The organism is Klebsiella sp. A-Nf5, from assembly GCF_002810545.1.
Taxonomy (GTDB): domain Bacteria; phylum Pseudomonadota; class Gammaproteobacteria; order Enterobacterales; family Enterobacteriaceae; genus Klebsiella; species Klebsiella variicola.
The window spans coordinates 1-54,794 of the sequence record NZ_PIOG01000167.1; the positions used below are offsets into that span (position 1 = coordinate 1).

Below are 54,794 nucleotides of genomic sequence, written 5' to 3' on the forward strand. Positions count from 1 at the left end.
GGTCCCATGCCGGTGCGCTGGGCGAGGGAAGCGACGGTATGGCTGGCGGCAAGATGCTGGTGCAGATAGTCAAACAGCTGCCCAAGGCGCTGGCTCTCCCGGCTGCGGGCTACCGGGCGCAGGACCTGCTGCGCCTGACCGCCGTCGCGATGGGGAGAGACCACCAGGCGGCGGGCGACGACGTTGGCTGCTTCGCTGCCGAAATCCTTGCGCACCAGGTGCAGACAAAGGTCGATCCCCGCCGCGCTGCCCGCGGACGTCATCAGCAAATCATCGCCCACGTAAAGCACATCTTCCACCACCTGGATCTGTGGAAAACGGGACTGCAGCGCCGCGGTGTAGCGCCAGTGGGTGGTTGCCTGGCGGCCATTGAGCAGCCCGGCGGCGGCGAGAACGAACACCCCGGAACAGATGGAAATAATCCGGCATCCGCGGGCGTGGGCGGCAACGAGAGCGGCGCACAGCGCCTCCGGGACCGGGGCGTCGATGCCGCGCCAGCCGGGGACCACAATCGTATCCGCCTGGGCGAGAAGTTCAGGCCCGCCGTCAGTCATCAGGCGGATGCCGCCGGTGGCGCGCAGCGGACCTTCATCGACGGCGGCGACCGCGAACTGGTACCAGTTGCCGCCCATTTCCGGGCGCGGCAGGCCGAAGATCTCCACGGCTACGCCAAACTCAAAGGTGCAGAGTCCATCGTAGGCGAGGGCGATCACCTGATGACGTGACGGTGTCACAGAAGGGGTTGTCAGGATGTTAGCGTTTTCTGTCATGGTTGCCGGCAGATCAGGGTGATGGGCGTCAGTAAAGTAGTGTTATCACAGACAAGGAGAAGACGCCATGAGTGTAGTAACCCAATTTACCCCCGCCGCTTCCGCTGAGGCTATCCGCTGGTTTCGCCATAAGCTGCATCTTGAAACCGACTGCGCCGATGTGCACAGCGCCCAGCGTGCCGGCGAGGTCGACTTTGTCCTGCTGCACGTGGTTGGCAGCGAGGAAGCCTTCGCCAGGCGTCACCTGCCTGGCGCGCTGCATCTCCCGCACCGGGAGATCACCGCCGGGAGAATGGCGGCCTGGCCGACAGATACCGTGTTTGTGGTCTACTGTGCCGGGCCGCACTGCAACGGCGCCGATATGGCCGCGCTGAAGCTGGCCGAGCTGGGACGGCCGGTGAAAATGATGCTCGGCGGGCTCACCGGCTGGGAGGATGAAGGATTTGCGTTCGCCGACGCTGAATGAATTTTTTTCATGTACCATGAAATATTCTCGTTTGCGACCCGCCAACCTGCATGCCAGTATCTGGACATATAGCCATCCAGAAGTCTAAAAATTCAAATAATGAACTATCACGGTGGGCAACTAACGCGCCCACCGCTAAGGAGACAGCATGCAACGTCAACAGGCCCCGTTCCGCGCAGATATCGTCGGCAGTTTTTTACGCCCGGACAGCATTAAACAGGCGCGTCAGCAGCTGGCTGAGGGGATTATCGACGCCGGTCAGCTACGCGAGATTGAGAATAACGCGATCCGTCATCTGGTCCAGCAGCAGTGCGACTGCGGCCTGCATGTGGTCACCGACGGTGAGTTTCGTCGCGCATGGTGGCATTTCGATTTCTTCGATGGCCTGCAGGGCGTTGAACGTTACGATGCCGAACAGGGGATCCAGTTCAACGGCGTGCAGACCAAAGCGCACGGCGTTCGCGTCACCGGCAAGCTGGCCTTCGGCGATCACCCGATGCTGGAAGACTTCCGCTATCTGAAAAGCATCAGCGGCGACGCGCAGCCGAAGATGACCATTCCCAGCCCGAGCGTGCTGCACTTCCGCGGCGGGCGGAAAGATATTGATGCCACAGTCTACCCGGATCTTAGCGACTACTTCGACGATCTGGCCACCACCTGGCGCGACGCGATCCGCGCGTTTTATGACGCCGGCTGCCGCTATCTGCAGCTGGACGATACCGTGTGGGCCTATCTGTGCTCCGATGCCCAGCGTCAGCAGGTACGCGAACGCGGCGACGATCCGGATGCGCTGGCGCACATTTATGCCCGGGTGCTGAACCAGGCGCTGGAAGGTAAGCCGGCCGATCTGACGGTGGGCCTGCACGTCTGCCGGGGTAACTTCCGTTCAACCTGGATCTCGGAAGGCGGTTACGAGCCGGTTGCCGAGGTGCTGTTTGGCGGCGTCAATGTCGATGCCTTCTTCCTGGAGTACGACAACGACCGCTCCGGGGATTTCGCGCCGCTGCGCTTTATTCGTCCCGGCCATCAGCAGGTGGTCCTCGGGCTGATCACCACCAAAAATGGCGAGCTGGAAAATCCGCAGGGGGTAAAAGCGCGTCTCGCCGAGGCGGCGCAGTACGTGCCGCTCGAGCAGATCTGCCTGAGCCCGCAGTGCGGTTTTGCCTCCACTGAAGAGGGCAATGCCCTCAGCGAAGACCAGCAGTGGCAAAAAGTCCGTCTGGTGACGTCGATCGCCGCCGACGTCTGGTAATGACTTTCTTAGCGCAGCGTTGCACCGTGATGAGGCAACGCTGCCGTCCCTCCCGTCGACGCCGCCCACCTGTCCCGCATCCTGCTGTTTTCACAACCTGGCACCGTTTTTGCCTTATCACCTCTGGTTAGCTGTTAATTCTTTATTTTTGCGCTACTCAGGAGTGAATCATGCAACGTAGAACGTTATTAAAAGCTTTTGCACTCTCCGCCTCTGTTATGGCTATGGGTCTCTCATTCCAGGCCTATGCCGCCGACACCATCAAAGTCGGGATCATGCATTCGCTCTCCGGGACGATGGCGATTTCCGAAACGCCGCTGAAGGACGTCGCGCTGATGGCCATCGACGACATCAACGCCAAAGGCGGGGTACTGGGCAAGAAGCTGGAGCCGGTGGTGGTCGACCCGGCCTCCAACTGGCCGCTGTTTGCCGAGAAGGCGCGCCAGCTGCTGGCCCAGGATAAAGTGGCGGTGGTGTTTGGCTGCTGGACATCGGTCTCACGTAAATCGGTGCTGCCGGTGTTTGAGGAGCTGAACGGCCTGCTGTTCTACCCGGTGCAGTATGAAGGGGAAGAGATGTCCCCCAACGTCTTCTATACCGGCGCGGCGCCTAACCAGCAGGCTATCCCGGCGGTGGAATACCTGCTAAGTGAGGATGGCGGCGGCGCCAAACGTTTCTTCCTGCTGGGGACGGACTACGTCTATCCGCGCACCACCAACAAGATCCTCCGCGCCTTCCTGCATGCCAAAGGGATCCAGGACAAAGATATCGAGGAGGTCTACACCCCGTTCGGCTACAGCGATTACCAGACTATCGTCGCCAATATCAAAAAATTCTCCGCCGGTGGCAAAACGGCAGTGGTCTCCACCATCAATGGCGATTCCAACGTGCCGTTCTACAAAGAGCTGGCTAACCAGGGTCTGAAAGCGACCGATGTGCCGGTGGTGGCCTTCTCGGTAGGGGAAGAGGAGCTGCGCGGCATCGATACTAAACCGCTGGTCGGCAACCTCGCGGCATGGAACTACTTTGAGTCCGTCGATAATCCGACCAACAAAGCCTTCGTCGCCGACTATCGCGCGTACGCCAAAGCGCACAAGCTGCCGAATGCCGATACGGTCGTGACCAACGATCCGATGGAAGCGACCTGGGTGGGTCTGCATATGTGGGCGCAGGCGGTGACCAAAGCGGGCACCACCGATGTTGACAAAGTACGCGAGGCGATGGCCGGGCAGACCTTCAACGCGCCGTCCGGTTTTACCCTGACCATGGATGCCACCAACCATCATCTGCATAAGCCGGTGATGATCGGTGAAATTGAAGGTAACGGTCAGTTCAACGTGGTCTGGCAGACCGATAAACCCGTCCGCGCGCAGCCGTGGAGTCCGTGGATCCCCGGTAACGATAAGAAACCTGACCATCCGGTGAAAACTGTCAGCCAGTAAGCGCCAGGGCCGGCGGGGCTGGAGCATAGCGCCCGTCGGCCGCTGACCAGAGGAGAACGACATGAACGCATTGCGTCTCATGAGTGTGTTGGCGCTACTGCTGATCCTGCTGCCGTGGCGGGCGCAGGCCGCGGAGGCGGACGACTTCGTTGCCGCCAGCCGCAGCCAGCAGGCGCAGCTGTTGACCCAGTGGGCGGCAGCACCACAGGCGGATCGTCTGCCGCTGCTGCGGGCGTTGACCACCGAGAGCCTGGTGATGGACGACGGAAAACATGCTTTCCGTACCCGACAGGGCGGATTACAGCCCTTGGGCGCTGCCGCTGCGCCGCAGGGCGAAACCCGACCGGTCCGTCTGACCAACCGGCTACGCAATCTGGCTGCTGGCGCGCTGGCCAGCCATCTTATATTAAGTGACAACGTCACGGAGAGGGCTTCCGCCGCGCGCACGCTTCAGCGGGAAGCGACCCCGGCCATGGCCGCGCTGCTGCAACAGCGGCTGCAGGCGGAAACCGATGAAAATGTGCGGGGCCTGCTGGAGGTGGCGCTGGCGCGCCTGCAGCTCACTCAGCCTGAGGCCAGCGCGCGGCTGGCCGCCGTGACGCTACTCGGCCATTCGGCGGACCCGGAGACCCAGGCGCTGCTGATCCCCTTTACCGATGCCCAGCATGAGCCGGATGCGGCGGTGCGCGAGGCGGCCAGCGACAGCCTGCAAAAGATCAAACATCGTTTGCTGCTCGGCGATCTGCTGGGCCAGGCCTTTATGGGGCTGTCGCTGGGATCGGTGCTGCTGCTGGCCGCGCTGGGGCTGGCGATCACCTATGGCCTGCTGGGGGTGATTAACATGGCCCACGGCGAGATGTTAATGATCGGCGCCTACAGCTGCTGGCTGGTACAGCAGGCGCTGGCGCAGCTCGAGCCGCAATGGCTGGCCTTTTATCCGCTGGTCGCGCTGCCGGTGGCGTTTCTGGTGACCGCCGGGATCGGCATGGCGCTGGAGCGCACCATTATTCGTCATCTGTATGGTCGGCCGCTGGAAACGCTGCTCGCCACCTGGGGGATCAGCCTGATGCTTATCCAGCTGGTGAGGATGCTGTTTGGCGCGCAGAACGTGGAGGTGGCAAACCCGGCCTGGCTCTCCGGCGGCGTGCAGGTCCTCCCGAACCTGATCCTGCCGTGGAACCGGCTGGCGGTGCTGGCGTTCGTCCTGCTGGTACTGTCCTTTACCTGGCTCATCCTGAACCGCACACGTCTGGGGATGAACGTCCGCGCCGTGACGCAGAACCGGGCGATGGCCGCCTGCTGCGGCGTGCCTACCGGGCGGGTGGATATGCTGGCCTTTGGCCTCGGCTCCGGTATTGCCGGGCTGGGCGGCGTGGCGCTGTCGCAGCTTGGCAACGTCGGGCCTGAACTGGGTCAGGGATACATTATCGACTCGTTTCTGGTGGTGGTGCTGGGCGGCGTCGGCCAGCTGGCCGGCAGCGTGGCGGCGGCCTTTGGGCTGGGCATTTTCAACAAAATTCTCGAACCCCAAATGGGCGCGGTGCTGGGCAAGATCCTGATCCTGGTGATGATTATTCTGTTTATTCAGAAACGCCCGCAGGGTCTGTTCGCGCTGAAAGGGAGGGTTATTGACTGATGAGCCAACCAATCACCTTAACGCTGGCGCAGCGCGCGCCGCGGCCTCTGCGCTGGCTGGGGATCCTGCTGGTGCTGGGGCTGCTGAGTATGCCATTTCTGGCGCTGCTGCCGGCCTCGCATCCGCTGGCGGTGCCGAGCTGGCTGCTGACGCTGAGCGGCAAAATCCTCTGCTACGCCATTGTGGCGGTGGCGCTGGATCTGGTCTGGGGCTATGCGGGCATGCTGTCGCTGGGGCACGGCATTTTCTTTGCCCTCGGCGGGTACGCCATGGGGATGTACCTGATGCGCCAGGCGGCGGGCGACGGTCTGCCGGCGTTTATGTCTTTTCTCTCCTGGAGCGAGCTGCCCTGGTTCTGGTGGGGCACGCAGCATTTCGCCTGGGCGATGGCGCTGGTGGTGCTGGTTCCTGGTCTGCTGGCTCTGGTTTTCGGCTGGTTTGCCTTTCGCTCGAAGATCAAAGGGGTCTATTTCTCGATCATGACCCAGGCCCTGACCTATGCCGGTATGCTGCTGTTCTTTCGCAACGAGACCGGGTTTGGCGGCAACAACGGCTTCACCGGTTTTACCACGCTGCTGGGTTTTCCGGTCACCGCCACCGGCACCCGCGCCACCCTGTTTATGGCTACGGTTTTGCTGCTGTTACTGACCCTGTGGCTGGGCTCGGCGCTGGCGCAGAGTAAGTTTGGCCGGATCCTCACCGCGGTACGTGACGCCGAAAACCGGCTGATGTTCTGCGGGTACGACCCGCGCGGCTTCAAGCTGCTGGTATGGACGCTGTCGGCGGTGCTCTGCGGTCTGGCGGGGGCGTTATATGTCCCGCAGGTCGGGATCATCAACCCCAGCGAAATGTCGCCGACCAACTCCATCGAGGCCGCCATCTGGGTGGCGCTCGGCGGGCGCGGCACGCTGATCGGCCCGGTGCTTGGCGCCGGGCTGGTCAACGGCGCGAAAAGCATTTTCACCGTGGCGATGCCAGAGTACTGGCAGCTGTTTCTGGGCCTCATCTTCATCATCGTGACCCTGTTTTTACCCCGCGGGGTGATGGGCCTGCTGCGTCGAGGAGACCGCTAATGCAACCGGATGAAGGACTGTTTACCCGTCAGCTGCCCGGAGATCGTTTTCGCGAACAAACCGATCCGGTGCTGCAGCTGGAGAACATCAACGTCAGCTTTGACGGTTTCCGGGCGCTGACGGATCTGTCGCTGGCGATAGGCGTCGGCGAACTGCGCTGTGTGATCGGCCCCAACGGGGCGGGCAAGACTACCCTGATGGACGTGATCACCGGCAAGACCCGGCCGCAAAGCGGCAAAGCGCTCTATGACCAGTCGGTGGATCTGACCACCCTTGACCCGGTGGCCATCGCCCGCCAGGGCATCGGGCGCAAGTTTCAGAAGCCGACGGTCTTCGAAGCGCTGACGGTGGCGGAAAATCTCGCCCTGGCGATGAAGGGAGATAAATCGGTGTGGGCCAGCCTGCGCGCCCGGCTGAGCAGCGAACAGGACGATCGGCTGAATGAGGTGCTGCGCCTGCTGCGTCTCGATGGTGAGCGCTACCGCCAGGCCGGTCTGCTGTCCCATGGTCAGAAACAGTTTCTTGAGATCGGCATGCTGCTGGTGCAGGAGCCGCATCTGCTGCTGCTTGATGAGCCAGCGGCCGGCATGACCGATGCGGAAACGGAGTATACGGCGGAGCTGTTTCGTACCCTGGCTGGACAGCACTCCCTGATGGTGGTGGAGCACGACATGGGATTTGTCGAGACCATCGCCGACCGGGTGACGGTCCTGCATCAGGGCCAGGTGCTGGCGGAGGGATCGCTGCGGGAGGTGCAGGCCAATGAGCAGGTCATTGAAGTTTATCTGGGACGTTAAGGAGCGCCAATGTTACAGGTGAGTCAGCTACATCAATACTACGGCGGCAGCCATATTTTGCGCGGGGTGGATTTTTCCGCCCGCCAGGGCGAAGTCACCTGCCTGCTGGGGCGCAATGGCGTCGGTAAGACCACGCTGCTGAAATGCCTGATGGGGCTGATCCCGGCGCGCAGCGGTGAGGTACGCTGGCAGGATCAGAACATCACCCATCGCAAACCGCACCAGCGGGTGCAGGCCGGGGTCGCCTACGTCCCCCAGGGGCGCGAGATATTTCCGCGCCTGACGGTGGAAGAAAACCTGCTGATGGGGCTGTCGCGCTTTCCCGCCCGCGAAGCGCAGCAGGTGCCGGAGGAGATCTACCAGCTTTTCCCGGTGCTCAAGACCATGAAGCAGCGGCGGGGCGGTGACTTATCCGGCGGTCAGCAGCAGCAGCTGGCGATTGGCCGCGCGCTGGCCAGCCGTCCGCAGCTGCTGATCCTTGATGAACCCACCGAGGGGATCCAGCCTTCGGTTATCAAAGAGATTGGCGAGGTGATCCGCCAGCTGGCGAGCCGCGGGGATATGGCGATCCTGCTGGTGGAACAGTTCTATGACTTTGCCGCCGGGCTGGCGGACCACTACCTGGTGATGTCGCGCGGCGCCATCGTCCAGCAGGGCAAGGGCGGTGATATGGAGCGCGACGGCGTGCGCGCCATGGTGACCATCTGACCAGGCCGGCGGCGTGCGCGCCGCCGGTTTGCGGGCTATTTGCGCAACAGCCGCTGCAGGCGCGCCTGGCGCCAGTTTTTGATCCATTCGCCGAACACGAACAGGCGTAATCCTCTCACCACCAGCAGGGCGCCCCAGATCAGGGCGACCCAGCCGGACCAGTAGTCCTGTGGATTAGTGAAGCGGTTGAGCACCGCCAGCAGCACGCAAACCACCAGCGCCACCGACAGCGAACGGAAAAAGCGGCTCTCCTGATGCACCCGCGCTTTGGCTTCCTCTATGCGCAGATCCAGCGAGGCTTCCGGGCCCGGCGCGCCCTCCCGCGAGGCTTCGCCGCCGATCTCGGCCACCGTGACCTCAAAGACCGCGGCGAGGGCGCTGAGGGTCTCCAGCCCCGGGCGTTCGCCATTCTCAATGCGCTGGATCGTGCGGACGCTGAGACCCGCCATTTCGGCCAGCTGCTCCTGGGACCAGGCGCGCTGTAGCCGTAATTGTTTGACCTGATTGTTGCTGTTCATATTCGTATGCTCCATGACGTTCTGCGGATGTAAACCTGTGATGGAGTATGGTGAACCGGGCCGCCAGCCACCACGACAGCGACCCGACAACGGCCCGACATCAACCCGACAGCCGCATGCCAGCTGGCGTCAGGCGTTGGCCAGCGGACAATCCGGCTGCCAGGGACGGGCATTCATCCCGCGGAAAATCATCAGCCAGGCGGCGATAATCGCCACGATAAGAATGACAAAAAGCGACCAGTGCGGCAGATGGGTGAGGATCATCCCGGTGAACATCGGGTTGAATGCCGCGCCCAGCCACCCCAGCGACTGGGCGGAGAAGTAACTGGCCTTCATCCCCGACGGGGCAATATGGTCAATCAGCATATACTCCCCGGGGGCATAAATCACTTCCCCGAGGGTGAAGATCGCCGCCGAGATCCCCCACGCCCACAGGCTGGCGCCAGAGAACATAAAGCCCACGAGGCCGATAACAAAGCAGACGGTGCCGAAGGTCATCAGCGGGCGAATATTTCTGGCGCTCAGTCGTCGGCCAACCGCGTACTGCAAAGCGACCACCACCGCGGCGTTAACCGGGAGCACGACGGCCACCACTTTCTCGGCGAAGTCACTGCTGGCGACCACCAGTACATACTGCGAGAGACAGGAGGCGAAAGCGCCGCTGACGAAGGAGGCCAGCAGCCCGGAGCAGGTAAACCACAGCAGCGCCCGGTCATGCAGCAACACTGAGGGAGACCAGGCGGCATCACCCGGCTGGGCCGCGGCCACATCCCGCTGGAGAAACAGCTGAATAAACACCAGTGGAAAGGCGGCGCAGGCGGCCGCCAGCCAGAACGGCAAATTGATGCTGTGCATCACCAGCAGCGTGCCGATGGGCGGCCCGACGGTCCAGCCGATATTGAGGATGGTATAGTTCAGCGAGAAGATACGCGCTTTTTTCTCCGGCGTCAGCCGGTCGGCGAACCAGGCTTTTAGCACGGTGGAAAACACCGAGTAGGCGCAGTTGATCAACGCAAAGAAGATCACCACCAGGATAGCGTTATTGACCAGCGGTATCGCGCTAAATCCCAGAATAAACACCAGCACTGACCACACCATATAGCGCTTTTTGTCGAACTTATCCGCGAGGATGCCAAAGCCCATACTGAACAGCACGCCGACCACCAGCGCCAGCGACAACGCGTAGCCAATCACATCGACATCCAGCTGATAACGTCGGGTGAGGTAGATAGTCATAAACGGCAGTGTGGCCCCGCGGCCAATAGTTAGCAGTAACGACGATGCCAGCAGCGCGATGGTGGAGCGCCTGAGAGTGGTGATCATGATTTCCTTGCCTGTCATGTTGTTATAATTTTATGTCTTCGATCACAAATAACATGCTCATTACGCCTTGTACAGGTCAGCCCGGTCGCCGGGCGCACTTCCTGGCCTGCCAAAAATAATGATCTATCCTGGCGGCCGCTTTTTGGTTACTTTGATTTTGTTCACAAAAATTCTAATAACGACAGAGGCAGGGTATGACGAGGAAAGATGGACTGCTGGCGCTGCTGGTAGTGGTGGTGTGGGGGCTTAACTTTGTGGTGATTAAGCTGGGATTACACAATATGCCGCCGCTGATGCTGGCGGGGCTGCGCTTTATGTTGGTCGCCTTCCCGGCGCTGCTGTTTGTGTCCCGGCCTGCCATCCCGCTGCGCCTGCTGCTGGGTTATGGCCTGACCATTAGCTTTGGTCAGTTTGCCTTTCTGTTCTGCGCTATTGGCCTGGGTATGCCTGCCGGGCTGGCTTCGCTGGTACTGCAGGCGCAAGCCTTCTTTACCATTATTCTCGGCGCCTTCGTCTTTGGCGAACGTCTGCAGGGCAAGCAGCTGGCGGGGATCGCGCTGGCGATCTTTGGCGTGCTGGTGCTGGTGGAGGGCAGCCTCGGCGGGGAGCATGTGCCGCTGGTGGGCTTTATGCTGACCCTGGCGGCAGCGCTCAGCTGGGCCTGCGGTAATATCTTCAACAAGAAAATCATGTCGCATGCCGCCCGGCCGCCCATTATGTCGCTGGTGGTGTGGAGCGCGTTGATCCCGGTGCTGCCGTTTATGCTGGCCTCATGGCTGATTGATGGCCCGCAGACCATGCTGGCGAGTCTGCAACACATCGATCTGCTGACGATACTGTCGCTGCTCTATCTGGCGTTTATCGCCACTATCGTCGGCTATGGTATCTGGGGATCGCTGCTGGGGCGCTATGAGACCTGGCGGGTGGCGCCGCTGTCGCTGCTGGTGCCGGTGGTGGGGATGGCCAGCGCTGCGCTGCTTCTGGGGGAGACGCTGAGCGGGCTGCAGCTCACCGGGGCGGTACTGATTATGGCCGGGCTCTATATTAACGTCTTCGGCTTACGTCTGGTGCGGCCGGGTATAGCGCGCGGATAAAAAAAAAGCCCCGAAGAAGGGGCTACACAATTATGCGTGTAATGGCATCACAGGTCGTGCTGCTGGTAGTACGGCACGCCCAGTTCGTCGGATTTATCACTGCCAGCCGCCATATGATTGAAATCAAATGGCGAATCGTTATGTTCCGAAGGGATAATCATTGTATCACGCTGGTTTTGACGCACCGGCGTGGTGTTTTGCTCCGCATAGCTGAGGCTGGAGACCAGCGACAGGAGTACGATAGCTGCGGTAGCGAATAATTTCATGATTTCCTCAATACGTCTTTGATAATACAGGCGATTAACATCAGTTATTTAGCGGATGCAGATAGCGGGATTCGCCAGGTACATTCGTTATGCGATACTTGTGGGGCGGAACATCGAAATAGTTCTTAAACGTTCGCGTCAGGGTCTGCTGCGACTCGAAACCGTAGCGTTCCGCCAGGTACAAAATGGGCTCATTGCTCTGCTTGAGCTTTTGCGCAATCTCCGTCAGCTTGCGGCTGCGGATGTACTGGCCGAGGGAATGGCCGGTCTCTTTCTTAAACATTCGTTGCAGGTGCCACTTGGAGTAACCTGAACGCTCAGACACTTTTTCCAGCGACAGGGGCGATTCCAGGTTATCCTCGATCCACGACAAAATACTATGGATAGTGATGGCGTCATTATTACGTCTGGACATCATCTTACCTCTTCTTATTTTACGGCAGGACCTTCTTGAGTAGTTGCTCAAGCGCGACGACTTCGTCCGCCGACAGATTTTTTGTTAACTCCTGGTGTAACTTCTGACCCACAACCTGATGACACTGCTCGCAAAGGGCTGCGCCGTCCGGTGTCAACTGCACCAGCACGCCGCGCTTGTCAGCGGGGTTGGGTAACCGTTCAATCCAGCCTTTGCACGCCAGGCGGTCGAGCATACGCGTCATCGCGCCCGGGTCGACGGAAAGCACGGTTTTCAGCTCAACGGGGGTAATACATACCTCGCAACGAATGGAACAGAGCACGCGAAACTGGGTCGCGGTAATATCCATGGGTGAGAGGTAGTCGTTGAGCAGGCGATCTTTTTTCTGGTTAACCATCTGGATCAAGCGGCCCAACGGGATCATTTCATTAAACAGGTCGCTGGTACTTTTCATGATGGTTGCCCAGGCAATTAATTAGTTGCAAGTGATACTATTGCCCAGGCAATCATAAGTCAACATTATGAATTGGCCGATGCCACGATTTGCTAAAATAAAAAAATCCGACGTGGGTCACTGTTTATGGTTTTTCTAACGCTTGTTAATTTTTAGCGGAAGTGGTTTATCAGCAGGCTGGCGGCGAAAGTGTCGAAGCCGGTATACTCACGGAACGAAACAATACTTAAAAAATGAATATTAACGGGACTTTAATTAACTATGTTCGATTTGTTTAAAGCAATAGGGCTTGGCCTGGCGGTGCTTTTACCGCTGGCAAACCCACTCACAACCGTGGCGCTGTTCCTCGGCCTGGCGGGCAATATGAACAACGCCGAGCGGAACAAGCAGGCGTTGATGGCATCGGTGTATGTGTTCGCCATTCTGATGGTGTCGTGGTATGCCGGTCAGGTGGTGATGAATACATTCGGCATATCAATACCTGGGCTGCGTATCGCCGGGGGATTGATTGTGGCCTTTATCGGTTTCCGCATGCTGTTCCCCCAGCAAAAAGCCCACGATTCGATGGAAGCGAAGATCAAATCGGAAGAACTGCAGGATGAACCGACCGCCAATATCGCCTTTGTGCCGCTGGCGATGCCAAGCACTGCCGGTCCGGGCACCATCGCGATGATTATTAGCTCCGCCTCGACCGTTAAGCATGGCGTGGACTTCCCGGAGTGGGTGGTGCTGGCAGCGCCGCCGATCATCTTTTTGCTGTTAGGGGTGATTCTGTGGGCTTGCCTGCGCAGTTCCGGCGCGATTATGCGTCTGGTAGGCAAAGGCGGCATCGAGGCCATTTCGCGACTGATGGGCTTCCTGCTGGTCTGTATGGGCGTGCAGTTTATTATTAATGGCGTGCTTGAGATCATTTCGACCTGGCACCCCTGATCGCCCCGGATGGGATGAGAGACAACAGCCTGCCGGTAGCCATGCCGGCAGGCTTTTTTATCGCGGTAACTCAGGAGTGGTGCGGTTGATGGTCTTCCAGCGATACCGGCCAGCGGCGGAAGATCATCAGAGACCATACCAGCGCGGCCAGCGCCGGGATGGCACCGATGTAACCGATGGAGGCCATCGACAGATGCAGACTCACCTGGCTGCCTACCAGCGCGCCGGCGCCAATACCAATATTAAAGATGCCCGAGAACAGGGACATGGCGACGTCGGTGGCATCCGGCGCGGAAGCCAGCACTTTTACCTGCATACCGAGACCGATAATCATGATCGCCACGCCCCAGAAGATACTGAGCAGCATCAGATGATGTGCATTGTCCGAGGCAGGCAGGAGCAACAGCAGGCAGGCCAGCAGCAGGCCGATAGCGATGCTAATCAGCCCGGAAGCGTGCTGGTTGCCGAGCTTACCGAACAGAATGCTGCCGATAATACCGGCCCCGCCGAGGATCAACAGCAGCACGGTAGCAAAGTTGCCGCTCAGGCCCGCCACCGTCTGGACAAAGGGCTCGATATAGCTGTAGGCGGTATAGTGGGCGGTCACCACCACCACGGTCAGAATATAAACACTGACCAGCGCCGGACGGCGGAACAGCACCGGCAGGCTTTTCAGCGAGCCAGAATGTTCGCTCGGTAGCGTCGGCAGCAGTTTCACCAGACAGGCAAGGGTGGCTAACGCGCCCAGGCCAATCGCCAGGAAGGTCATTCGCCAGCCAAAATACTGTCCGATGATGCGGCCAATCGGAATACCGAACACCATCGCCAGGGCTGTACCGGTGGCGATCAGGCTCAGCGCCTGTGCCCGTTTACCAGGCGGCGCCATGCGGATGGCCAGCGCTGAGGTAATCGACCAGAAAACCGCATGCGCAAAAGCGATGCCAATGCGACTAATTACCAGGACGTCAAAACTCCACGCAAAAAACGACAGAACGTGGCTGGCGATAAACAGAATAAACAGGCCGATGAGCAGCCGCCGGCGCTCCATTTTGCTGGTGAGCAGCATAAACGGCAGCGACATCAGCGCCACCACCCACGCATAAATGGTGAGCATCATGCCCACCTGGGCGGTTTCCATGCCGAAGCTGCCGGCAATATCGGACAGCAGACCGACAGGGGCGAATTCTGTGGTGTTAAAAATAAACGCGGCGATGGCCAACGTCACGACACGTAGCCACGCTACCTTGCGTGAGACCGTATTCGTAGTCATAAGCTCTGGATGGGTGATTCAAGGGAAGATGTGACGGTGATCTTAAAACGATTACTGGCGAAAAGACAATCATTTTGTGATCTTCATCTCATTTCGCTGCAAGTGGCTGGCAGCGGTTAAGCAATTAATTTTGCTATGGATAGTGTCAGGGGAGCGCTTTTATGTCATGTTGAAGGAAAGTAAAAAAAGTAAGGACAGTGTATGCAGGAAATTCAATTTTATCTGGTCGATGCCTTCAGCGATAAAAACTTTGGCGGTAATGCCGCGGCCGTTTGCCCGCTCAGCGAGTGGTTAGCGGACGATGTATTGCTGAAAATGGCCCAACAGCATAACCAGTCCGAAACGGCGTTTTTCGTCCACACCGACGAGGGCTATGAGCTGCGCTGGTTTACCACGCTGGGCGAGATCAACCTCTGCGGCCACGCCACCCTGGCGACGGCGCATGTTATTTTCGAGTATCTTGACCATCCCTCGGCGACGATTACCTTCAGCACCCGTTTTGTCGGTGAACTGCTGGTGACCCGCAGCGGCGACTGGCTGACGCTCGACTTCCCGGCGTGGTCGACCACCCCGGTGGACAACCCGCCGGCGGACCTGCTGGCCGGACTGGGACTTGAGTCCGCCGTCGAGGTGCGGGAAGGGCGTGATTATCTGGTCGTGCTGGCGGATCGCCAGCAGGTTGAAGCGGTGCAGACCGATATGGCACGTCTGCAGAAGCTCGGCAAAATGATCTGCGTCAGCGCACCGGATGAGGAGTATGACTTTGTCAGCCGCTTCTTCTGCCCGGGAGAAGGGGTGCCAGAGGATCCGGTGACCGGCTCCGCCCACAGCATGCTGATCCCCTGGTGGGGCGAAAAGCTGGGGAAAACCACCATGATGGCGCGCCAGGTCTCCGCCCGCGGCGGCGACCTGCGCTGCCAGTGGCAGGGCGACAGGGTGCTGATTAGCGGCCAGGCCACCACCTATCTGCGCGGAACGGTTTACCTGCGTTAATCATGGCCCCGCGTCGCCCCGGAGAGCGGCAATCTACTTCCGCTCCCTGGGGCGACATAGCATCAGCCCAGCGATGCGCCGCCACACATCACCAGCTCCTGTCCGGTCATCGCCGATGCGCCCTCGCTCAGCAACCAGCTCACCAGAGAGACCACTTCCTGCGGAGTAATGAGTCGCCCAAGCGGCGGAAGCCGCGGCGGGGAACTTTCTCTGCCTGGCTGATGAAGCATCGGCGTATCGGTTGCCCCGGGGGCCACGACGTTGACCGTCACCCCGGCAGGCGCCAGTTCTGCCGCCCAGCTCCTGGCGAGAGCGACCAGCGCGGCTTTGGTGGCCGCATACTGCGAGCGACCAGCGGCGCCTCGTGACGTACGGCTTCCCAGCAGAACGATCCTCCCGCCCGATCCCATGGTCGGGGCGAAGTGATTGACCAATGTCTGAGCCGCATCGACGTGTAAACGCCACAGCGACTCGCTGCGCTGAGGGTCCAGATTGCCCAGGGTGGCTGCCGCCATTGAACCCGCGGCGTGGATGATGGCCTGAGGAGGCTCAATCTGCTCCAGCGCCGCCAGCAGCGCGCTGCGTTGGCTGACGTCGACCATCAGATGGCGAAAGTTCGGCTGTGAAAAGGGCGGCAGCGAACGGCTCAGACCGACAACCTGCCAGCCGTCCGCCAGCAACTGCCTCACCACCGCGGCGCCGATCCCGGAACTGGCCCCGGTCACCATTGCCCGCTTCATTGCGCCTCCAGCATCGCTGCCGGGATCTTGAATACCGCCTTTCTGACTGGCGCTGGCGTCGAAACCGCACACAGCGCCTGGTGCGGTTCGCCGGGGTAAAAGACCGCGAAGTCGCCGGGACGCAGCAGAATAGAAACACTCTCCGGGGCCGGCTGACATATATAGAGGTCGGGCTTAAGCTCATTATCTTCTGGCCGCATCGCGGGAGCCATGCCCGCCTGGATCCGCTCCTCGCCAGCCAGGATGACCTGAATATCCGCCCACTGGCGATGATATTCCGTGTGCCGCTCGGCCGCAGGCTGCGTTTGCGCCACACTGAGGGTGCAGAACCACGACGCGCCGTCGGGCTGGAAGCGGCCATCCTCTCTGGCGCTGAGCGCGGCCAGCGAACAGGCCTCGCTGCTCAATAGCTGCTTTAACGCCGGCGGCAGACCAGCCTGCTGCAGCGCCTGCAGATTACCGATAATCATGCGTTTTCTCCTTTTACCCACTGCGGCGAGACGCGAACATACTTGATCGCCTGGCGGTACCAGGTGTAGGCGATATGCAAATTACCGTCTTCTCCCTGTTTGATACTGGGGTAGGAGAACTCCCGATTCAGCTTCTGCTCAGAATTGTTGGTCATACAGTAACCATCGCCCTCATCGAGATTGCGCAGCCACGGCCAGGTGACACCGCCATCGGCTGATATAGCGACGGTCATCGGCGCGCGCGGTGCGCCCCAGAAGGCGCTTTTCTCGGTTGCTTCCGGCTCCTTACGGCCATCCTCGTCAGCAATTTCATCATACAGCGAGGCGCGGCGTTCCGTGGCGCCGGCGGCGCTCATATTATTGAACACCAGCGCCAGTTCGCCATTGTCCAGAGTGGTTGCCTGGATTGATGAGTTATTGTTCGGAAGCGTCGTCGGTACCGGCGCCGACCAGCTCTCTCCCTGGTCGCTGGACTGGCTGAACCAGATATGGTCCGCCCAGCGGCTGCGAAAGAAGGCCGCCAGTCTGCCGTCGGGAAGCGGAGTGATACTCATATGGACACAGCCCAGGCTCTCCGGGACCGCCACGTCACGCCAGCTTTTGCCGCAGTCTGAAGAGATCTTCACCGCGCTGACGTCATTGTTACCCACCCATTTCTCGCCGGGTTCGGTTCGGCAGTAAAAGACCGGCAGCAGCCAGTTGCCGTCAGGCATAACGCTTATCGGCTGGCGAATAAAAGTACCCGGCTGATCCAGCAGCGTATCGATGGGCCCCCAGCTTCGTCCGCCATCGTGGGAGAGGCGGTAACGCACAATGGCGGTATCCTGGTTTCCGGCAAATTGCGCTGTCCACAACAGCCACAGCACGTTATCGGGCGCCTGAAACAGCACCGGGTTTTGTTCCGAGCGGTCTGGGTCATCAGATAGCTTAACCGCCTCACTCCAGCGATCACTGCCGGGGGCTAACCGCGATCCCCAGATAGAAATATCGGCTTTTCCCTCCTGGGAGCCGCCGAACCAGACGCACATCAGACTGCCATCATCCAGCGGCAGCAGATTGGCGGCATGATTTTGCGGGCAGGCGCTGGGGAGCATTGCCCATGCGATGTGTTCATCTTGCTGGTGCTGGCGAATGACGCCGTCAAAAGGAGGAATTACGGTCATATTTTATACTCCACGTTGCTCAACTGGGGCGGGGGATGGTTGTGATTTATTCGGGATCAGGCGGTCAATCACCATGATGATGGCCGGGGTCGCCAGGGCGACATACATGTTGTTGATACCGAACGGGTCGCCGAGTAAATACCAGACGGACGTCACCACACAGGCGCCGATCAGACCCGCATTCGCGCCACGGGTGCTTTTGAAGAAGGGCGCGTAGAAGGCAATGATCGCCACCACGGTAATCGAAAGGCGAATGGCGCGAGTAAAGAAGGAGAGTTTCAGCACCTCCGGTACCAGCAGCACAAAAATCAGCGGCAGGAAGCCGATAATGAGCGACGCCCAGCGCGTGGCTCTGAACTCCTGGTCCGGGGTTGGGTTGCGCCATGGTACGTAAAAATCCTTCACTACCAGCGAGGCAATGGCCAGGGCCACGGTACTTACGCTGACGAAAATCGATGCAACAAGTGACGTTGTCACCAGGCCTGCCAGCCACGGGTTCATGTCCTGCAGAAACACCGGCAGGGCGTACAGACTATTGATTTCCGGATGCAGGTATTTCGCCGCGACGCCGATAATGGCGATGGCAAGGGCGATGGGCAGGCAGAAAAAGAAGGCGATCCAGGTGGAACGTTTTGCCGACCGGACGTCTTTGGTTGAGCTAATGGCCTGAATGACAAACTGGGTACAGAAGATAGAACCGACGGTACCGATGAGCCACGCAAAGATGGTGCCAGCGCCAATGTTGCCATCCCACGTCCAGTAATAATCCGGCATCTTCTCAATCATCGGCGTGAAGCCGCCGGTTTTTGACAGGGCAAAACCCAGAATGATCAGCAGACCGGCGTATTTCAACGCGCTGTGTAACATGGTGACCCAGGCGACGCCCTTCATGCCGCCGAAGGCGAAATAAAAAGTGCTGACGATAGCGGTAATAAAGGCGGCTACCGGTAAATTCACCTTTAATACGGTGGAGATGGCTGCGGCACCGCTGACGTAGTTGCCCACGTTAACCAGCAGCAGCGCATAAATCATAATCAGGGAGATAATATTTTTGGTACTGGTGCCATATTTTTCGGCGATGGCGCCGGAAATGGTGATTTTTCCGGTGTTATAGATGCGTTTCACCAGGATTAAACCGAACAGCGGAAAGCCGATGGCTGCCCCCAGCACGGACCACGAGGCGGCAATCCCGCTTTCAAAGGCGGCCTGAGCGGTACCGATGGTCGATTTGGCGCCGATATATTCTGACATCAGTAATATACCGACAATAAAGGCCGGCATGGCGCGCGAGCCTTCCATAAAATCCCCGGAATTTTTACTACGAATACGAAATGTCAGCCAGGTGGTAAACAGAATATAAGCAATGACGATGCCGACAATAATAAAGGTATCTTCAGCGGTAAAATGATTCATCTTAGCCTCTCTCTGGGCATACGAATCCTGGGTACGGCTGTACCCGGTCCGTTTTATTAACCAAGCGCAGTGGGTATTACGCTAAATAACGGGCAATGATGTCGCGTATCTGCTGCAGCTGTTCGTCGCTAAACTGCACCGCGTAGCGGCTGTCGCCCACCTCATGGCCCATCAGCTGCAGGGCTTTTTTCACTGCCGCGGGTGAGAACGCCACCTTATACAGATCGGTGCGCAGGCCCGTCACGCGCTCCTGCGCCTGGCGCGATCCGGCGATATCCCCGGCGTGAAACAGCGACCAGATCGCGTTGATTTCCGCTGGGGCGACGTTGGCAAGCCCTGAAATGCAGGCCGAGCAGCCATCGACATAGCCCTGATGGATAAGCGAGTCCGGCCCGTTCAGAACGTCGAAACCGTCAATGTCGCGTACCGCGTCAAGAAAGCCTTTCAGGCTGTCGTAGCTGCCGGCGCTGTCCTTAATACCGACGATATTCTCGTGCCGGGCCAGCTGGCGCGCCGTCTCCGGAGCAATGGTGTTCCCGGTGCGGGCGGGAATGTTGTAAAGAAAGAGCGGGACGCTCAGCGCGTTGGCGATCGCCGTATAGTGGTTTATCAGCTCCTCCTGCTTCAAAGGCACGAACCACGGGGTAATGGCCGATACTGCGTCAACCCCGAGGCGGGCGATCTGCTGGCCCAGCCGGCGAGTCTCGCGGGTGGAAATCTCCCCGATATGCGCCACCACCGGCGCGCGTCCGGCGGCTTCTTCCACGCAGGTTCTGGCGACGGCGATCTTCTCCTCCTCATTGAGGACAAAAAACTCGCCGTTGGTGCCGCCGCAGAAAATACCGTTGCCCGCGGCGAGCTGACGCTGCACCTGCTGGCGTAGCGCTGGCAGGTCAAGGGCTCCCTCGGCGGTAAAGGGGGTGACGATGGCGGTGAGTACGCCGCTAATAGCTCTCCTCATTTTCTTTCTCCTGTTATGCATGTTCTGGAAACAGCGTTTGATAGATAGCCGCAATCTCTTCGCGGCTGACGCTGCAGGGGGCGTTGTTCATCAGGCGCTTGACGTTTTGCGCCGCTGCGCTGAGAGCTGGGATGCTCTCCCTGGGCACGCCGAGCGCGGCAAGGTTGTCCGGCAGAGGCAGTCGTTTCACCAGCGCCGCCAGCCACGCGACCAGCGCATGGGATTTCTCTTCCTCGCTGAGCGTGCGATCTGCATCGGGGATCAGATCCCAGACCTGAGCGAATTTTGCCACCGCGTGGGGGCGGACCACCCGCATGCAGGGCGCCAGCAGAATGGCATTAGCCACCCCGTGCGGCAGGTGCCAGGTACCGCCAAGCGGATAGGAGAGCGCATGCACCAGATGGGTGCCGGCATGGTTGATCGCCGCGCCGCCGTACCACGAGGCCCAGAGCATCTCCAGCTTCGCCGTCAGATCCTGCGGCTGATCCACCGAACGTTCGATATGCCGCACCAGCTTGTGTAAACCGATTAACGCCGCGTTGTCGCTTACCGGGTTGGCGACGGTGGAGGTAAAGCATTCCAGCAGATGACACAGGGCATCGATGCCGGTCGACGCCGCGATGCTGGCCGGCATGCTGGTGGTCAGCTCGGGCAGCAGGGCGACATAGTCCGGCAGCAGCACCGGGGAGATGATCCCCACTTTGGTCTGCTGCTCGGGGATCGCCAGAATGGCGTTCGGCGTCGCTTCGGAGCCGGTGCCGGCGGTGGCCGGGATCAACAATGAGCTAATCCGTCGTTGCGGCAACTCGCCTGCCAGCAGGGCCGTCAGAGAGGGCGCCTCAGGATGCAGGAGCACCGAGAGCAGTTTCGCCACATCCAGCACGCTTCCCCCGCCGATGCCCACGATCATCTGGGGCTGGCTGGCACCCAGCTGGCTGACAATCTGTGCCACATCGTGATGGCTGGGCTCTGCCGGTACCGTGTCAATGACCTCAACCTGACGCCCTTCGGCCGCCAGCAGGCGATGGATCGCCTGGGTCGCTTCCAGCGCGCCAACGTTCTGGTCGGTCACCAGCAGGATGCGGGTTTTACCTGACAACAGCGGGAGCAGGGCCGTTGAGGCGCCCGCCCCGCTAATGATTGTGCTGTGTATCGTCGCCACGCGTTTCTCCTTGGTAGTAATTGATTGAATTCAATCATTCATGAATCTAGTCACTCGTCTGGTGGGGAAAAGTTATAATTTATACGGCAGTTTAATAACTTGAGCTTGCTCACATTTAATCAAATATGATTGAATATAATCAGTTTCAGGTTTTCATCGACCACAAGGCAGAACAATGAACGACGGTAATAACCAGGTGCTGGTGCTGGCAGATGACTTTACGGGAGCCAATGACGCCGGCGTCAGCCTGGCGGAGGCGGGCATGTCGGTGGAAGTGGCCTTCAGCGCCGGGCAGCCATCAACCGCTCGGGCGCTAATTCTCAACAGCGACAGCCGGGCAATGAGCGCCGCCGCCGCCGCGGACAAGGTCACCGGTCTGCTGCGCGGCGCGGCAAGATTCGTCCCGCACTGGCAGGTAAAGAAGATTGACTCCACGCTACGCGGCAACCCCGGCGGCGAACTGGAGGCAATGATGGCGGCGCAAGGCTGCCGGCTGGCGGTGGTGGCCCCGGCGTATCCGGCGGCAGGAAGGCATACCCGGGACGGGCGCTGCTATGTGCATGGGGTGGCCCTCGATCAGACCGAATTTGCCAGCGATCCGAAAACGCCCGTGAGCCGGGCGGAGATTAGCGAAATTATCGCCATGCAGAGCCATCTTCCCTGTCTGACGTTGAGCGCTGCCCAGCTTCCGGCGGCATTAGCGACGGCGGGCGAGGAGAAGCGAGTGTTGATTGTCGACGCCTGGGAAGACCGCCATCTGGACCAGGTGATCGACGCCGTCGCGCCCCATGCGCGGGAGACCCTGCTGGTCGGCTCGGCGGGACTTTGCGAGGCGCTGGCGCGCCGCCTGCGCCGCAGCGAGCAGGGGCCGCTACTGGCGCTGGTTGGTTCGATGAGCGAGATGGCGCAGCGCCAGGTCGCTGCGCTGCAGGCGCATTCCCGGGTGATGAAGATTGAAATTGATGTCGAACAGGCCTTTAGCGGATCGCCGAAGGAGGAAGCCTCGCGGATCGCCGAGGTGCTGCGTGAGGGTCATCACTGCGTGGTGACAACTCGCCCGAATAACGCCGCCCGGCACGGGATTGAAGCCCAGTGTCGCAAACATGGCCTCAGCCGTGCGGCCTACGGGGAGCACATCTGCGCCTGGCTTGCCGACGTCACGGTGCAGGCGGTGGCGCTGTGCCCACCGGGCGCCCTGTACCTCTCTGGCGGCGATGTGGCCATCGCCGTCGCGCACGCGCTCGGCGCCACCGGATTTCAGATCCGTGGGCGGGTGGCGCAGTGTGTGCCTTACGGGCACTTTCTCGGCGGTCGCTGGTCGCGACCGGTGATGACCAAAGCAGGGGGATTCGGCACCGACACTACGCTGTTAAATGTTGTGAATTTTATTGAGGAGAAACTGAGTGTCTAACATGATTGCAGTGACAATGGGCGACCCGGCAGGGATTGGTCCGGAGATTATTATCAAATCCCTCGCCGAAGGGGCGCTGAGCGGCGCGCCGGTGGTGGTGGTGGGCTGCGCGCAGACGCTGCGGCGGATCCTGGCGCTGAATATTACGCCGCGGGCGGAGCTGCGCATCATTGACCATCCCGCCGAGGCGCGTTTTTCTCCAGCGACCATCAACGTCATTGATGAACCGCTCAGCGACCCGCAGGGACTGCGCCCTGGCGAAGTTCAGGCCCAGGCGGGGGACCTCGCGTTTCGCTGCATCAGGCGGGCGACCGCGCTGGCGCTGGACGGCGCGGTCGCGGCCATCGCGACCGCACCGCTAAATAAAGAGGCGCTGCATCTCGCCGGGCACGCTTTCCCCGGCCATACCGAACTGCTGGCCCACCTGACGCAGACCACCGATTACGCCATGGTGCTCTATACCGAGAAGCTCAAGGTTATCCATATCACCACCCATATCGCCCTGCGCCAGTTCCTCGATACCCTCAACCAGCCGCGAATCGAGACGGTGATTGGCGTGGCGGATCGGTTTTTGCGCCGGGTCGGCTATCAACGTCCGCGCATTGCGGTTGCCGGTGTTAATCCGCACGCTGGGGAGAACGGCCTGTTTGGCGATGAAGAGATCCGCATCGTCGCCCCCGCGGTCGCCGCCATGCGCGCGCAGGGAGTGGAGGTCACCGGCCCCTGTCCGCCGGACACCGTATTTATGCAGTGTCACGAAGGCATGTACGACATGGTGGTGGCGATGTATCACGATCAGGGGCATATTCCGCTGAAGCTGCTCGGGTTCTATGATGGGGTGAATATTACCGCCGGGCTGCCGTTTATCCGCACCTCAGCGGATCATGGCACCGCGTTTGATATTGCCTGGACAGGTAAAGCGAAGTCTGAGAGCATGGCAACCTCCATTGAGCTCGCCATGCACATCGCGCAGGAATAACATGAAGGGATATAACCGGTTAGAGCAGATTATGGACTTCCTGAAAAGCCATAATCTGGTGACAGTCGACCAGCTGGTGGCGGCGACCAACGCCTCGCCGGCCACCATTCGCCGCGACCTGATCAAACTCGATCAGGAAGGGGTGATCAGCCGCACGCATGGCGGGGTGACGCTGAACCGGTTTATTCCTTCCCAGCCGACGACGCTGGAGAAAGCCCAGCGCAGTCCGCTGGAAAAGCAGGCTATCGCCAGCGCGGCGGCCGCGCTGGTGAAGGCCGGCGACGCGATTGTGCTTGACGCCGGCACCACCATGATTGAGCTGGCGCGGCAGATCACCCATCTGCCGCTGCGGGTGATCACCAGCGATTTACATATCGCGCTGTTTTTGTCGGAATTTAAGCAGATAGAAGTGACGATTATCGGTGGGCGCATCGATGACAGCAGCCAGTCGTGCATCGGCGATCACGGCCGCCGCCTGCTGCAGACCATCTGGCCGGACCTTGCCTTCGTCAGTTGCAACGGCTGGGACCTCGAGAAGGGGATCACCGCCCCGACGGAGGAGAAGGCTGCCCTGAAACGTGATCTGATGGCTAATGCCCGGCGGCGCATCCTGCTGGCGGACAGCTCCAAATACGGCGCCTGGTCACTGTTCAATATTGCCCCGCTGGAGTCGTTGACCGATATCGTCACCGACGCCCATCTGCCGGAGGCGACCCGCGAGGCGCTGGTGACCCTTTCCCCGCAGCTGATCATTGCCGACTGACTCGCAGGCTGCCGTCAGGGCAGACGGGCGATATTGGCCTTAATCACCGCCATCGACTGGCTGAACTTCGCCTGCTCCTCGGCGGCCAGCTGCAGCTCAATAATCTGCTCCACGCCACCCTGGGCCAGCACCGCCGGCACCCCAGCCGCCGCGCCGCTGACGCCGTACTCACCGTCAAGAATGCAGGAGACTGCCAGCGCACGGTGGCTGCCGGTGAAGATATTGCGGCAGATCTCGGCGATGGTGCCTGCCACGCCATATTCGGTGCAGCCTTTGCCCGCGTAGATCTCAAACCCCAGTTTTCGTACTTTTTCGGCCATTGCCTCGCGGTCGAGCGGCCGGCCGGTACGTTGCTGGTAGAGGTTGGCGATCGGTGAGCCATACACCGAGGAGTGTGACCATACCGGAAACTGGGTATCGCCATGCTCGCCGAGGATAAAAGCGTCGATGCTTTGGGCGCCAATATCCAGTTCCTGCGCCAGCAGGCGACGCAGGCGGGTGGTATCCAGCCAGACGCCGGTGCCCAGCACCTGACTGCGCGGCAGGCCGGAGAGCTGCCATACCTGCCAGGTGATGATGTCGCAGGGGTTGGTGGCCACCAGAAAGATGCCGTTAAACCCGTTGGCCATCATCGTCGGCACAATACTTTTCACAATCTTCGCCGTCGTGGTCAGTTCATCCAGCCGACTCTGACCGGGGCGCAGCGCACCGCCGGAAACGGTGATCACCGCGATATCGACATCAGCGCAGTCGCTGGCTTCCCGGGTGGAGATGGTCATCATCCCTGGCAGATAGGCCGCGGCATCGCTGAGATCCTGGGCATGGGCCTCGGCGCGCTGTTGGTTAAGGTCGACGAGGATCAGTTCCTCGCAAATGCTCTGGTTGAGCAGGGCGTAGGCCGCCGACGCGCCGACATTGCCGGCGCCAATAATCATCACTTTACGGGCTTTGGTGTGCATATTCAGATCTCAAGTACGAACGGAAGGAGATAAAATTACTGTGTTTCAGTGAGTTAGCGCAAGAGGTGGGCAGCAATATAAGTTAATGCTATGGCGGAAACGGGTCGAGGCCGCGCTACAGTGGCGTAAAAAAAGGAGTTCACCTATGTATACCGTTACCGACATCGCCCCCACCGACTCCGCATTTACCGCCCTGATTGCCGCTCTCGACGCCTGGCAGGAGACACTCTATCCGGCAGAGAGCAACCATTTGCTGGACCTCAGCCAGCTGCCGCCGCAGACGGTGATCGCCCTGGTCATCCGCAGCCCGCAGGGCGAGGCCGTTGGCTGCGGGGCTATCGTCCTCAGTGAGGAAGGTTTCGGCGAGATGAAGCGGGTCTATATCGATCCGCAGCACCGCGGACAGCAGCTGGGAGAAAAGCTGCTGGCGGCGCTGGAAGCGAAAGCGCGCCAGCGCGACTGTCATACGCTGCGGCTTGAAACCGGTATCCATCAGCATGCGGCGATCACCCTCTACACGCGCAACGGCTACCAGACCCGCTGCGCGTTTGCGCCGTATCAGCCCGATCCGCTCAGCGTGTTTATGGAGAAACCGCTGTTTGCCGATCTTCGTTCAGCAGCGCTATAAACGCCTCCAGCTGGCGGGTTTTGGCGCCCCGGCGCCACACCAGCCAGGTGGTTAGCCAGCGCCACTCTTCGGCCAGCGGCCAGGCGGAAACCTGCTGATGGCCGGGCATACTCTCCAGCATACTGCGCGGGATCAACGCCAGGCCCGCGCCGGCGATCACGCAGGCCAGCATCCCGTGGTAAGACTCCATCTCGTGGATCCTGCCCGGGGTCGCTCTGTCGGCATGGAACCAGCTTTCAAAATGCCGGCGGTAAGAGCAGTTGGCGCGAAAGGCGTAAACGTTGGCCCCGTTCACTTCGCTGGCGCGGGCGATGGGCGCGTGGCCGTACGGGGCGACGATCATCATCTCTTCCGGGAACACCGGCAGCCCCTCCAGACCCGGATGCACCAGCGGGCCGTCAACGAACGCGGCGCTCAGGGCGCCTTCCAGCACGCCGTCGATCATCGTTCCGGAAGGGCCAGTGGAGAGCGCCAGGTGAATTTTCGGGTAGCGCTGATTAAAGTGGGCCAGGGTGGTGGGGATCCGTACCGCCGCGGTACTCTCCAGCGAACCCAGGGAGAACAGCCCCTGGGGTTCGTCGCCCGCCACCACCATCCGCGCCTCGTCCACCAGGGCGAGGATCTGCTGACTGTAGCGCAAAAAGCTGTGTCCCGCAGGCGAGAGGCGCAGGCGCTGGTTCTCGCGGATAAACAGCTCTACGCCGAGGTCTGCTTCCAGCTGGCGGATGCGGGTGGTGAGGTTGGACGGCACGCGATGCACTTTCTGCGCCGCCTGGGTAATGCTGCCGGTGCTGGCGACAGCGTTAAACATCTCTAGCTGAGTCAGGTCCATACTATTCTTCTTTTGTGAATGCGTTGCTTAATATTATTCATTTTCAATGAATGGAAAGGTAAGCCAGAATACGGTTACTTCGCAAGCAACGAGAGAGAGAATAACGATGAATTTATCTGCAACGCACGCGGTTTCCGTCAACCCGACTACCGGTGAGGTGGTCTCCTCGCTGCCCTGGGCCAGCGAACGCGAGGTCGATGCGGCTATCGCTCTCGCCGCGGCAGGCTATCGCCAATGGCGTCAAACGCCGCTCGCCGAGCGCGCCGACGCCCTGCGTCGCATCGGGGCCGCGCTGCGCGCCCGAGGTGAAGAGGTGGCCCAGATGATCACCCTCGAGATGGGCAAACCGATTGCCCAGGCTCGCGGCGAGGTGGCGAAATCCGCCAATCTCTGCGACTGGTACGCCGAGCACGGCCCGGCGATGCTGGCGACGGAAGCCACCCAGGTGGAAAATAATCAGGCGGTGATTGAGTATCGTCCCCTGGGCGCCATTCTGGCGGTTATGCCATGGAACTTCCCGGTCTGGCAGGTGCTGCGCGGCGCGGTGCCGATCCTGCTGGCCGGCAACAGCTACCTGCTGAAGCATGCCCCGAACGTGATGGGCAGCGCCCGCCTGCTGGGCGAGATTTTTGCCGCCGCCGGCCTGCCGGATGGCGTGTTCGGTTGGGTGAATGCCACCAATGACGGTGTTTCGCAGATCATCAATGACGATCGCATCGCGGCGGTGACCGTCACCGGCAGCGTCCGTGCCGGGAAGGCGATTGGCGCCCAGGCGGGCGCGGCGCTGAAGAAATGCGTGCTTGAGCTGGGGGGATCCGATCCCTTTATCGTACTCAACGATGCCGACCTGGATGAGGCGGTGAAGGCCGCCGTCACCGGCCGCTATCAGAACAGCGGCCAGGTGTGCGCCGCGTCGAAACGCTTTATCCTCGAAGCCGGTATTGCCGACGCGTTCACCCGCAAATTCGTCGACGCCGTCGCGGCGCTGAAGATGGGCGACCCGCGCGATGAGCAAAACTACGTCGGGCCGATGGCGCGTTTCGACCTGCGCGATGAACTGCACCAGCAGGTAACGGCGACCCTTGATGAAGGGGCGACTCTGCTGCTGGGCGCGGAAAAAATCGAAGGGGCGGGCAACTACTATGCGCCAACGGTGCTGGGCAATGTTACCGCCGGGATGACCGGCTTTCGCCAGGAGCTATTTGGTCCGGTAGCGACCCTGACCACCGCTCGCGACGCTGACCATGCGCTGGCCCTCGCCAACGACAGCGAGTTTGGCCTGTCGGCAACGGTCTATACCACCGACGAGGCGCAGGCCCAGCGCTTCGCCCGCGAGCTGGAGTGCGGCGGCGTCTTTCTCAACGGCTACTGCGCCAGCGACGCCCGCGTGGCCTTCGGCGGCGTGAAGAAGAGCGGTTTTGGTCGCGAGCTGTCGCATTTTGGTCTGCACGAGTTCTGTAATGCGCAGACCGTCTGGAAAGACCGTCGCTAATCAACGTTAGCCCCTGACGACCGTCGCCCACCTCTGCTATACTCGCCCACCAAATTTCGATGGTGGGCAAGGAGCTGCATGTGGCGGCGGTGATCAATAACGCAATGCTGGAAGCCATTCTGGCAGAAATCAGGCCGCTGATTGGCCGCGGTAAAGTGGCGGATTACATTCCGGCGCTGGCCAGCGTCAGCGGCGATAAGCTTGGCATCGCGATCAGCACGGTGGACGGGCAGCATTTTGCCGCCGGCGATGCGCATGAACGTTTTTCCATCCAGTCTATCTCCAAGGTATTGAGCCTGGTGGTGGCCATGAACCACTATCAGGAAGAGGAGATCTGGCAGCGGGTGGGCAAAGATCCCTCCGGCCAGCCCTTTAACTCCCTTCTGCAGCTGGAGATCGAGCAGGGCAAACCGCGTAACCCGTTTATCAACGCCGGGGCACTGGTGGTCTGCGACATGCTACAGAGCCGGCTTAGCGCCCCGCGTCAGCGGATGCTGGAGATTGTCCGCCGCCTGAGCGGCGTGCCCGATATCGCCTACGATCCGGTGGTGGCCCGCTCTGAATTCGAGCATTCGGCGCGCAACGCCGCCATCGCCTGGCTGATGAAATCCTTCGGTAACTTCCATAACGACGTCGCCACTGTGTTGCAGAACTATTTCCACTACTGTTCGCTGGAGATGAGCTGCGTTGAGCTGGCGCGGACCTTCCTGTTCCTCGCCGATCGCGGTATCGCCCCGCACCTGGAGGCACCGGTTATCGCGCCCATTCAGTCCCGTCAGGTGAATGCCCTGATGATGACCAGTGGCATGTACCAGAACGCCGGTGAATTCGCCTGGCGCGTTGGCCTGCCGGCGAAATCGGGCGTCGGCGGCGGAGTTGTGGCGATTGTGCCGCAGGAGATGGCGATCGCCGTGTGGAGCCCGGAGCTTGACGACGCCGGGAACTCGCTGGCCGGCGTGGCGCTGCTGGAAAAACTGACTCAGCGGATGGGGAGGTCGGTGTTCTGATGGTTGAGCAGGATCGGTTGTTTGCCCGCCTGGCGCGCTCGACGTTTCGTTCACGCTTTCGACTCGGGGTCAAAGAGCGGCAATACTGTCTCGATAAGGGGCCGGAGATCATCGACCAGCACGCTGCGGATTTTATCCGCCAGCGGCTGGCGCCCGCCGAACCGATGAACGACGGTAAGCAGACGCCGATGCGCGGCCATCCGGTATTTATCGCCCAGCATGCGACCGCCACCTGCTGCCGCGGCTGTCTGGAAAAATGGCACGCCATTCCCCACGGCCGCGCGCTGAGCGAGCAGGAGCAGCGCTATGTGGTGCAGGTGATCCATCACTGGCTGGTGCTGCAGATGAACGGCCCGTCTGTGCGGTAATCTGCATTTGATCGGCGCCGGAGTATGCCTGATAAATATTCTCATGTTATGATAATCCGCTAACTAATTATTAACATAATAATTGCCTGAAACAATTAGACGGATAATTACTGAATGTCTTCACTGTCGATTCGGTCATTTACGCTGTTTCGTGAAGAGCAGCCCGTGCGCGACGCACTGGTATTATTCACGTTAACGCTACTACTGCATTTTCTGGGGGCTATGCTGCGCCTGGTGCAGGAGCTCTCATTCTTCTGGCCGCTCAATGCCGTGATGGCCGGGATCTTTGCGCGCTATGTCTGGCTTAATCGCAGCTATTTTTATGCCGTCTGTTTTGCGGCAATGCTGGTTTATGACGGACTCACTTCGCGCTGGGGGATGGGCTTTGCCTCATTGCTGATTAATTTCTCCAATATTGTCTTTATTGTGGTGCTGGCGCAGCTGGTGCTGTGGGATAAGCGACGCGCCGACTCCATGCCCGGCCCGATTAATGCGCTTAATTTATTCTGTTTTTGCTTGTTTGCCGCCTTATTGTGCGCCGCCGTCGGCGCCCTGGGGTCGGTGGATGTTGAACGCGCCACCTTTATTCCCCAACTGGCAGACTGGTTTAGCGAACAGTTCTCGACAGCGGTGCTGATCCTGCCGTTTATTCTGACCCTGACGTTGCCTTCGGCATTAAGCGGTTTTCGTTTTCGCCAGCTGCTGCCCGCGCTGGCGCTGGTGCTGTCGATAGCCCTCGGCGTGGCGGTGGGCGGCGCCGGCAGCATTACCTTCCCGTTGCCGGCCCTGATCTGGTGCGCCGTTCGTTATCCGCTGCCGCTGACCTGCCTGTTAACCTTTCTCACCGGTATCAGCGAGATATTGCTGGTCGCCAACTCGTTAATTCACTTTTCGCCGGATGCGCGAATGCAGCCGTGGCAGCTGTTCTCCACCCGTCTCGGCATTGCCGCTATGCTGATTAGCCCGGTGATTGTCGCTTCCAGTGTCGAAGCGATTAACACGCTGGTGAAACAGCTGGCCCTGCGCGCTGATTTTGATTTTCAGACCCGGGTGTATTCCCGTTCCGGACTGAGCGAGGCGCTGAAGCGTCAGGCATTGCCCGCCGATAAGCTGCTGACGGTGATGGTGCTGGATATCGATGGCTTCAAACGGGTGAATGATGCTCTGGGCCATGAAGGTGGCGATTGCGTATTGACCCAGTTTGCCCAACAGGTTCGGCAACTGGTGGACGAGCAGGGGATGGTTGCCCGAATTGGCGGTGAAGAGTTTGCGGTGGCGGCGGTCGTCGACAGTACCCAGCAGGGCTATTTACTGGCGGAAAAAATCCGCCACGGGGTGGAGTCGCAACCCTTCGGCCTCGGGCAGAATCCAATCCATCTGACCATCAGTATGGGGCTGGAGACGCGCGAGGTGGGGCACGCTCGGATCACGGAGCTGTTTAACCAATTGCTGATGGCGGCAGACGAGGAGATGGTCAAAGCCAAACAGACCGGTCGCAACCGCATCTGTATGCCAGCGCTAACCGAAAGCGCACCATAAGAAAATCCTATACGGAATCCGCTTGTGTTAATTTTTGGTTAAAAACATAGTGATGTGGTCAATTACAGGGAGCTTCCATGACCACATCCTTTTCACTGCGCACGCTGTCGCGTGACGATATTCTGCACCACCTCCCGGCATTAAGCGATATCCTGGCAAGCTGCGTCAACGGCGGCGCCTCGGTAAGTTTTATGCTGCCCTTTAGCGCGCAGACGGCGACTACTTTCTGGCAACACACTGCCGACAGCGTGGCGGCCGGGGAGCGCATCGTACTGGTGGCCCTCGACGCCAGCGAGCAACCCATCGGTACCGTGCAACTTATTACCCGCCAACCGGAAAACCAGCCCCATCGTGCGGATGTCGCTAAACTTTTGGTTCACCAAAATGCCCGCCGCCAGGGGATTGCCAACGCGCTGATGAGCGAGCTAGAGCATGTTGCCCGACAGGAAGGGAAGACGGTGTTGGTGCTGGACACGGCAGCCGGTAGCGGGGCGGAGCAGTTCTATGTCCGCTGTGGCTGGGAAAAAGTGGGGGAAATCCCGCGCTATGCGCTGATGCCTGACGGAGAGATGACCGCCACCTCACTGTTCTATAAGTTTTTGCCCTGACGGCCGCTATTGCAGAATGCTTTGATCAAAACGGGGTTTCACTGGTAGAAAAACCTGATAACTTATTGGACCAATTACTCAGGTTGTATGACTACTATTAGAGGGAACCCATTGTGAAAACATTAAACCGTCGTGATTTCCCCGGCGCGCAGTACCCTGACCGTATCATCCAGTTTGGTGAAGGCAACTTCCTGCGCGCATTCGTTGACTGGCAGATAGATCTCCTCAACGAGCATACCGACCTGAATGCGGGCATTGTGGTCGTCCGTCCTATTGCGACGGATTTCCCGCCTTCACTGAGCACCCAGGACGGCCTTTACACCACCATTATTCGCGGTCTGAACGAGAAGGGTGAGGCGGTGAGCGACGCGCGTCTGATCCGCTCGGTCAACCGGGAGATCAGCGCTTACGCTGACTTCGACGCTTTTTTACGTCTGGCGCATAACCCGGAGATGCGGTTTGTCTTCTCCAATACCACTGAGGCGGGCATCAGCTACCATGCAGGGGATCGTTTTGACGACGCGCCGCCGGTCAGCTATCCGGCGAAACTGACGCGCCTGTTGTTTGAGCGCTACCAGCATTTCGCCGGTGCGGCCGACAAGGGATGGGTGATTATTCCCTGCGAACTGATCGATTATAACGGCGAGGCGCTGCAGGCGCTGGTGCTGCGCTATGCTGCCGAGTGGCAACTGCCGCAGGCGTTTATCCGCTGGCTGACCTCAGCGAACACCTTCTGTTCGACGCTGGTGGATCGCATCGTAACCGGCTATCCGCGTGATGAAGTGGCGGCCCTTGAGGCACAGACTGGCTATAAAGATGCCTTCCTTGATACCGCCGAGCATTTCTACCTGTTTGTGATCCAGGGGCCTGCCTCGCTGGCGGCCGAGCTGCGTCTCGATAAACTGCCGCTGAATGTGCGCATTGTGGACGATATCAAGCCGTATAAAGAGCGCAAAGTGGCGATCCTCAATGGGGCGCATACCGCGCTGGTGCCGGTGGCTTTCCAGGCTGGGATCGACACCGTGGGTGAGGCGATGAACGATGCGGAGATTTGCGCGTTTGTCGAAAAAGCGATTTATGACGAGATTATTCCGGTGCTGGATCTGCCGCGCGATGAGCTTGAATCATTTGCCAGCGCCGTGACCGGGCGCTTCCGTAACCCGTATATTAAACATCAGCTGCTCTCGATTGCGCTCAACGGTATGACCAAATACCGCACCCGCATTCTGCCGCAGCTGCTGGCAGGGCAGCAAAAGAGTGGGCAACTGCCGCCGCGGCTGACTTTTGCGCTGGCAGCACTGATCGCCTTCTACCGGGGAGAGCGGGAGGGTGAACGCTATCCGGTACAGGATGATGCCGAATGGTTGACGCGATACCAGACGCTGTGGGCCCGGCATCGGGATCGCCAGATGAGCACCCGCGAGCTGGTGAGTGCGGTACTCAGCGTAGAGGCTCACTGGGAACAGGACTTGAGCCAGATCCCGGGGCTGGTGGAGCAGGTGACTGCCGACCTCGATGCTATCCTGTCCCGCGGTATGCGTGATGCTGTACAGCCCTTGTGCTGATAGCGGACGTCATTGACCCGGCTGCGGCCGGGTTTTAAAGCCCCTTCATTAGTTACAACATGCTTTTTTATCACGGCTATCGAGCCGGTCGGTCACTCCGCTGCAAAAAAGCCTTTTAGTGCCAAATCGCCCCCTGCAAGGAGAGAATTGCCGCTATGCCGCTTGAACATGTGGCTGCACAGGAAAATAATGGTTTGAACCCATTTTCCCTGCCAATGTTCGCAGGCTAATTCATTCATCTGTAAGGAAACTCGCATGGTCATCGATATCCGGGAAATACGGCCGCACGACAAAGCCGAATGGCTTAATCTCTGGGAAGGCTATACCCGCTTCTATGGCAGCCCGCAGCCGGAAGAGGTGACCGAATGCACCTGGCAGCGAATGCTGGACATGAACTCCCCGGTGCTGGGCAGGGTGGCTGTGGTCGATGATACGGTGGTGGGGTTCGCCATCTGCATTCTTCACGAGGGAACCTGGGTCACCACGCCAATCTGCTATCTGGAGGATCTGTTTGTCGATCCTGCCTTCCGTGGACAAGGCATTGCCAGAACAATCATTAAGTCGCTGCAAACCGAAGGGGCAGACAAAGGCTGGTCGCGGTTGTACTGGCATACGCGCCATGATAATCCAGCCCGTCATCTGTATGATGAGTTTACCCCGGCTGACGATTATGTGCGCTACAGGATCACGCTTGGGTCCTGAAGCGGTAAGAGGTTGTTAAGCTTTTCCCGCTATAACAGGGGAAACCGGCTCAGGAGAAGCAACGATGGAAAAACGTCTCGACACAGTGGTCAATCTGATTATGTTTCTTTCACTATTGGCTACGGCCTGGGATCTCTCACTGGTGCATCATCTCGCCTGGTAGCCTGAAACGCGGCGCCTCTTGCGGCGCCGCTGGCGTTATTCATCCGCCATCTTCCCTGCGCTAAAACTCCAGTCCTCCCGCTGGTTAAACTGGATAACCACCATCACGTCCTGCGGGCTGACCGCCATCTCATCGTCTAACCGCGCACAGAGTCGACGATAAAGCCCCTGTTTCTGCGCCCGGCTGCGCGGTTTCCCGGCGAAAATATGAAACAGCACGAAGTAATAGCTAACTGAGATATTTTTAACCGGGCAGGGTGCGAGTGAATTTAAACAAAAAAGAGTAAAGTCAATAATACTATCAAGGCCATCATTTTATAAGTATATTGAAAGGCCAAATGATCATAAGAAATATGTGCAGGAACAATGAATGATCTAATAAAGGAAGGATCTGATTATCTATTATAGGGATTTCATTATTACCTCTATCGAGGCAGAGCGTATTCTGGCCATGAAATTTGATGAAGCATTTTCTGGAGTGAAAAAGAATGTTATTGATACACTGAATCAAATGGGAAATGGTATAACCCGTGCTTCGTATTATACTTCCTGCTTAATGGATAATTATCAGGATGTTTGCTCTAAGTTAAAGCAAGAGGACACAAGATTTATTGCAGGGCTGGCGCAGTTAGTTAAAAACCGTGATATCATTTTCCAAATGATTAAAATATATATAGAAACCTACTTTCAAAATAAAAAAGAAGAAAAAGCTCAATATATTCTCAAGAAGCTTGTCGGGGCGGGAGTTTACATATCATCAGCAGGATTAACTAATCGGATTTTAATCATGGCAGTAGCAACCATGATTTGCCAGACTTCCAGGTTTAATACTGTTGTATATGGGCGTATCAACAGGGCAAGGTCATTAGTCCTTAAAGGGAGTGTAACTGCTACCGCAGTGGTATTGAACGTGTATGGATTGATTCAGGATGCCGCAAAGAGCGCTGACAATTTGAAAATGCATAATTCATTTTATTACAATGCCTTATATGCCAACCATCTGGAGATGATGTACTTTCTCATCGAACCTGTCCTCACAGGAGTTCCTTATTTAAATCCGATGATTATTTCTGATGATGAACTTGCTGAATTACTTATTAAATTAATGAGGTGAATGAATGGGTTTCTTGAAAAGATGGTTAAAGGAAGAGTTCATTCTTTTTTTATGGGGGTGGGGCATTGTATTATTAATCATTGTATTTAGCATGATTGCAGTCTCTCTTTTTCCTGACATTGCCATTAACTTAATAGGACTTTTTATTTTATTAATCATTGGGTTTCACGTTGTTGTTTGGTTTAAAGTTAAAAACTGATATGAAAGAGGAGGGGTAATGTCAAATCCAGCATATTTATGGTTAACTGATGAGAATGATTCGCCTATTATAGGTTCTTGCCTGATGCCCACACGCACAGGTTCCATCGAATTGCGCGCAGTGAATCATCATGTTTGGTTACCTACCGATAATAATACAGGAAAGCTGACGGGAACCCGTCTTCATACACCGGTTAAAATTCAAAAAGAGTTTGACAGAACAACACCTTTGTTATTTAGGGCTCTTTGTGAAGGTCGAACATTAAAATCGGCAACGCTAAAAATGTACAGAATAAATGAGGCGGGACTGGAAATTGAATATTTTAACATAGCGATGGCGAATATTAAGATTACGGCAATCACACCAAATTTACATCCGGCCGGAATGACAAGTACTCACCTTGAAGACATTGATTTCCGTTATGAGACGATCACCTGGAGATACACAGAAGGGAGCATCATGTATCGTGATTCATGGAACGATCGCTGTTGTGCCTGGTAGCAAATGATATAGTCCTGAAACGCGGCGCCTCTTGCGGCGCCGCTGGCATTATTCATCCGCCATCTTCCCTGCGCTAAAACTCCAGTCCTCCCGCTGGTTAAACTGGATAACCACCATCACGTCCTGCGGGCTGACCGCCATCTCATCGGCTAACCGCGCACAGAGCCGACGATAAAGCCCCTGTTTCTGCGCCCGGCTGCGCGGTTTCCCGGCGAAAATATGAAACAGCACGAAGCGGGCGCTGCGTCCGTCGCTGAGGTAGTTCGGGTCGTAAATGCGCCGCTCGTCGGCGGCCTGCTCGATAAACTGAAATTTATCTGCTGACGGCACGTCGAACTCCGCCACCAGACACTCATGAAAGAGCGCCGACAATTGAGCAAACTCCGTGGGACGCCAGGCCATGCCAAGCGATATGCGAGTCAGGGGCATGGTGTCTCCTGCTCATTCAGACAGGTCAGGGCGCTGGCCGCCGCCGGCCAGCCGGCATAGAACGCCAGATGGGTAAACAGCTCGACGATTTCGGCCTGGCTCAGGCCATTTTGATAGCCGAGAGCGATATGCCACGGCAGCTGCTGGGTTTTACCCAACGCCGTCAGGGCAGAAAGGGTAATCAGGCTCCGTTCGCGGGGCGACAGATCGCGGCGTGCCCAGATATCACCAAACAGTACCGTTTCGGTCAGTTCGGCCAGTTTTGGCGCAATGGCGGCCAGGGTGTTGCGATTAACAGCGTTATTTTCCACAGTGACTCCCGTTATTGGGTGTTGAGATGGCAATCACTGTCGCATGCCGGGAAAGAGGTTGAATATCGCAATGTTCAGGATGTTTCATCCTGATAAGCAGGACGATTTTTCGCCCTGTTTTCCATGCCCATTACTACGCTTAAGCGCACATGCCGATCAGACGACTATTTTTCGCGCCACGATAAACAGTCTGGGGAATCGCAGGAGCACCTTTCCGTTACACTGTAACGGATAGTGGGCGGTCAGCAATTCGACATAGCGTATCAGGAACGCGCTTCTGGACTGCTCGTCCAGGCCGGCCAGATAGGGACGCAATCCGGTCCCCTGCAGCCAGTCGCTTATCGCCTGATGGGAAGCGAGGGGATGAAAATAGGTGGTGCGCCAGATATCAACTTCACAACCCTGACGGGTCAGCATGCCATACCAGGCGTCCGGCGGGAGCAAGGGCTGGCGCCCGCGGTCCGGTAATCCTTGTTCGTTGGCGACCTGGCGCATCAGGGTATGCGAAGGTTCCTGCCAGTTATCCGGCATTTGCACAGCCAGCGTCCCGTTGACTGCCAGCTGCGCCACCAGATGCGGAAACAGCGTCTCATGATCCGCCAGCCACTGCAGAGAGGCGTTCGCATAGATCACGTCTACCGGTTGCGCAGGCCGCCAGCGGGCAATATCGGCGTCGATGAACTCACAGTCGGGTAAGGCCTGTGCCGCCTGCGCCAGCATGGCCGGGGAGTTATCGATACCGGTGATTGCCGCCAGTGGCCAGGCGGCGCGCAGCAGGCGGGTGCTGTTTCCCGGCCCGCAGCCAAGGTCGACAACGTGCTCAACCTGCAGATGGGCGATACGCGAGAGCAGATCGGCCGCGGGGCGGGTACGTTCAGCGTCAAATTGCAAATACAAAGAAGGGTTCCAGTCAGCCATAGCGCGTTCCTGTGTGAGGGAAGACTGGGCAAAGCATAGAACGCCACAGGCCGACTGTCAGCCGCCGAATGTGACCAGCGGTAACCCACTTCGTGACAGTGTCACAAAAAGAATAAACATCGTGGGGTTTTCGCGTCTTGTCGTTACGCTCAGGGATGCGGTGGGATGGACAGTCACTGCGCCCGCAATGGGCGCAATGTCTTATTCGGCGTTCTTGAGCGCTTCGGCTCGGCTGGCGGTGGCGTAAACAAAATCCAGCATCGGTTCGAGATCGGTGTCGTAACCGGCCTGAATGATTTTTCCTCGCAGCCATTCGATTTCGCTGGTGATATCGGGCGGGAAGATGTTGTTATCCTGCGCCCGGCGTAGCCATTTCAGCAGAAAGTTATTCTTTCCTCTGATACCGCCCGATTTTTTCGACTTTCCGTGCATCTTCAGCGCGACCAGGACGCAGTAATAGAAATGAACGCGCTGATTAAAACTTTGGTGCATGTCTGTGTTTCCCGCCAGAATCAGGAATTCACCGTGTGGGTCAGTGATTCGGATTGGACTACGGCGCCGGGCTGGATCGTTGTGCGATCTCTGTTGTTCTCCGCTACCGTCCTTGCATCTGTCGTCAGACGCTGAGGAGGATGTTTGCACGGAAGCCGAATCGTCGTCAATTGCCGATTCGTTTTTTGCCCGCGGCGACCCGCGGGCCAGGCCTGATTACGCCCTTGAGACGGCTCTCTGTTGTCGCTGGACGCGTAAAATGAGCAGGAAAGCGAACACCACGACGATCGCCGCCAACAGATATAGCGTGGCGAGGTCGTAGAAGCCGGCGACCCATCCGGCCAGCGGCCCGGTGAGTCCCAGCGCCAGGTCAAGAAACGCCGAGTAGGTGCCGAGGGCGGTCCCCTGGTTTTGCTCTTCCACCTGTTTGACTGCCTCGACCCCTAACGCCGGGAAGACCAGGGAAAAACCCGAACCGGTGAGAAAGGCGCCGACGCCGGCCACCCAGGCTGACGGCGCCAGCCAGATCAGCAGCAGGCCAAGACACTCGATCACAAAGCAGACCAGCGAGACCGGGACCCCGCCATAGCGGGTAATGGTATTTCCCAGCACCAGGCGGACGCAGATAAAGCCGACGCTGAACAGGGAGAGGGTAAACGCCGCGCCCTGCCAGCTGTGCGCCGCAAAATAGAGGGTGATGAAGGTGGCGATAACGCCGAAGCCAACGGTACCAAAGGCCAGCCCCAGGCCATAAGGCCAAATTTTTCGGACCACCGCGTGAAAGGGCGCTCTGACCCCAGCGGTCACGCTGACATCCTGGCGGGTGCGGGCGAACAGCAGGCCGATGGCGGCCACCACCACCACCACCGTGGCAAATCCGCTAATGCCGAAATAGTGGTTAAGGGTGACCCCCAGCGGCGCCCCGATCGCCATGGCGACATAGGTCGCCACGCCATTCCAGGAGATCACCCGCGAGGTATGGATCGCGCCGACAGTTTTGATCCCCCAGAGCGTGGCGCCGGTCGCGGTAAAGCTCTCCCCGACGCCAAGAAACACCCGGCCCGCCAGCAGCGCGGCGATGGCTAGCATCGGCGTCGCCTGCAGCAGCACCGCCAACAGGGTAAATGCGCCGCTCAGCAGACAGCAGATGATCCCGAGACTGACCACTTTTTTCGGGCCCCAGATATCGGTATAGCGCCCGGCGTGCGGTCGACTGATCAGCGTTGAAATGTATTGCAGGCTGATCACAATCCCGGCGACAAAGGTGCTGTAGCCCAGCTGATAGTGAATGTACCCCGGCAGTACGGCCAGCGGCAGGCCGATGGAGAGATAGCAGATACAGGTGAAGACAACGATCGAAATGATGCGCAAATTGAGTTGCGTGGTGCTGACGGAAGTGCTCATAGGGATAAGTGTTTAATACAAGGGATGTTTAGCATAGCGCGCCGCGAGGGCGCTGGCGAGTCGCGATGGCGTTTTATCCGTTACGGATGTTCGTGCATGCGCCCGCCATTAATAGGGTTTGCCGCTGGCGCCTGCGTACGGGCATGATGGCGTTATCTTACCGCCGCGTTCAGGAGAGAACATGTCCCACGATTTCGCTGATAATTTCGCTGATATTGACGTTTTGTTCATTGCGGGCTTCGGTCCCATCACCCGCAGCACGTCGCAAAGCCGTGACTTCTATTGTCAGGCGTTGGGGTTGCCGCTGAAGCCGATGCCGGGTAACGAGGCGTATCTGCTCAGCGAGCAGGATGCCATCGGCGGGGTGAAACATTTCGCGCTGTGGCCGCTGGCGCAGGCGACGCAGTCCTGCTTTGGTCAGGACCAGTGGCCGGAGACGGAGCCGGTGCCGCAGGCATGGATTGAGTTTGAGGTCCGCGACCTGGCTGCGGCGACGGCGCGGCTGCAGCAGCAAGGATACCGCCTGCTCGTCGCGGCGCGCGACGAACCGTGGGGACAGACGGTCACCCGATTGCTCAGTCCGGAAGGGCTGCTGGCCGGGCTCACGGTGACGCCGTGGCTGCGGGCGGAAGAGTCTTAACGCCCACGCCGGGCGCTGCGCAGGACACACAGGAGAGGCTATTGACTCTCCTCGTGATCGGAAGCGCTTCGCACTTCTCCCCAGGTACGGTTTTGCAATACAGTGCGATAGCCGTCCCGGTCGACGAAAGTGACGCCATTGACCTCCCAGTAAGGGTTAAACGCCGTGACGCGCAGAAATCCGGCGGCGTCCATGGCGGCGCACTGTGCTTCCCATTCCGCCTGCTGCGGGTAATACAGCACCAGCAAATCTTCATCTCCTGGCGAGGGAGTGACGGGATGGTGGCGACAGTGGGTGAATTCCAGATGCCAGTCTGCGGCGGGCGCGCCGAGCATTATCCCGCTGAATCCTTCATGATCGGTAAAACTGCCGAGCTGCTGAAGCCCCAGCCCGGCGCAATACATGCTGGCGGCGGCGTCCAGTTCACTGACCGGTCTGGCGATGCGCATATGACAGAACGACATAATGACTCCCGTAAGGCGTGGGCCGGGTCAGGCGTAGCCGCCACCCGGCAAAAAAGCGGCATCATAGCCGCGACCTGGCGCCCGGCGGCGCTGCGCTTGCGCGGGCCTACGGACCGAAGAATCGCTTTAGCGCTGAAAGCGCAGCCCTGTAGGCCGGGTCAGGCGTAGCCGCCACCCGGCAAAAAAACGGCATCATAGCCGCGACCTGGCGCCCGGCGGCGCTGCGCTTGCGCGGGCCTACGGACCGAAAAATCGCTTTAGCTGAAAGCGCAGCCCTGTAGGCCGGGTCAGGCGCAGCCGCCACCCGGCAAAAAAGCGGCATCATAGCCGCGACCTGGCGCCCGGCGGCGCTGCGCTTGCGCGGGCCTACGGACCGAAGAACCGCTTTGGCCTGAAAGCGCAGCCCTGTAGGCCGGGTCAGGCGTAGCCGCCACCCGGCAAAAAAGCGATTCTTTCGCGAGTTGATACTGTAGCGGTAAAACGCCCCTGCGTTTGTCTGGAAGAGCCCTTGTACGCCTCATACGAGTGCATCGCGGTTTCCTTTTTCAGCTTAGTCGTTCGCCACGCTTTGCAACAGCTTGCGCCACTCGCTAAGGGCGGGGACGCTGAATCCGTTGCGCCAGATAAGTTGGGTGGTCGCCTCGCACAGCGGTTCGCTAAGGCAGTTTTCTGGAAGCGTCATCAGCGCCAGCACGCTCTGCGGCAGCAGGCCGGCGTAGCGTCCGGAAGCCACGCAGGCGAGCATGCTGTGATAGGAGTTCACCTCATGTACCTCGACGGTCATCTGCTGCGCCGCCAGCCAGCGTTCGCCCAGCGCGCGGTAGCTGCAGCCGCTGGCGAATGCCGCGAACCGCAGCGGGCCCGGGGTCTGCGGACGGACCACCATCAGAGTTTCATAAAACACCGGGGCTGATTCCAGTTCGGGCGGACACGCGGGTTGACCATCTGCGCCCGGCGGCAGGCAGACCAGCGCGGCATCGAGGCTGGCGTTGACCACCTGCTCGATCAGCTGGCAGGTAGGCTGGGTGATCAGCAACACCTCTACCTGCGGGCACCGCTGTTGAAAGCGAGTCAGCAGCGGCGGCAGACGGCTGGCGGCGGTTGCCTCCATCGCGCCCAGCCGCAGGGTACCGCCGGGCGTCGCTGGATGCAGGGCCTGCTTTGCCTCCTCCGCGAGACTCAGGATCCGCCGGGCATAGCTGAGAAACTGAATGCCTGCCGGGGATGGCACCATCTTTTTGTTGCTACGGACGAAGAGTTCCACGCCAAGTTCCTCTTCCAGCTGCTGAATACGGGTGGTGATATTGGATTGCGCGCGGCCGAGCCGTTTCGCTGCCTGCGTCACGCTTTGCGTTTCTGCCACCTGGATAAAGATCTGCAGTGTGCTGTGGTTCATATTTTTATTCTCAATATGAAAATGATATTGATCTTATCATCTTTAAAGGAGATGGTAAGCCTCCGGCATCGCTAATGCATGAGGAAACCATGAGCAACCCGCTGCTTTCGCTTCTTGATATTGATTATCCCCTGATTCAGGCCCCGATGGCGGGCGTCTCCACCCCCGCGTTGGCTGCCGCGGTAAGTCATGCCGGCGCGCTGGGTTCGCTGGGGCTGGGCGTTTCAACCGTTGCCCAGGCGGAAGCGATGATAGTCGCCACCCGCCAGCTGACGGACCGTCCGTTCAATGTCAATCTGTTCTGTCATGCGCCGCCCCGGCGCGACGCCCGGCGGGAAGCCGACTGGGCAGAGACGTTGCGCCCCCATTTTGCCCGCTATGGCAGTACGCCACCGGATTCGTTAAGCGAGATCTACCAGACATTTATCGGTCATGCGCCGATGCTGGAGCTGCTTCTCGACCTGTCGCCGGCGGTGGTGAGTTTTCATTTTGGTCTTCCTGAACGTGAGACGATCCAGCGTCTGCGACAGCAGGGGATTGTCACCCTGGCGACGGCAACCTCGCTCCAGGAGGCGCTGCTGATTGAACAGCAGGGGATCGACGTAGTGGTCGCTCAGGGCTATGAGGCGGGCGGGCACCGGGGGATCTTTGCTCCGCAGGAGCCTGATGCCCAACTGAGCACGTTCACCCTGGTGCAACTTCTGCGGCGTCGGCTAACCATCCCGGTGGTAGCCGCCGGGGGCATCATGGACGGGGCGGGGATCACCAGCGTAATGCAGTTGGGGGCGCAGGGCGTTCAGCTCGGTACGGCGTTTTTACTGTGTCCGGAATCGGCCGCCGACGCCGGTTATCGCGCGGCGATCAACAACAGCATTGACGGACGTACGGTGCTGACCTCCGCGATATCCGGGCGTCCGGCACGCTGTCTGGCGAATGCCTTCTGTGCGCTGGGGGAAGCCTGTCCGGCGAGCGCCGTGCCGGATTATCCGCTGGCGTATGATATCGGCAAAGCGCTGGCCGCCGCCGCGAAAGCCCAGGGCGTCCATGAGTATGGCGCCCACTGGGCCGGGCAGGGTGTGGGGTTGATCCGCGAGGGTGACGCCGCCGGTCTGGTGCGCCAGCTGGCGGCAGAGTGCGGCTGGAACTAATGTCTGACGGTTAGCGACGGTGAGCGAGGCTGCGCACCAGCCGATCGCCGGCCATTTGCACCCCCTGGACCATCGCCACCAGGATCAGCACCGTGCCAAACATGACTTCATTATTAAACCGCTGATAGCCGTAGCGGATGGCGAGGTCGCCGAGTCCACCGCCGCCGATCACACCGGCCATGGAGGAGAAACCAATCAGCATCACGATGGTCAGCGTGATCCCGGCCAGCAGCGTTGGCAGGGCTTCCGGCAGCAGGGATTTAAAAATCACGTGCCAGACGTTACCGCCCATCGACAGAATGGCTTCGATTCTCCCGTAGTCCACCTCGTCGAGCGCGTTTTCCGTCAGACGGGCAAAGAACGGAAAGGCGCCGATGGTCACCGGCACGATGGCGGCGGTGCTGCCCAGCGTGGTGCCGACGATCAGGCGGGTAAAGGGGATCAGGGCGATCAGCAGCACGATAAACGGCAGCGACCTGCCGATGTTGATCACCGCACCTAACAGCGCGTTCAGTTTCGGCATCGGCGCCAGCCCGTTGGCGCGGGAAATAAATAACAGCACGCCGGTGGGCAGCCCGATCAGCACGGTAAACAGGGCCGCCAGGCCCACCATATAAAGCGTATCCAGCGTGCCGTCGAGTAATAACGGCCACAAATCTTCCCAGCTCATGCTACTCCGCATAATGGCCTCCCCTGAACGCCGTGACGGGTAAGAAAATCTTGTTCAGCCTGCGGGTCGTGCAGTAGCGACTGGCGCAGCCGCGACCATGGGGTGACCAGCAGGTCGGCGAGTTTACCGCTCTCGACAATCTCGCCCTGTTCCAGCAGCGCCGCATGGTCACAGATGGTTTTCACCACCTCCAGCTGGTGCGTAATCAGCACGATGGTCAGATTGAGGCGCTGGTTAATATCCGCCAGCAGGGCCAGCACCGAGGCGGTGGTCTCGGGATCCAGCGCACTGGTCGCCTCGTCGCACAGCAGCACTTCCGGCCGGGCGGCCAGCGCCCGGGCGATGCCGACGCGCTGTTTTTGCCCGCCGGAAAGCTGCGACGGGAAGGCGGCGGCCTTTTCGCTGAGATCCACCAGCTCCAGCAGTTCGCGCACCCGAGCCTCGCGAGCGGCCCTCGGCACCCCGGCAATCTCCAGCGGCACCGCGACGTTGTCGGCGACGGTGCGGGCATGCAGCAGATTGAAGTGCTGGAAAATCATCCCGGTACGCAGGCGATAATCCCGCAGCGCCGCCTTGTTCAACTGGGTAATATCCTGTCCGTTCACCAGAATGCGGCCCGAGGTGGGCCGCTCCAGTAAATTGAGACAGCGGATGAGCGTACTTTTGCCGGCGCCACTGCGCCCGAGAATGCCGTATATTGCCCCTTTCGGTATCTGCAACGCGATATCGTTCAGCGCCGGTCGGCCGGTTCCGGCGTAGGTTTTGCTCAGCCCTTCGATGGTTATCATGACTGAGGGGCCACCGGGATCACCGAGCCGTTGTAGGTTTTACGGATAAACTCCGCCACCTGCGGTGACGTCAGATCTTTCGCCAGCGCCTTAATGCGCGGGTCATTCGCCAGGGCTGGGGTGGTCACCAGAATATTGGCGTACGGGTTATGCTCGGCGCTTTCCAGCCCCAGGGCATCTTTTGCTGGCACCAGGCCGGCTTCCAGGGCGTAGTTGCCGTTAATCACCGCCAGGTCGACATCGTCGAGAGAACGCGGGATCTGCGGTGATTCAATCTCCAGAATCTTCAGGTGTTTCGGGTTCTCGACAATATCCTTCGGCGTCGCCAGGGTGGTGGCCGGGTCGCTAAATTTGGGATCCAGCTTGATAAGCTTCTGCGCCTGCAGCAGGAACAGCGCCCGGCTCAGGTTAGTGGTGTTATTCGGCACCGCCACGGTGGCGTTTTCCGGCAGTGATGAGAAATCTTTATGCTTGTGCGAGTAGATCCCCAGCGGCTCAATATGAACGGTGGCCGCGACGGCAAAGGTTTTACCCAGTGCTTTTTCCTGATCCTTCAGATAGGGGACATGCTGGAAGTAGTTGGCATCCACATCGCCACTGGCCAGCAGTTCATTGGCGTTGACCCCGCTGGTCAGCTCTACCACCTTCAGATCGAGGCTGGGATCGATTTTTTTGATGTAGTTGAGGATCTCCGCGTGGGGAACCGGGTCCGCGGCGACGCGCAGCGCGGCAGCCTGGGCAGACGTCCATGCCAGAGAAAGAGACAGTGCGACCCCTGCCAGTTTAAAAGCGGCATATTTCATGGTGTGTTCCTTTTTAGTTATGGTTAAACGATCAATTGCTCGGCGCGTTCGCGAAACACGTCCTGATAGTAGCGTTCCGCCACGTCCGGATGGGAACGCAGACGGCCCTTGAGATAATTCCAGCCGACATCGCGCAGCAGCGGATTGTGCGGGTCGCTGTCTGGACCTCGCGCTTCACGCGCCAGTTCGGGCGGCAGGGTGTAAACCGGCACCACTGCGTCAAGCTGGGCACCGAGGAAGAAAGCGATGGAGAGGCGCTGCTGCTGCGCCGGCGGCGACACCACGCGATGGACGGTGGCGCGCAAATACCCGTTGGTCGCCAGCTCCAGCAGTTCGCCAATATTGACCACAAAGCTGCCGGCCAGCGGCACGGCGTCGATCCATTGTCCAGGCGCGACCTCTACCTGCAGTCCTTTTTGCTCGTCCTGCAGCAGGAAGCTGAGAAAACCGGAATCTTTATGGGCGCCGACGCCCTGGCTGCTTTGGGTCTCCTGCTGGCCGGGATAGCGGATCAGTTTGATATGCTCGTTGGGTTTCTCGCCGTAGAGCCGGTCAAAGGCGTTCTCCGGGAGCTGCAGGGCTTCGGCAAAAGCGCGCAGCAGGCGGATGCCCACCTGGGTCATCTGCTGTTGCCAGTGGAGTAACACCGGTTTAAGCGACGGCAGGGCGGCAGGCCACAGATTCGGACCCTGCAGGCGCTGCCAGCGTGGGGCGTCGTCGCTGAGGGTCAGCGCCGGACGTTCGGCGCCGATATCAAACTGCTCTCGCCAGTCAGGCTGGCCGCGCGTTAGCTCCGAGGCCGCGCGGTTATAGCCGCGAAAATGGGGGGAGTGGATCATCGCCACCTGCTGTTTTTGCGCCTCATCAAGAGCAAAAAAGCGTTGAGACTGGCGCTGAACTTCATACTGAAGCGCGTCGTCCACACCGTGGTTGATCAAATAGAAGAAGCCGATGTCGCGGGCGGCGTGACGCAGGTCGGCAAGGAAGGCCGCTTTATCCGCGGGGTCCGAGTAGCGGGCCAGGTCGAGAATCGGCAGGGTGGTCGCGTTCATTGTGTTCTCCGAAAACGGGGTAATAAGTTATGGATCGATTCAGGTTCAGGGTTCGGGCACAACAGCAGCGCATGGTGATTTCCTCTGTCCGGGGCTGAACACAGCTTGCCTCAAGGCCAAATAAGCAACCAATAACGTTATTTTCTAATTTATGACCGCGCGGGGTTCAGTGCTTTTGCGTTAAATAGATATAGGCGCGAAGCGCGTAATGAAGCCGGTTGCGCCCGTCGGTCAGAGCCAGTAAGGTAGGCGCACTTTTTTAATGCGGAACGGACGTATCGTAATGCACAGCTCGAAAGATCCTCTGCACGGCGTGACGCTGGAAGCGTTGCTCAATGCCCTGGTGGCGCGCTATGGCTGGGCGGAAATGGCCCGCCAGGTCAACATTAACTGCTTTAAAAGCGATCCCAGCATTAAGTCCAGCCTCAAATTTCTCCGCCGGACGCCGTGGGCGCGCAAAGAGGTGGAGGCCATGTATCTCGCCTCCCTTGATGATGACGCGCCGGTGGAGAAAGCGGATCCCTGGGCAAACTGGCAGAAAAAATAACCCTTACCACAGGACACCATCATGCAGAGCTGGAGCAGTAAAGATTTCACCGCCGACCGCGCGTGGGGCGCGCTGGATATCGCCAATTTTTCCGGGACCACCGTGCGTCTGCACTGGACCGACCAACCCTATATCTGGCACATCAACGATGGTCAGGAGGTGTTTGCCGTGATGGATGGTCAGGTGGCGATGCATGTGAAAGTCGACGGCGAGGAGCAGGTCATCATGCTGAACGCTGGCGATATCTTCTACGCCGAGGTGGGATGCGAGCATGTCGCCCATCCGCAGGGGGCGGCGCGTATTCTGGTGATCGAGAAAGAAGGGTCGGTCTGATCCTCCCGGCGGGCGGTTCTTAGCCCGCCGTTTCATCACCGGTCAGATTCAACATACCGCGTTGATATAAATCACTTATCCTGCTTTCGATATATTTAATTCTTGTTTGCCATTCCCTTCACCCCAGCACTATCTTTTGCCGCAGGCGCCTGAACAGGCACAATCGCGGGAGAGATCATGGCAACCTTGCAGTGGGACCACGCAGTACAGTTTGTGAATCAGCCGGAAGCGGCCATTCAGACCTTTGCCGACCAGCAGCTGCGGGCGGTAGCCGGAGGGCGGCATCCGGGGTGGGGAACCCGCAATGCGCTGAGCTATTTTGGCCTGACCTATATCGAATTCCTCGCCATTTCCGACCCGGACGAACTGCGCGCCGCGACGGACAGGTTCCTGCTTTCGCGGGATGCCGAGCGGTTGCTGCCGGAGAACGAAGCGCTGTTTCGGGTAGCGCTGCGCAGCGACGACATCGAGGCCACTCATGACCAGTTGCGTCGCAAGGGGTTGGCGGTGTCACCGATTGTCGATGGTCAGCGCAACGATCCGCAGGGCAATGTCATCCGCTGGCGGATCTTCACCATCGATGGCGACACTGACGGGCTGGTCTATCCATTTGTGCTGCAGTGGGGAGAAGACGATACCACCCGGCTGGCGCGGCTGCGTTCCCAGGAGCTGGACGTGCCGCATCCGCTGGGCGACATTGCGCTTGAGCAGGCGGTGTTCGAGGTGGTCAATCCGCAGGCGGTGCGCGATCGCTGGCAGGCGCTGCTGGGCTTCCCGCCCCAGGGGGAGCAGGGACTGGACGTGGGCGGCCAGTGGTTTACTTTCCGCGAAGGACCCGCCAACCAGCTGACCGAACTGGTGTTTCGCGTCGCCAACCCGGCGCTTAAGGGACAGCGCTTTCGCGTCGGCAACGGCGTGTATCGCTTTACATAAAAGCTGAATCTAGCGTGCCGTGGCGCGCAGGGCCCCCGGCGGCTGGCCGGTGATGCGTTTGAAGGCCCGGCTGAAGGCCGCCAGCGATTGATACCCGAGGCTGAAGGCGACCGTTTCCAGCGCCTGGCCTTCGTGGGTAATGTACTGCACCGCCAGCCGCATACGCAGCTCGGTCAGATAGCGGGCGGGGGTGGTGTCTGTCGCGGCGAGAAAACGTTCCGCGAACAGCGAGCGTGAAAGCCCCGCCTCCCGCGCCAGATCTTCCACTTTCCAGTTGACCCCCGGGCGCTGATGCATGGCATAGATCGCTTTTGCCAGCCGGGGATCGCGCAGGACCTGTACCCAACCGGTGGCGTTGCCACATCCGCACTCTACCCAGCCACGGACAATCAGCGCGGCCACCACGTCCGCCAGCCGGGCGAGGATCCCGGCATAGCCTACCTGGCGGGTGAGGGATTCCCGCTCCATTGCCACCAGCAGCGGCTGGATCTCCGGCCAGGTGTTTAGCAGGCTGCTGACCCGCATCACCTCGGGCATGGCCTTTACCAGCGGCTGCATGCCGCCGAGCTCAAAGTCCATACAACCGCTGAAAATGACGGCGCGCTCCGGGCAGTCCGGGCGGTCGCCGGCGTTGATACAGCTCACTGTGCTGCACACCGTTTCGCTGGGTAGCTGGGCCACATTGACCACCGTGGCCTGCGGATCCGAGAGCAGGGCGTGCCCGTCGCCGTTGGGAATAAACAGCGCATCGCCGCTCTCGAGGGTGAACTGTTCTCCACTGGCCATGCGCAGCAGCACCGGCCCGCGGCTGATGAAATGGAACTGGGCTTTGCCCGCCACGGCGCTAAAGCCGACACCGAACGGGCGTGCGGTTTCGATGCGCCGGTAGTTAACGCCGGAGAGGCGCATACCGCGTAACAGTTCGCTGGTCAGGTCGATAGTAGGCTGGCTCATGGTAATTCCGGACGAATAATCAATAACTGAAGAGTATGCATCATATATCGTCCGAAGGTAAGTCCCTAAGATGACCAGGATGTTAATAAAACTGGAGAGTTGTATATGAGTTCCTGCATAGCTGCTGACGCGAGCCTGTCTCCCGCCAAACCTGCCTGGCGCGCCGTCTATGCCCTGGCCCTCGGGGTGTTCGGCCTGATCGTGGCCGAGTTTCTGCCCGCCAGCCTGTTAACGCCGATGGCCAGCAGCCTCGGCGTCAGTGAAGGGATGGCCGGACAGGCGGTCACCGCGACGGCGCTGGTGGCGTTAGTCACCGGCCTGCTGATCGCCACCGCCACCCGCAATATCGATCGCCGCTGGGTGCTGATGTTCTTTTCCGTGCTGCAAATAGTCTCCAGCCTGATGGTCGCTTTTGCCGATTCGCTGGCGTTTCTTCTGCTGGGTCGTCTGCTGCTGGGGGTCGCCATCGGCGGCTTCTGGGCGATGTCCACTGCCACGGCGATGCGTCTGGTGCCGGCGGCCCATGTGCCGAAGGCGCTGGCGATCATCTTTTCCGCGGTGTCTGTCGCTACGGTGGTAGCCGCGCCGCTCGGCAGCTATCTTGGCGAGCTGATCGGCTGGCGCAACGTATTTATTCTCTGTGCGATACCCAGCCTGCTGGCGCTGCTCTGGCAACTGTGGGTGCTGCCCTCCATGCGTCCGGAGAACGTCGGGACCTTCTCCACGCTGTTCAGGGTGCTGCGCCGTCCCGGTATGCTGGGCGGCATGCTGGCGACAATCCTGATTTTTAGCGGCCATTTCGCCTTCTTTACCTACCTGCGGCCGTTCCTTGAGACCGTTGCGCAGGCCAGTGTCGAAGGGGTCTCGCTGATATTGCTCGGCTTCGGTATCGCTAACTTTATCGGCACCTCGGTGGCGAGCTATCTGCTGAGCCGTAGCCTGCGCCTGACCCTGGCGCTGGTGCCGTTGATGATGAGCGTTCTGGCGCTGCTGATGGTGACGTTTGGCCATCTGACCATGCTGGACGGGCTGCTGGTCGCCCTGTGGGGATTTGCCTTCGGTCTGGTGCCGGTGGCCTGGTCCACCTGGCTTGCCACCACCGTGCCGGATGAAGCAGAAAGCGCGGGCGGTCTGCTGGTCGCCTCTATTCAGCTGGCCATCAGCGCCGGGGCCGCCGGCGGCGGGGCGGTGTTTGATTTGCACGGCGCCAGCGGCGTCTTCACCGGCAGCGGTCTGCTGCTGTTGAGCGCGATGGTGATTGTTTTCGCCGCCGTGCGGGTGAAACCGGTCGCCAGCGCTGACCAGCCGGAGACGGGCCGCTTATCCCGCGAGATCGATAACTAAATTGGCCGACAGGCTGCGGGAGCAGCACAGCGCAATATGCTGCTCTGCGGCCTGTTTTTCCGCCTCCGACTGCACGGTATCCCGGTGGTCGACGGTTCCCTCCCGCACCGGCGTCAGGCAGGCGCCGCAGATCCCCATCTCGCAGGAGAGCGGCACCGCGACGCCATGCTCCTGTAGCACCTGGGCGATGGTTTTGTTCCCCGGGACCGGCCAGCGTTCCCCGGTGGAGGCGAGGGTGATGGTGAAGGTTCCGTCCGCCGCCGACGCTGCCGTCGGGGCGGGCGGCTGGAACGCTTCGCTGTGCAATTGCGCCTCCTCCCATCCGGCCGCCCGCGCGGTATCGCGAACCCGGGCCATAAATCCGGGCGGACCGCAGAAGTAGACCCGGGTGTCGGCGTCCGGAGCCCCCAGATCCTGCGCCAGCCGCTGGCGCGGACTCTGCCCCTCGTCTGAGCAGTGGATCTGGCAGATTCCACCGGTTAGCTGGCGGGCGATCTCGGTGGTGAAGGCGGCCTCCTGCGCACGGCTAACGTAATAGTGCAGCGTAAAGCTGGCGCCGGACGCCGCCCGGGCGTGGGCCATCGCCAGCAGCGGCGTAATGCCGATCCCGGCGGCGAGAAGCACCACATGGCCGCCCTCGTGCAGCGGAAAGTGGTTGCGCGGGGCAGAGATCATCAGCGGCTGTCCCGGGCGCAGGGTGTCGTGGACATAGCCTGAGCCACCGCGGGACTGCGCCTCGCGGGCGATGCAGAGCAGATAGTGATCCCGTTCGGCCGGGTTGCCGGTCAGGGAGTACTGACGGATCAGCCCGCAGGGAAGATGGAGATCGATATGGGCGCCGGGCGTCCACGCCGGCAGCGATTGCCCCTCGGCGCTCACCAGACGAACGGCCAGATTTTTCGCGCCCTGACGCCACAGGCCATCGACCACCACGGGGAATATGTCGCGCATATGACCTCCACTCATACCAGAAAGAAATCGCCAAAACCCATCTTCTTCAGCCCGCGCCGGTAGGCGATGGAGCTGCGGTCTGCCGGAATATGCGCCTCAAGGGTGAGATCCAGCGGCAGCCGCTCCGGACGCTGGGTCTCTACCATCAGGCGGTCCTCTTCGAACACCCGCAGGTTGAAGGCATGTACGTCTTCCACCGGCACGTGCAGGTCGAAATTGCGGGCAATAGGGGCAAACATCCGCGTCACCCGTGAGGACACCGGCGAGGCGGCGTTCATGATCACCAGCCTGGCGTCGGCGGGAAAATGGATGGTCAGCGTAGCGGTGAACGGCAGATGCATTTCAAAGTGACGCAGCCACAGGAACCCTTCTGGCGCGCGGAAATCGGAGCTGGCCGGGTAATTGCCCACCGAGCTCCAGTAGTCGGCAACAAAGCCGAACGGCGTCTCCTGCGGGGTGTAGTCCGGCACCTGCTGGTTGTCCGGATCGGCGAAGGTGTCGGTGTGGATCCACGCGAAGTGGGCGACATCGAGAAAGCCTTCGACCTGGCGGCCGGCAAAGCCCTTCACCTCGAAGGCCGGGCAGTTGATTTGCTGAAATCCCGCGTCGTCCCAGTGCGGCATGGTCGGTAACGGCGGCGGATTGTCCGGATCGCAGGCCAGGCAGGTCCAGATCAGCCCGTAGCGCTCCTCCACGGCGAAGCTGGTGAGATGCAGTTTGGCCGGAATGGGTTGCCCCGGACTGGAGGGGATACGGTTGCAGCGGCCATCCTCGCCAAAGCGCAGGCCATGATAGGGGCAGACGATGCCTTCCTCTTCATGAAACCCCAGGGTCAGCGGTACCCCGCGGTGCGGGCAGACGTCGCGGGCGACCACCACCTGGCCTTTAATACGGTAGATGACCAGCTGTTCGTCCAGCAGGGTGGCTTTCACCGGGGCGCCGGTAATATCGCAGGCGCGGGCCACCGGGTGCCAGCAGCGGGCCAGCCGCAGCCAGTCCTCTGGATCAAAGGTGCAATGGGCGGGGGGCGTGGGGGTGATTGTCTTCATGATTTCTCTTCCTGCTCACATCGGTGATTGTTTTATTGTTGTGAGATTATTGTTGTCATATTAGGGTGTTCACATCCATCACCATTAATTCACTCAGCTGTTGCAAAAAAGAGTACAGGGGTGCCATGAGTCCATTTTCCCGTTTCGCGCACTATTTTATCGCCGTGGCCCGCTGCGGCAGCTTGCGCCGGGCCGCCGAGCAGCTGCATATCTCCGCCTCGGCGATTAACCGCCAGATCCTGCAGGCCGAGGAGGCCTTCGGCACCCCGCTGTTCGAGCGCCTGCCGGAGGGACTGCGGATGACCACCGCCGGTGAACTGCTGTATGACAATCTGCTGCGCTGGCAGAAGGAATTTCGTCAAACCCGGCAGAAATTTGATGAGCTGCAGGGGATGAAGCGCGGGAGCGTCAGCGTTGGGATGGTGCAGGCGCTGGCGGAAGGGGGCTTCGCCGCCGCGCTGGCGGAGATCATCGCCAGCTGGCCGTGGCTGGAACTGAATCTGCAGGTCGCCGACAGCCACACCGTCAGCCAGAAAGTGCGTCAGGCGGACCTGGACGTCGGCCTGATCCTCGATCCGCAGGGGCAGGCCGGACTCAGCGTACTGGCCTTTGCCGAACTGGAGGTGGGGATTGTGATGCGCCCGGACCACCCCCTGGCGGGGGCGAAAGCACTGTCATTGGGCGAGCTCAGCCTGGAGCGGCATATCGTGCCCGGCGCGCCGCTGATCGTCCATGAGCGGGTGGCGCTCCTCTATCGCCACCATGACTTTGCGCCGGAGAATACCATCAGCTGCAATGATATCCGGCTCATCAAGTCGCTGGTGCTGCGCGGCAGCGGCGTGACGCTCCTCAGCCTGCTCGACGTGCTGGACGAGGTCCAGCGCGGACAGCTGGCCTTTATCCCGCTGCGCAGTACGCTGCTGCGACCGCTGACCCTGGCGCTGTGCACCGCACCCTCGCGTCAGCTTTCGCGGCCCGCGCAAATGGCCATTCAGACGCTGAGTGCGGTGATTGAATCCATGGCGACGGTCAGCCCAGCGGCCCGCTGAGGATGGTGTCGCACATGCCGTTGATAATGCGCTCCCCGGTCTCCTCGCGCAGCTCCTGGTACCAGGCTTCGGTGAGCTGCATATCCTTCCCGTGGGTAATATCGCAGCGCTTGCGCGCCTTCAGCACCAGGTCACGAACCCGGTCGCAGCGCTGGGCTTCATACTCGCGCAGGGCGGCCGCAATATCGTGGGTCTGGCGGAAAACGGCGCCCAGCACCACCGCATCTTCCATCGCCGCGCAGCCCCCCTGGCCAATATCCGGGGTGGTACTGTGTCCGGCGTCGCCCAGTAGCGCGACGCGGCCGCGCACCAGGCGGCTGAACGGCTCGATATCATGGATTTCAATACGGTTGGTGGTCTGCGGATCGAGGGTGGCGATAAGCTGCTGCACCGGCGACGCCCAACCGGCAAAGTAGCGGCTGAGGTCGGCGCGCAGCGTGTCGCGATCCTCCGCCAGCCCTGCCGGTAGCGGCACATCAAAGAAAAAGTAAAACCGGCCGTCGGAGACCGGCATCAACGAGACGCGCTTGCCTTCGCCGACAAAGGTGGTCCACTGATCGCCGGGCGCCAGCGCTTCATCTATCTCCACCAGACCGTTCCAGTTGACGTAGCCGGCGTAGCGGCGCTGCGGGGTAAAGCCCAGCACCCACGGACGCAGTGCGGAATGGCTGCCGTCGGCGGCAATCAGCAGATCGCCGCTGGCGCTGCTGCCATCGGTAAACCACACCGTCACGCCGTCGGCATCTTCCTCACAGCGGGTGACGCGTTTGCCGAACTGCACGCTTTCCCGTCCCCAGAAATCCAGCATTTCCCGCTGCAGCTCTGCCCGGGAGACCGGGCAGGGGCGGCTGCCGGTGCGTTCGATCAGCGGGGCGAGACTGAACTGGGTCATGTTCTCGCCGCTGCGGAAATCACGATACGCCATCCGGCGCAGCGGCCCGCCGAAGGTCTCCATGATGTCGCCCATGCCGAGG

Annotated in this window: 61 protein-coding genes and 1 pseudogene (1 of these 62 running past the window's edge); 31 read left to right on the plus strand and 31 right to left on the minus strand. The window is 59.8% G+C overall.

From position 1 onward, the window contains the following. Positions 1-770: transcriptional regulator FtrA (gene ftrA / locus CWM53_RS18175; protein WP_100750821.1), on the minus strand; the 770-nt coding region annotated here is incomplete at its 3' end. A gap of 67 nt (positions 771-837) precedes the next feature. Here ftrA and CWM53_RS18180 point away from each other — a divergent pair. The 7 genes from CWM53_RS18180 (at position 838) to urtE (ending at position 8,144) form a co-directional block, all read left to right on the plus strand. Continuing rightward, positions 838-1,236 carry a rhodanese-like domain-containing protein gene (locus CWM53_RS18180; RefSeq protein ID WP_074385919.1) on the plus strand — a complete coding sequence of 133 codons (399 nt, stop codon included), beginning with the start codon at positions 838-840 and terminating at the stop codon, positions 1,234-1,236. 148 nt (positions 1,237-1,384) lie between these two features. After that, complete coding sequence (locus CWM53_RS18185) at positions 1,385-2,488, plus strand: cobalamin-independent methionine synthase II family protein (protein ID WP_074385918.1); 1,104 nt, start codon at positions 1,385-1,387, stop codon at positions 2,486-2,488. A 170-nt stretch (positions 2,489-2,658) separates the two neighbouring features. Beyond that, positions 2,659-3,930, plus strand: a complete 1,272-nt coding sequence (gene urtA, locus CWM53_RS18190) for an urea ABC transporter substrate-binding protein (RefSeq protein ID WP_012968272.1) — start codon at positions 2,659-2,661, stop codon at positions 3,928-3,930. Positions 3,931-3,991: 61 nt separating this feature from the next. After that, positions 3,992-5,566 carry an urea ABC transporter permease subunit UrtB gene (gene urtB, locus CWM53_RS18195; RefSeq protein ID WP_100729884.1) on the plus strand — a complete coding sequence of 525 codons (1,575 nt, stop codon included), beginning with the start codon at positions 3,992-3,994 and terminating at the stop codon, positions 5,564-5,566. Continuing rightward, on the plus strand, positions 5,566-6,639 hold the full coding sequence (gene urtC, locus CWM53_RS18200; RefSeq protein ID WP_008804969.1) for an urea ABC transporter permease subunit UrtC: 1,074 nt from the start codon (positions 5,566-5,568) through the stop codon (positions 6,637-6,639). The genes urtB and urtC overlap by 1 nt, the downstream gene beginning before the upstream one ends. Beyond that, the gene (gene urtD / locus CWM53_RS18205; RefSeq protein ID WP_002904321.1) at positions 6,639-7,436 is read left to right on the plus strand and encodes an urea ABC transporter ATP-binding protein UrtD; all 798 of its coding nucleotides are present in this window, start codon (positions 6,639-6,641) and stop codon (positions 7,434-7,436) included. Before urtC ends, urtD begins: the two co-directional genes overlap by 1 nt. A 9-nt stretch (positions 7,437-7,445) precedes the next feature. After that, entirely contained in the window at positions 7,446-8,144 is a 699-nt protein-coding gene (gene urtE / locus CWM53_RS18210; RefSeq protein WP_016160988.1) for an urea ABC transporter ATP-binding subunit UrtE, read from the plus strand. A 35-nt stretch (positions 8,145-8,179) separates the two neighbouring features. Here urtE and CWM53_RS18215 read toward each other — a convergent pair whose 3' ends face one another. Both CWM53_RS18215 and ydeE read right to left on the minus strand, forming a co-directional pair. Then, entirely contained in the window at positions 8,180-8,662 is a 483-nt protein-coding gene (locus CWM53_RS18215) for a helix-turn-helix domain-containing protein (protein WP_023297587.1), read from the minus strand. A gap of 129 nt (positions 8,663-8,791) precedes the next feature. Next, positions 8,792-9,985: an efflux MFS transporter YdeE gene (ydeE, locus tag CWM53_RS18220; protein WP_100729885.1), complete on the minus strand. Its 1,194-nt coding sequence runs from the start codon at positions 9,983-9,985 to the stop codon at positions 8,792-8,794. Between the two features lie 194 nt (positions 9,986-10,179). On the opposite strand from ydeE, the gene eamA reads away from it, so the two are divergent. Next, entirely contained in the window at positions 10,180-11,079 is a 900-nt protein-coding gene (gene eamA, locus CWM53_RS18225; RefSeq protein WP_061154654.1) for an O-acetylserine/cysteine exporter, read from the plus strand. Positions 11,080-11,126: 47 nt separating this feature from the next. Here the strand turns inward: eamA and marB are convergent, their stop codons facing one another. From marB to marR, 3 genes are read right to left on the minus strand one after another with little or no spacing between them, the layout of a single operon-like run. Beyond that, entirely contained in the window at positions 11,127-11,345 is a 219-nt protein-coding gene (gene marB, locus CWM53_RS18230) for a multiple antibiotic resistance protein MarB (RefSeq protein WP_038422522.1), read from the minus strand. 40 nt (positions 11,346-11,385) lie between these two features. Then, a complete protein-coding gene (gene marA / locus CWM53_RS18235; RefSeq protein ID WP_002904397.1) occupies positions 11,386-11,760 on the minus strand; it encodes an MDR efflux pump AcrAB transcriptional activator MarA in 375 nt (124 codons plus the stop codon). Positions 11,761-11,779: 19 nt separating this feature from the next. Beyond that, positions 11,780-12,214, minus strand: coding sequence for a multiple antibiotic resistance transcriptional regulator MarR (marR, locus tag CWM53_RS18240; protein ID WP_008804963.1), 435 nt, complete (start codon positions 12,212-12,214; stop codon positions 11,780-11,782). A 261-nt stretch (positions 12,215-12,475) separates the two neighbouring features. Between marR and CWM53_RS18245 the strand changes: the two genes are divergently transcribed. Further along, positions 12,476-13,144, plus strand: a complete 669-nt coding sequence (locus tag CWM53_RS18245; RefSeq protein ID WP_002904403.1) for a MarC family NAAT transporter — start codon at positions 12,476-12,478, stop codon at positions 13,142-13,144. A 70-nt stretch (positions 13,145-13,214) separates the two neighbouring features. On the opposite strand, the gene CWM53_RS18250 is transcribed toward CWM53_RS18245, so the two are convergent. After that, positions 13,215-14,414 (minus strand): sugar transporter, encoded by a 1,200-nt coding sequence (locus CWM53_RS18250; protein WP_008804962.1) that lies wholly within the window; start codon positions 14,412-14,414, stop codon positions 13,215-13,217. 201 nt (positions 14,415-14,615) lie between these two features. Between CWM53_RS18250 and CWM53_RS18255 the strand changes: the two genes are divergently transcribed. Next, entirely contained in the window at positions 14,616-15,407 is a 792-nt protein-coding gene (locus tag CWM53_RS18255; protein ID WP_074385914.1) for a PhzF family phenazine biosynthesis protein, read from the plus strand. A 62-nt stretch (positions 15,408-15,469) separates the two neighbouring features. Here the strand turns inward: CWM53_RS18255 and CWM53_RS18260 are convergent, their stop codons facing one another. The 6 genes from CWM53_RS18260 to CWM53_RS18285 form a co-directional block, all read right to left on the minus strand. Next, a complete protein-coding gene (locus CWM53_RS18260) occupies positions 15,470-16,147 on the minus strand; it encodes an SDR family NAD(P)-dependent oxidoreductase (RefSeq protein WP_074385913.1) in 678 nt (225 codons plus the stop codon). Beyond that, positions 16,144-16,617, minus strand: a complete 474-nt coding sequence (locus CWM53_RS18265; RefSeq protein WP_074385912.1) for a YhcH/YjgK/YiaL family protein — start codon at positions 16,615-16,617, stop codon at positions 16,144-16,146. Before CWM53_RS18265 ends, CWM53_RS18260 begins: the two co-directional genes overlap by 4 nt. After that, positions 16,614-17,780 carry a sialidase family protein gene (locus tag CWM53_RS18270; protein WP_074385911.1) on the minus strand — a complete coding sequence of 389 codons (1,167 nt, stop codon included), beginning with the start codon at positions 17,778-17,780 and terminating at the stop codon, positions 16,614-16,616. The genes CWM53_RS18265 and CWM53_RS18270 overlap by 4 nt, the downstream gene beginning before the upstream one ends. A gap of 3 nt (positions 17,781-17,783) precedes the next feature. After that, entirely contained in the window at positions 17,784-19,193 is a 1,410-nt protein-coding gene (locus CWM53_RS18275; protein WP_074385910.1) for a sodium:solute symporter family protein, read from the minus strand. A gap of 76 nt (positions 19,194-19,269) precedes the next feature. Then, on the minus strand, positions 19,270-20,154 hold the full coding sequence (locus tag CWM53_RS18280; RefSeq protein ID WP_074385909.1) for a dihydrodipicolinate synthase family protein: 885 nt from the start codon (positions 20,152-20,154) through the stop codon (positions 19,270-19,272). Between the two features lie 13 nt (positions 20,155-20,167). Beyond that, positions 20,168-21,316, minus strand: coding sequence for an iron-containing alcohol dehydrogenase (locus CWM53_RS18285; RefSeq protein ID WP_100675615.1), 1,149 nt, complete (start codon positions 21,314-21,316; stop codon positions 20,168-20,170). A gap of 175 nt (positions 21,317-21,491) precedes the next feature. Here CWM53_RS18285 and dtnK point away from each other — a divergent pair, with 175 nt between their 5' ends. Genes dtnK through CWM53_RS18300 form a run of 3 tightly spaced genes read left to right on the plus strand, consistent with a single transcriptional unit; the run spans position 21,492 to position 24,469 of the window. Continuing rightward, positions 21,492-22,727, plus strand: coding sequence for a D-threonate kinase (gene dtnK / locus CWM53_RS18290; RefSeq protein ID WP_100729886.1), 1,236 nt, complete (start codon positions 21,492-21,494; stop codon positions 22,725-22,727). After that, positions 22,720-23,706, plus strand: coding sequence for a D-threonate 4-phosphate dehydrogenase (locus CWM53_RS18295; protein ID WP_100631880.1), 987 nt, complete (start codon positions 22,720-22,722; stop codon positions 23,704-23,706). The genes dtnK and CWM53_RS18295 overlap by 8 nt, the downstream gene beginning before the upstream one ends. Before the next feature lies 1 nt (position 23,707). Continuing rightward, on the plus strand, positions 23,708-24,469 hold the full coding sequence (locus CWM53_RS18300; protein WP_012968265.1) for a DeoR/GlpR family DNA-binding transcription regulator: 762 nt from the start codon (positions 23,708-23,710) through the stop codon (positions 24,467-24,469). A 14-nt stretch (positions 24,470-24,483) separates the two neighbouring features. On the opposite strand, the gene CWM53_RS18305 is transcribed toward CWM53_RS18300, so the two are convergent. Next, positions 24,484-25,428: an L-lactate dehydrogenase gene (locus CWM53_RS18305; RefSeq protein ID WP_100729887.1), complete on the minus strand. Its 945-nt coding sequence runs from the start codon at positions 25,426-25,428 to the stop codon at positions 24,484-24,486. Positions 25,429-25,573: 145 nt separating this feature from the next. Here CWM53_RS18305 and CWM53_RS18310 point away from each other — a divergent pair, with 145 nt between their 5' ends. Next, entirely contained in the window at positions 25,574-26,056 is a 483-nt protein-coding gene (locus tag CWM53_RS18310; protein WP_074385904.1) for a GNAT family N-acetyltransferase, read from the plus strand. On the opposite strand, the gene ptrR is transcribed toward CWM53_RS18310, so the two are convergent. Next, on the minus strand, positions 26,010-26,888 hold the full coding sequence (ptrR, locus tag CWM53_RS18315) for a putrescine utilization regulator PtrR (protein ID WP_023289635.1): 879 nt from the start codon (positions 26,886-26,888) through the stop codon (positions 26,010-26,012). The genes CWM53_RS18310 and ptrR overlap by 47 nt on opposite strands. A gap of 106 nt (positions 26,889-26,994) precedes the next feature. Here ptrR and sad point away from each other — a divergent pair, with 106 nt between their 5' ends. From sad to CWM53_RS18350, 7 genes are all read left to right on the plus strand, one after another. Next, positions 26,995-28,380, plus strand: coding sequence for a succinate-semialdehyde dehydrogenase (gene sad, locus CWM53_RS18320; protein WP_008804950.1), 1,386 nt, complete (start codon positions 26,995-26,997; stop codon positions 28,378-28,380). An 80-nt stretch (positions 28,381-28,460) separates the two neighbouring features. After that, the gene (gene glsB / locus CWM53_RS18325) at positions 28,461-29,387 is read left to right on the plus strand and encodes a glutaminase B (RefSeq protein ID WP_074385903.1); all 927 of its coding nucleotides are present in this window, start codon (positions 28,461-28,463) and stop codon (positions 29,385-29,387) included. Continuing rightward, a complete protein-coding gene (locus tag CWM53_RS18330; RefSeq protein ID WP_008804948.1) occupies positions 29,387-29,755 on the plus strand; it encodes a DUF4186 domain-containing protein in 369 nt (122 codons plus the stop codon). The genes glsB and CWM53_RS18330 overlap by 1 nt, the downstream gene beginning before the upstream one ends. A gap of 114 nt (positions 29,756-29,869) precedes the next feature. After that, the gene (locus CWM53_RS18335; RefSeq protein ID WP_008804947.1) at positions 29,870-31,294 is read left to right on the plus strand and encodes a GGDEF domain-containing protein; all 1,425 of its coding nucleotides are present in this window, start codon (positions 29,870-29,872) and stop codon (positions 31,292-31,294) included. 77 nt (positions 31,295-31,371) lie between these two features. Further along, complete coding sequence (locus CWM53_RS18340; RefSeq protein ID WP_012541767.1) at positions 31,372-31,902, plus strand: GNAT family N-acetyltransferase; 531 nt, start codon at positions 31,372-31,374, stop codon at positions 31,900-31,902. A 113-nt stretch (positions 31,903-32,015) separates the two neighbouring features. Beyond that, positions 32,016-33,467 carry a tagaturonate reductase gene (locus tag CWM53_RS18345; protein WP_074385900.1) on the plus strand — a complete coding sequence of 484 codons (1,452 nt, stop codon included), beginning with the start codon at positions 32,016-32,018 and terminating at the stop codon, positions 33,465-33,467. Between the two features lie 255 nt (positions 33,468-33,722). Then, on the plus strand, positions 33,723-34,169 hold the full coding sequence (locus CWM53_RS18350; RefSeq protein WP_074385899.1) for a GNAT family N-acetyltransferase: 447 nt from the start codon (positions 33,723-33,725) through the stop codon (positions 34,167-34,169). Between the two features lie 198 nt (positions 34,170-34,367). Here the strand turns inward: CWM53_RS18350 and CWM53_RS18360 are convergent. Continuing rightward, positions 34,368-34,553: pseudogene (locus tag CWM53_RS18360) on the minus strand (tautomerase family protein); the annotation flags it as partial. 175 nt (positions 34,554-34,728) lie between these two features. Here CWM53_RS18360 and CWM53_RS18365 point away from each other — a divergent pair. Genes CWM53_RS18365 through CWM53_RS18375 form a run of 3 tightly spaced genes read left to right on the plus strand, consistent with a single transcriptional unit; the run spans position 34,729 to position 36,145 of the window. Further along, positions 34,729-35,445, plus strand: a complete 717-nt coding sequence (locus CWM53_RS18365; RefSeq protein ID WP_100729888.1) for a hypothetical protein — start codon at positions 34,729-34,731, stop codon at positions 35,443-35,445. Between the two features lie 4 nt (positions 35,446-35,449). Further along, the gene (locus CWM53_RS18370; protein WP_004184000.1) at positions 35,450-35,644 is read left to right on the plus strand and encodes a hypothetical protein; all 195 of its coding nucleotides are present in this window, start codon (positions 35,450-35,452) and stop codon (positions 35,642-35,644) included. An 18-nt stretch (positions 35,645-35,662) separates the two neighbouring features. Beyond that, positions 35,663-36,145, plus strand: a complete 483-nt coding sequence (locus CWM53_RS18375) for an Hcp family type VI secretion system effector (RefSeq protein WP_100729889.1) — start codon at positions 35,663-35,665, stop codon at positions 36,143-36,145. A gap of 48 nt (positions 36,146-36,193) precedes the next feature. Here CWM53_RS18375 and CWM53_RS18380 read toward each other — a convergent pair whose 3' ends face one another. From CWM53_RS18380 to CWM53_RS18400, 5 genes are all read right to left on the minus strand, one after another. Further along, complete coding sequence (locus CWM53_RS18380; protein ID WP_100729890.1) at positions 36,194-36,574, minus strand: tautomerase family protein; 381 nt, start codon at positions 36,572-36,574, stop codon at positions 36,194-36,196. Further along, entirely contained in the window at positions 36,565-36,885 is a 321-nt protein-coding gene (locus CWM53_RS18385) for a carboxymuconolactone decarboxylase family protein (RefSeq protein WP_061154637.1), read from the minus strand. The genes CWM53_RS18380 and CWM53_RS18385 overlap by 10 nt, the downstream gene beginning before the upstream one ends. 156 nt (positions 36,886-37,041) lie before the next feature. After that, positions 37,042-37,803, minus strand: a complete 762-nt coding sequence (gene tam / locus CWM53_RS18390; protein WP_100729891.1) for a trans-aconitate 2-methyltransferase — start codon at positions 37,801-37,803, stop codon at positions 37,042-37,044. Between the two features lie 201 nt (positions 37,804-38,004). Further along, the gene (locus tag CWM53_RS18395) at positions 38,005-38,295 is read right to left on the minus strand and encodes a hypothetical protein (RefSeq protein ID WP_008804940.1); all 291 of its coding nucleotides are present in this window, start codon (positions 38,293-38,295) and stop codon (positions 38,005-38,007) included. A 216-nt stretch (positions 38,296-38,511) separates the two neighbouring features. Beyond that, positions 38,512-39,699, minus strand: coding sequence for an MFS transporter (locus CWM53_RS18400; RefSeq protein ID WP_100729892.1), 1,188 nt, complete (start codon positions 39,697-39,699; stop codon positions 38,512-38,514). 181 nt (positions 39,700-39,880) lie between these two features. Here CWM53_RS18400 and CWM53_RS18405 point away from each other — a divergent pair, with 181 nt between their 5' ends. Then, positions 39,881-40,339 carry a VOC family protein gene (locus tag CWM53_RS18405; RefSeq protein WP_100729893.1) on the plus strand — a complete coding sequence of 153 codons (459 nt, stop codon included), beginning with the start codon at positions 39,881-39,883 and terminating at the stop codon, positions 40,337-40,339. Between the two features lie 38 nt (positions 40,340-40,377). On the opposite strand, the gene CWM53_RS18410 is transcribed toward CWM53_RS18405, so the two are convergent. Continuing rightward, positions 40,378-40,803: a VOC family protein gene (locus CWM53_RS18410; RefSeq protein WP_074385893.1), complete on the minus strand. Its 426-nt coding sequence runs from the start codon at positions 40,801-40,803 to the stop codon at positions 40,378-40,380. 550 nt (positions 40,804-41,353) lie between these two features. Next, positions 41,354-42,199 carry a LysR family transcriptional regulator gene (locus CWM53_RS18420; RefSeq protein WP_100729699.1) on the minus strand — a complete coding sequence of 282 codons (846 nt, stop codon included), beginning with the start codon at positions 42,197-42,199 and terminating at the stop codon, positions 41,354-41,356. Between the two features lie 89 nt (positions 42,200-42,288). Between CWM53_RS18420 and CWM53_RS18425 the strand changes: the two genes are divergently transcribed. Then, positions 42,289-43,347, plus strand: coding sequence for a nitronate monooxygenase (locus CWM53_RS18425; protein WP_227521717.1), 1,059 nt, complete (start codon positions 42,289-42,291; stop codon positions 43,345-43,347). Positions 43,348-43,357: 10 nt separating this feature from the next. Here CWM53_RS18425 and CWM53_RS18430 read toward each other — a convergent pair whose 3' ends face one another. Genes CWM53_RS18430 through CWM53_RS18445 form a run of 4 tightly spaced genes read right to left on the minus strand, consistent with a single transcriptional unit; the run spans position 43,358 to position 46,660 of the window. Beyond that, positions 43,358-44,017, minus strand: a complete 660-nt coding sequence (locus tag CWM53_RS18430) for a methionine ABC transporter permease (protein ID WP_004217626.1) — start codon at positions 44,015-44,017, stop codon at positions 43,358-43,360. Continuing rightward, on the minus strand, positions 44,014-44,805 hold the full coding sequence (locus tag CWM53_RS18435) for a methionine ABC transporter ATP-binding protein (protein WP_074385890.1): 792 nt from the start codon (positions 44,803-44,805) through the stop codon (positions 44,014-44,016). Before CWM53_RS18435 ends, CWM53_RS18430 begins: the two co-directional genes overlap by 4 nt. After that, a complete protein-coding gene (locus CWM53_RS18440) occupies positions 44,802-45,608 on the minus strand; it encodes a MetQ/NlpA family ABC transporter substrate-binding protein (RefSeq protein ID WP_100630384.1) in 807 nt (268 codons plus the stop codon). Before CWM53_RS18440 ends, CWM53_RS18435 begins: the two co-directional genes overlap by 4 nt. A gap of 23 nt (positions 45,609-45,631) precedes the next feature. Beyond that, the gene (locus CWM53_RS18445; RefSeq protein ID WP_032435343.1) at positions 45,632-46,660 is read right to left on the minus strand and encodes an isopenicillin N synthase family dioxygenase; all 1,029 of its coding nucleotides are present in this window, start codon (positions 46,658-46,660) and stop codon (positions 45,632-45,634) included. Between the two features lie 283 nt (positions 46,661-46,943). On the opposite strand from CWM53_RS18445, the gene CWM53_RS18450 reads away from it, so the two are divergent. The 3 genes from CWM53_RS18450 (at position 46,944) to CWM53_RS18460 (ending at position 48,473) form a co-directional block, all read left to right on the plus strand. After that, positions 46,944-47,207 (plus strand): VF530 family DNA-binding protein, encoded by a 264-nt coding sequence (locus CWM53_RS18450; RefSeq protein WP_002904643.1) that lies wholly within the window; start codon positions 46,944-46,946, stop codon positions 47,205-47,207. A gap of 21 nt (positions 47,208-47,228) precedes the next feature. Next, the gene (locus CWM53_RS18455; RefSeq protein ID WP_004205936.1) at positions 47,229-47,540 is read left to right on the plus strand and encodes a cupin domain-containing protein; all 312 of its coding nucleotides are present in this window, start codon (positions 47,229-47,231) and stop codon (positions 47,538-47,540) included. 177 nt (positions 47,541-47,717) lie between these two features. Next, positions 47,718-48,473, plus strand: coding sequence for a VOC family protein (locus tag CWM53_RS18460; protein WP_100630386.1), 756 nt, complete (start codon positions 47,718-47,720; stop codon positions 48,471-48,473). Positions 48,474-48,482: 9 nt separating this feature from the next. On the opposite strand, the gene CWM53_RS18465 is transcribed toward CWM53_RS18460, so the two are convergent. Next, entirely contained in the window at positions 48,483-49,427 is a 945-nt protein-coding gene (locus tag CWM53_RS18465; RefSeq protein ID WP_100729697.1) for an AraC family transcriptional regulator, read from the minus strand. A 105-nt stretch (positions 49,428-49,532) separates the two neighbouring features. Between CWM53_RS18465 and CWM53_RS18470 the strand changes: the two genes are divergently transcribed. After that, on the plus strand, positions 49,533-50,771 hold the full coding sequence (locus CWM53_RS18470) for an MFS transporter (protein ID WP_100675605.1): 1,239 nt from the start codon (positions 49,533-49,535) through the stop codon (positions 50,769-50,771). Here the strand turns inward: CWM53_RS18470 and hpxE are convergent. Together hpxE and hpxD are read right to left on the minus strand one after the other, a co-directional pair. Further along, complete coding sequence (gene hpxE / locus CWM53_RS18475; protein ID WP_100729696.1) at positions 50,748-51,722, minus strand: molybdenum cofactor-independent xanthine hydroxylase subunit HpxE; 975 nt, start codon at positions 51,720-51,722, stop codon at positions 50,748-50,750. The two genes, CWM53_RS18470 and hpxE, sit on opposite strands and share 24 nt — an antisense overlap. An 11-nt stretch (positions 51,723-51,733) precedes the next feature. Next, positions 51,734-52,771, minus strand: a complete 1,038-nt coding sequence (gene hpxD, locus CWM53_RS18480) for a molybdenum cofactor-independent xanthine hydroxylase subunit HpxD (RefSeq protein ID WP_100729695.1) — start codon at positions 52,769-52,771, stop codon at positions 51,734-51,736. 125 nt (positions 52,772-52,896) lie between these two features. Here hpxD and hpxR point away from each other — a divergent pair, with 125 nt between their 5' ends. Continuing rightward, positions 52,897-53,820, plus strand: a complete 924-nt coding sequence (gene hpxR / locus CWM53_RS18485) for a LysR family hpxDE operon transcriptional regulator HpxR (protein WP_048333658.1) — start codon at positions 52,897-52,899, stop codon at positions 53,818-53,820. Here the strand turns inward: hpxR and hpxO are convergent. Next, on the minus strand, positions 53,801-54,794 hold the 3' portion of the coding sequence (gene hpxO, locus CWM53_RS18490) for an FAD-dependent urate hydroxylase HpxO (RefSeq protein WP_061154625.1). 161 nt of this gene lie beyond the right edge of the window; the window shows 994 of its 1,155 coding nt (coding positions 162-1,155); its start codon lies off the right edge, out of view — the gene reads right to left on this strand; it ends in the stop codon at positions 53,801-53,803. The two genes, hpxR and hpxO, sit on opposite strands and share 20 nt — an antisense overlap.

Coding starts and splice junctions, on each gene's coding strand:
- CWM53_RS18180 (WP_074385919.1), top strand. CDS start 838: ATGAGTGTAGTAACCCAATTTACCCCCGCCGCTTCCGCTGAGGCTATC.
- CWM53_RS18185 (WP_074385918.1), top strand. CDS start 1,385: ATGCAACGTCAACAGGCCCCGTTCCGCGCAGATATCGTCGGCAGTTTT.
- urtA (WP_012968272.1), top strand. CDS start 2,659: ATGCAACGTAGAACGTTATTAAAAGCTTTTGCACTCTCCGCCTCTGTT.
- urtB (WP_100729884.1), top strand. CDS start 3,992: ATGAACGCATTGCGTCTCATGAGTGTGTTGGCGCTACTGCTGATCCTG.
- urtC (WP_008804969.1), top strand. CDS start 5,566: ATGAGCCAACCAATCACCTTAACGCTGGCGCAGCGCGCGCCGCGGCCT.
- urtD (WP_002904321.1), top strand. CDS start 6,639: ATGCAACCGGATGAAGGACTGTTTACCCGTCAGCTGCCCGGAGATCGT.
- urtE (WP_016160988.1), top strand. CDS start 7,446: ATGTTACAGGTGAGTCAGCTACATCAATACTACGGCGGCAGCCATATT.
- CWM53_RS18215 (WP_023297587.1), bottom strand. CDS start 8,662: ATGAACAGCAACAATCAGGTCAAACAATTACGGCTACAGCGCGCCTGG.
- ydeE (WP_100729885.1), bottom strand. CDS start 9,985: ATGATCACCACTCTCAGGCGCTCCACCATCGCGCTGCTGGCATCGTCG.
- eamA (WP_061154654.1), top strand. CDS start 10,180: ATGACGAGGAAAGATGGACTGCTGGCGCTGCTGGTAGTGGTGGTGTGG.
- marB (WP_038422522.1), bottom strand. CDS start 11,345: ATGAAATTATTCGCTACCGCAGCTATCGTACTCCTGTCGCTGGTCTCC.
- marA (WP_002904397.1), bottom strand. CDS start 11,760: ATGTCCAGACGTAATAATGACGCCATCACTATCCATAGTATTTTGTCG.
- marR (WP_008804963.1), bottom strand. CDS start 12,214: ATGAAAAGTACCAGCGACCTGTTTAATGAAATGATCCCGTTGGGCCGC.
- CWM53_RS18245 (WP_002904403.1), top strand. CDS start 12,476: ATGTTCGATTTGTTTAAAGCAATAGGGCTTGGCCTGGCGGTGCTTTTA.
- CWM53_RS18250 (WP_008804962.1), bottom strand. CDS start 14,414: ATGACTACGAATACGGTCTCACGCAAGGTAGCGTGGCTACGTGTCGTG.
- CWM53_RS18255 (WP_074385914.1), top strand. CDS start 14,616: ATGCAGGAAATTCAATTTTATCTGGTCGATGCCTTCAGCGATAAAAAC.
- CWM53_RS18260 (WP_074385913.1), bottom strand. CDS start 16,147: ATGAAGCGGGCAATGGTGACCGGGGCCAGTTCCGGGATCGGCGCCGCG.
- CWM53_RS18265 (WP_074385912.1), bottom strand. CDS start 16,617: ATGATTATCGGTAATCTGCAGGCGCTGCAGCAGGCTGGTCTGCCGCCG.
- CWM53_RS18270 (WP_074385911.1), bottom strand. CDS start 17,780: ATGACCGTAATTCCTCCTTTTGACGGCGTCATTCGCCAGCACCAGCAA.
- CWM53_RS18275 (WP_074385910.1), bottom strand. CDS start 19,193: ATGAATCATTTTACCGCTGAAGATACCTTTATTATTGTCGGCATCGTC.
- CWM53_RS18280 (WP_074385909.1), bottom strand. CDS start 20,154: ATGAGGAGAGCTATTAGCGGCGTACTCACCGCCATCGTCACCCCCTTT.
- dtnK (WP_100729886.1), top strand. CDS start 21,492: ATGAACGACGGTAATAACCAGGTGCTGGTGCTGGCAGATGACTTTACG.
- CWM53_RS18300 (WP_012968265.1), top strand. CDS start 23,708: ATGAAGGGATATAACCGGTTAGAGCAGATTATGGACTTCCTGAAAAGC.
- CWM53_RS18305 (WP_100729887.1), bottom strand. CDS start 25,428: ATGCACACCAAAGCCCGTAAAGTGATGATTATTGGCGCCGGCAATGTC.
- CWM53_RS18310 (WP_074385904.1), top strand. CDS start 25,574: ATGTATACCGTTACCGACATCGCCCCCACCGACTCCGCATTTACCGCC.
- ptrR (WP_023289635.1), bottom strand. CDS start 26,888: ATGGACCTGACTCAGCTAGAGATGTTTAACGCTGTCGCCAGCACCGGC.
- sad (WP_008804950.1), top strand. CDS start 26,995: ATGAATTTATCTGCAACGCACGCGGTTTCCGTCAACCCGACTACCGGT.
- CWM53_RS18330 (WP_008804948.1), top strand. CDS start 29,387: ATGGTTGAGCAGGATCGGTTGTTTGCCCGCCTGGCGCGCTCGACGTTT.
- CWM53_RS18335 (WP_008804947.1), top strand. CDS start 29,870: ATGTCTTCACTGTCGATTCGGTCATTTACGCTGTTTCGTGAAGAGCAG.
- CWM53_RS18340 (WP_012541767.1), top strand. CDS start 31,372: ATGACCACATCCTTTTCACTGCGCACGCTGTCGCGTGACGATATTCTG.
- CWM53_RS18350 (WP_074385899.1), top strand. CDS start 33,723: ATGGTCATCGATATCCGGGAAATACGGCCGCACGACAAAGCCGAATGG.
- CWM53_RS18370 (WP_004184000.1), top strand. CDS start 35,450: ATGGGTTTCTTGAAAAGATGGTTAAAGGAAGAGTTCATTCTTTTTTTA.
- CWM53_RS18375 (WP_100729889.1), top strand. CDS start 35,663: ATGTCAAATCCAGCATATTTATGGTTAACTGATGAGAATGATTCGCCT.
- CWM53_RS18380 (WP_100729890.1), bottom strand. CDS start 36,574: ATGCCCCTGACTCGCATATCGCTTGGCATGGCCTGGCGTCCCACGGAG.
- tam (WP_100729891.1), bottom strand. CDS start 37,803: ATGGCTGACTGGAACCCTTCTTTGTATTTGCAATTTGACGCTGAACGT.
- CWM53_RS18395 (WP_008804940.1), bottom strand. CDS start 38,295: ATGCACCAAAGTTTTAATCAGCGCGTTCATTTCTATTACTGCGTCCTG.
- CWM53_RS18400 (WP_100729892.1), bottom strand. CDS start 39,699: ATGAGCACTTCCGTCAGCACCACGCAACTCAATTTGCGCATCATTTCG.
- CWM53_RS18405 (WP_100729893.1), top strand. CDS start 39,881: ATGTCCCACGATTTCGCTGATAATTTCGCTGATATTGACGTTTTGTTC.
- CWM53_RS18410 (WP_074385893.1), bottom strand. CDS start 40,803: ATGTCGTTCTGTCATATGCGCATCGCCAGACCGGTCAGTGAACTGGAC.
- CWM53_RS18420 (WP_100729699.1), bottom strand. CDS start 42,199: ATGAACCACAGCACACTGCAGATCTTTATCCAGGTGGCAGAAACGCAA.
- CWM53_RS18425 (WP_227521717.1), top strand. CDS start 42,289: ATGAGCAACCCGCTGCTTTCGCTTCTTGATATTGATTATCCCCTGATT.
- CWM53_RS18430 (WP_004217626.1), bottom strand. CDS start 44,017: ATGAGCTGGGAAGATTTGTGGCCGTTATTACTCGACGGCACGCTGGAT.
- CWM53_RS18435 (WP_074385890.1), bottom strand. CDS start 44,805: ATGATAACCATCGAAGGGCTGAGCAAAACCTACGCCGGAACCGGCCGA.
- CWM53_RS18440 (WP_100630384.1), bottom strand. CDS start 45,608: ATGAAATATGCCGCTTTTAAACTGGCAGGGGTCGCACTGTCTCTTTCT.
- CWM53_RS18445 (WP_032435343.1), bottom strand. CDS start 46,660: ATGAACGCGACCACCCTGCCGATTCTCGACCTGGCCCGCTACTCGGAC.
- CWM53_RS18450 (WP_002904643.1), top strand. CDS start 46,944: ATGCACAGCTCGAAAGATCCTCTGCACGGCGTGACGCTGGAAGCGTTG.
- CWM53_RS18455 (WP_004205936.1), top strand. CDS start 47,229: ATGCAGAGCTGGAGCAGTAAAGATTTCACCGCCGACCGCGCGTGGGGC.
- CWM53_RS18460 (WP_100630386.1), top strand. CDS start 47,718: ATGGCAACCTTGCAGTGGGACCACGCAGTACAGTTTGTGAATCAGCCG.
- CWM53_RS18465 (WP_100729697.1), bottom strand. CDS start 49,427: ATGAGCCAGCCTACTATCGACCTGACCAGCGAACTGTTACGCGGTATG.
- CWM53_RS18470 (WP_100675605.1), top strand. CDS start 49,533: ATGAGTTCCTGCATAGCTGCTGACGCGAGCCTGTCTCCCGCCAAACCT.
- hpxE (WP_100729696.1), bottom strand. CDS start 51,722: ATGCGCGACATATTCCCCGTGGTGGTCGATGGCCTGTGGCGTCAGGGC.
- hpxD (WP_100729695.1), bottom strand. CDS start 52,771: ATGAAGACAATCACCCCCACGCCCCCCGCCCATTGCACCTTTGATCCA.
- hpxR (WP_048333658.1), top strand. CDS start 52,897: ATGAGTCCATTTTCCCGTTTCGCGCACTATTTTATCGCCGTGGCCCGC.